Source organism: Vibrio sp. ES.051 (genome assembly GCF_002563795.1).
GTDB lineage: Bacteria > Pseudomonadota > Gammaproteobacteria > Enterobacterales > Vibrionaceae > Vibrio.
In genome coordinates this window covers 288357-346027 of sequence record NZ_PDJL01000005.1, presented here as the reverse complement: position 1 = coordinate 346027, position 57671 = coordinate 288357, and the positions used below count along the sequence as shown (strand labels likewise).

Below are 57671 nucleotides of genomic sequence, written 5' to 3'. Positions count from 1 at the left end.
TATCACCTTCATGATATAGGTCACCAACCATGGTTGAGATATTGGGTTTAAATAGACCGTTACCTGCAATGAGTAGGCCAAGACCCAAATAAAAGCTATGCAGTGAGCCAATACCTAGAGCATCTGCTGGAAGCGCGAGGGTAAATTGACCGATTGCCATCAGAGCGCCACCCAGCAAAATCGAACGGCGTTGACCTAAGTAATTATCGGCAAGATAACCGCCAATAAGAGGAGTAATGTACACAAGTCCTGTATAGATGCCGTAAAGATCCAATGCATCTCTGGTTGACCAACCAAGGCCGCCATTCATTGTTGTGTCAGTAAGGTAAAGTACTAGAATGGCGCGCATTGCGTAGTAAGAAAAGCGTTCCCACAGTTCAGTACCGAACAATAAGAACAAGCCACGAGGATGGCCGAAATATTGATGTTGGTTTGACATAAGGTCTTCTAATAGTAGTTATTACATTTTTAACGACTTTTACGTATACATCGCAATTCAACGACTGACAAACAATAAAATTTCGCTTAATGACCAAAGGTGATTATTAAGTCTCTGTTTTTGAGTGTTTTTATAGATTATATGGTGGTGATTTGGTCGTGTCACAAACTTAATTTTCATTTTTGTCTATGGACTTGTTGCCGTAACCTTTTGAAAAGCATCTCTTATACGAACAATGTATCATCATAATCTTTGTCGATAATTTGAATGGCAATGACGCACCTTTGGCTTAATGCTAGGATAAACAAAATTATAATTGGCTAGAAATAAGATGAAGCGTTGGTATCTACTTTATTGTAAACGTGGGGAGCAAGTTAGAGCGAAAAAGCATCTTGAAAATCAAGGTGTTGAGTGCTTTTACCCAACAGTCGAAGTTGAAAAGATTTTGCGTGGGAAAAGGCAGAAGGTCGAAGAGCCGCTGTTCCCTTGCTATGTTTTTGCACATTTTGATTATGAGCAGGGGCCGAATTTCACCTCTGTTCGATCGACTCGCGGCGTTGTTGACTTTGTTCGGTTTGGTGCACAACCAAAAGAAGTGCAAGACGACTTAGTGTCCGAATTGATACAGTTGGAAAAATGCTGTAACGACAACACTGCTTCAGAGTGCATGCCAAGGCCCGGTGACCAAGTTAGAGTGAAGAGCGGTCAGTTTGCAGGTATTGATGCCATCTTCCAAGAACAAGATGGTGAGAAACGGTCGATCATGCTGGTAAAAATGATCACCAAGCGAGTCCCCGTCAGTATCAAGAACAATGATTTAGATTTAAAATAACCAATGCTGCCAATGCCGAATCACAATCTGGAGCTGTAAATGGCCTAGAGCTTGGTTCGATTGGTATAAATCAAGCAGAGAAGCTAATGCTCCTCTACTTGATTTTATTATATTTGTTAAGAGTCAGATTTGTTCACCCAACGCTGGTGATTTAGTATGCGTCGTTGTGAACGGTTTGTATGGCACGGCCTGACGGGTCAACACAGTTTTGGAATGATTCATCCCACTCAATGGCTTTTGCTGACGAACAGGCGACGGAAGGGCCTCCAGGTACACACTCTGCTGCAGATGGCAAAGGGAAGAGCTCTTCAAAGATCTCGCGGTACACGTAACCTTCTTTTGTGGTTGGCGTGTTGTATGGGAAGCGGTATTGAGCCGTTTCCATCTGCTGATCCGTCACTTTTTGTTCTGCGACTTCTTTCAACGTATCAATCCAGCTGTAACCTACGCCATCAGAGAACTGCTCTTTTTGACGCCATGCGATTGATTCAGGCAAGTAGTGTTCGAAACATTCACGTAGAATGTGTTTTTCCATCTTACCGTTACCACACATTTTGTCCGCTGGGTTCAGACGCATCGCGACATCAATAAACTCTTTATCTAAGAATGGTACGCGACCTTCAACGCCCCATGCTGCTAGCGATTTGTTTGCGCGCGCGCAGTCAAACATGTTCAGCGCAAGCAGCTTACGTACCGTTTCTTCATGGAATTCTTTTGCGTTAGGTGCTTTGTGGAAGTACAAGTAACCACCAAAGATTTCATCAGCACCCTCGCCAGACAGCACCATCTTAATGCCCATTGCTTTAATTTTACGACCCATTAAGAACATAGGCGTGGATGCGCGGATAGTGGTCACATCATAAGTTTCGATGTGGTAAATCACGTCACGAATCGCATCGAGGCCTTCTTGAATCGTGTAAGTCATTTCATGGTGAACCGTACCAATTTGGTCGGCCACTTCTCGGGCGGCTTTTAAATCTGGTGCGCCCTCTAAGCCAACAGCAAAAGAGTGCAATTGAGGCCACCATGCTTCTGACTTTTCATCATCTTCAATACGCATTGCCGCAAAGCGTTTCGCTACGGCCGATGTGATTGATGAATCTAGGCCACCAGATAGCAGCACACCATATGGAACGTCAGTCATCAGTTGTCGCTTAACCGCTGCTTCAAGTGCTTCTGTTAATTCTTCCTTGCTGGTGGCGTTGCCTTGCACAGCTGCGTACTCATTCCAATCACGAATGTAATAGCGTTGTGGTGCTGAGTCTTTAGAACTGTAGTAACTGCCTGGAGGAAATTCGCTGACTGTTTTACAGACTGGTACAAGCGCTTTCATTTCAGACGCAACATAGTAGTTGCCGTGCTCGTCGTGACCTTGATAAAGAGGGATAATACCAATGTGATCACGACCTACTAGGTATTGGTCTTTCTCCTCATCGTAAAGGACAAAGGCAAAGATGCCGTTTAGTTCTTCAAGTAGGTCGACACCCATGTCTTGGTATAGCGCCAGAATAACTTCGCAGTCTGAGTCTGTTTGGAAATCGTACTTGCCTTCGTAGCGTGCACGGATTTCTTTGTGGTTGTAGATTTCACCGTTTACTGCAAGGATGAGTTTTTTATCAGGGCTGTATAGCGGTTGAGCACCACTATTTAAACCAACAATTGCTAAGCGCTCGTGCGCCAAAATTGCACGCTCAGAAGCGTAGATCCCAGACCAGTCTGGACCGCGATGACGAAGTTTTTTCGACATTTCTAATGCGATAGGGCGTAATGCAGCTGCATCACTTTTAATGTCTAAAATGCCAAAGACTGAACACATACAACATCCTTTTTAAACAAGATAATTTTTAATCGGTATGGCTTCAATTTGCCACTTTCAGTAAAAAAAGCAACGTTTTGTGATTATAAAAATAATAAAAAGCCTTTATGGTTGTATTTTATTTAAAAATAACCTTGTTTTGGTGAATGAAATCAAGGTTCGGTATGTAAAGTGAACAAAAAAGCCTTTCTAATGTTAGAAAGGCTCAAGGAAAATATTAATATCACTATCTATTTTTTTGCGTGAATGTCGGTTCAAGTTGTTGGCAGACATGCCGAGCAAATCCGCTGCCTGCCTCACTGTAAATGTTGAACGCGGCATCAACTCCATTTTCTAATAAACCTTCAAGCTGATCGGGGTATTCGGCAATAGCTGCAATTTGGCCTTTATAATGTCGACGCTGCAGCTGCTCTAGTGCTGTTTGGTTCCCTTGGTGATGGGGCATAGCAAGCAGCACCAGTTTTACATGACCAGTGTCTAAAATTCGCTCCCAAAAATCAGGGTCAGTAGCATCACCTGAAATAACATTGCGCCCCTCAGAGCGGTGTTTTTGCGCGGCGTCTTCACGAATTTCTATGCCGAGTGAAATTTTTCCGTAACGAGTGTGTAATTCATCGTAGGCGCCGGTGCCGATTCGACCCATACCAAGAATCAGTACTTGAGCATGACCTGGGTTGATTAGTTGGTCGCGCTGATTGAGCTTTTCTGCCGCAGTTTCTTGCAGCCATTTACCTGAGTGCTGATAAATTTTGTGGCCTAAACGGTTGAGTGGTGCAGAAATGATAAAGGATAGTGATACAGCGACAGCAATTGCGGCCAGAATATCACTCGGCATCCAGCCCATTGTGTATGCCAAGCCAGCCACAATTAAGCCAAATTCGCTGTAGTTGAACAACGACAAGGAGGCGAGTAAAGAGGTACGAACTCGAAATTTAAAGTAATTGAGCGTTACGAAGTACAGTAGCCCTTTTATTGGCAGCAACAAGATAAAGAGTAAGGCGAGTGCGACCCCAGTGAAGCTGAGCGAAGCCGACAAACCTATGTTTAAGAAAAAACAGACTAAGAACAGCTCTTTCATGTTAAATAGTGATTTCGACAATTCTGAAGCTTTAGGATGACCGGCGAGCAGCATACCTAGAATGAGGGCACCGAGATCTGGCTTCATGCCTACCAGTTCAAATAGTCCCGCTCCGACGACAAGTGCGAAGAAGACGCCGAATAGTACCAGCATTTCGCCGTGTCCGACTTTATCGAGCAGTTTATAGAAGAGTGGACGCAGTAAAGGAAGCGCAAACAAGCCAATTGCATACCATTCTGGGATCTTACCAGTAGAGACTGTAAGAAAAATCACGGCAAAGATGTCTTGCATGACTAAGATACCGATTGCAAGCATCCCATAGGTTGCATTCATTTCCCCTTTTTCTTGCAATGTTTTTACAGCAAAAACGGTACTAGAGAATGAGAGGGCAAAGGCCAGAAGCAAAATTTGGCCATTGTCCATGCTGGCAAGCGAGGTCAGACCTAGCAGTTTTAGGCCTGAAAGCGCCAGCGCAAAAAAAGCGGTTGAAAGTAGATTATGTGCGGTCGCTCCTCCCCAAATCTCTTTGGTAAGCAGTGTTTTTACATCGAGTTTAAGCCCGATAGTAAAAAGGAGGAGGGTAACCCCGAGATCAGCAAGAGTGACGATAACATCATTGTTTTGATAACCGAATGCATGTAACCCAAACCCTGCTAATAAAAAGCCGACGAGGGGAGGAAGAGTGCATTTCAGTGCAATAAAGCCAGCTAAAAAAGCGGTTGTAATTAAAATAATTTCCATACTATTAAGCGAGATTCCTGATCGACAAAAACGGGCTGTGAAAACACAGCCCGAGATTGTAACTCAATTAGTTGTATAAGCTTAGTCTTCTAGTAACTTTTGTAACAAAACTCCGTTCAACATGGCACGCTTGATCATTGCGAATGCGCCCATTGTCGGATGTTTATCAATATGTGAGGCAACAATAGGAAGATCGTTATGGAAAGTTTTTAGTGACTGATTGACTACGTTACGTTTAATTGCTGGAAATACAATCTCTTCTGCGGCAGTAATGTCACCTGCGATAATAATTTTTTGAGGGTTAAACAAGTTGACAGTAATTGCTATCGCTTTACCTAATTGATTGCCAACGCGCACAAGACTCTGTTGTGCCAGTTCATCCCCACTCACTGCGTGCTTACAAACATCTTCAATCGTGATGTTCTCGACCTCAGTAAGGCTTGATTCATACCCTTGAGCAATCAGTTGTGTTACTCGCTGAATAATTGCAGGGTTCGCCGCCACTGTTTCTAAACAGCCAAAGTTGCCACACTGACATTGTTCACCAAGAGGATCGATTTGGATATGGCCGATTTCGCCAACGTTGCGGTTAAAACCAAGGAATACTTGACCGTTGACGATAATACCTGCGCCAGTTCCACGGTGGACGCTAACTAAAATTGAGTCCTGACAATCTTGGCTTGCACCAAAATAATGTTCTGCCAGCGCCATTCCACGCACGTCGTTACCGACAAAACATGCAGTACTGAATTTCTCGGCCACGATTTCACCAAGAGCAAGGTTGTCGATGTCGGTGTTTGGCATGTACTCAACCACACCTGTCGTTGGGTTAACCAAGCCTGGTAGTGTAATGCCGATTGCAATGAGTTGATCTATTTTGTCTTCACAACGATTTACGAACCCTTTTAAAAGCTCAATAAGTCCGGCGATCAGGTCTACTTGGTTGGTGTAGTGAAGTTCATATTGATCTTCAGTTATCGCTGTGCCACCTAAGTCGTACAAACAGAATTGCACGTAGTCTCGACCTAAGCGAACGGCAACAGAGTGGAAGGGTTTGACCTCCGTGGTCAACGAAATCGCTCGTCGACCACCAGTCGAAGCTTGTTGAGCGACCTCTTTAATGAGGCCGCGCTCTAAAAGTTGGCGGGTTATTTTGGTAACACTGGCTGGTGCGAGTTGACTCACATCCGCAACTTGAATGCGGGAAATAGGACCTTGCTGATCTATCAGTCTATATACCGCAGCGCTGTTAAGCTGTTTTACTAAATCTACATTACCAATCTGTCCGCCATTCATGCTTAATTTTGCTCGTATTGTCCGTTAACTATCGTCGCTTTGACATTGAAGTCACGATCGAAAATAGTCAGGTTTGCCACCATGCCTTTTCGAACTCGGCCTAGTCGATCCTCAACACCAATTGCGGTTGCTGGGTACAAAGTAGCCATTCGTAGAGCTTCGTCTAAAGCGATCCCCGCGTGCTCAACTGAATTCTGAACTGCTTCAATCATAGTCAGAGCTGAACCGCCTAGTGTGCCATTTTCATCCACACACTTACCATCTCGGTAATATACTTTCTTACCGACAAAAATAAAGTGATCAATGTTAGCACCTGCTGGAGCTGTGGCATCCGTCACCAAAATGAGCTTTTCACCTTTAATTTTATGAGCAATTCGGATGTTAGCGTAGTCGACGTGGAAACCATCAGCGATAATGCCAGCATAAACTTCAGGAGTATCGTATATTGCACCAACAACGCCAGGTTCGCGGCCCATCATTGGCGTCATAGCGTTAAAGAGGTGTGTAGCGAAAGTAATACCAGCTTCAAAGCCTTTACGCGCTTCTGCGTAGGTTGCATTAGTATGGCCAATAGAAACGACAACTCCGGCTGCTTTCAGACGAGAAATATGTTTAGGGTCGTTTTGTTCTGGCGCCAGCGTTACTTTGGTAATGATGTCGGCGTTTGAGCAGATAAGATCAATCATTCCTTCGTCAGAAGGACGGATAAAATCGACATTGTGAATGCCTTTTTTCGCAACGTTAAGGTAAGGGCCTTCTAAGTGCAGACCTAGTGACTGATTTTTGAATTTGTTGTGGTATTCACGAGCGGCAGAGATAGCCGCGCGCATATCTTCATCGGAAGATGTGATAAGCGTAGGGAGAAAACTCGTGCATCCGGACTTAAGATTCGCTTCATGCATAATTTGCATCGTTTCTGGTGTGATAGCGTCATTTAACATTACCCCACCACATCCGTTAAGTTGAAGATCAATAAAGCCAGGGCAGAGGTTTGCCCCCCCCAAATCTTGAATTGTGGTGCTTTGTGGTAGTTCGGCAACAGGCACAATAGATTGAATCAGGTCGTTTTCGATGATGACAGCGTGATCGGTAAGAACATCACTACCGGTATAGATTTTACAATTACTTAGCGCGTACATAGTCAGCTAGTCCTTATAGATGAGAATTCAATTTCTGTATCGTTACCTAAGTGGTGATTACATGAGCCTTGTGGATACTTAGTTTGTATCACTGAATTAGATAACGAGTTAAATGCAGCAAGTTGCGTTTTTCGATGATGTTTTTAAGGTAACTAACTGAAAATTTAATGAGTTATTTGTTTTTTTATGATTCTTTTTCAGAGCGAAGTTACGGTGAGTTACTTGCCTAAATACCAAAATAACACCGATTCTGCTTTGCATAAAGTGCGAGAATATTATCTCTAAAACACCATTCTTTTGTATAATAAAATAAGTTTTATGATCTCGCTAGCAAAAACCTTCTGAAAGGGCAAGTTCAGGTGATTATGATCACAAACAGTGAGCTTTTAATTTGCGGGGCAAAATTAATATCATAAACTGAGCATGACTAAATTGGACGACTAAAATAAGTCATTCAACATAACATCTAATCCTATAGGGGGAACTAAAGGTGAATATTCTCGGATACTTCCAGAAGGTGGGTAAGGCGCTTATGGTGCCGGTCGCCACACTTCCTGCAGCAGCAATACTCATGGGTATTGGCTACTGGATCGACCCAAATGGCTGGGGCGCGAACAGTGCACTTGCTGCATTTCTTATTAAAGCTGGTGCAGCAATTATTGACAATATGTCAGTATTGTTCGCTGTTGGTGTTGCTTACGGAATGTCTAAAGACAAAGATGGCGCCGCTGCACTTTCAGGCTTCGTGGGCTTCTTAGTTGTCACAACGCTTTTGGCCCCTGGTGCAGTAGCACAAATTCAAGGCATTGACCCAAGTGAAGTATCGGCTGCATTTGGTAAAATCAATAACCAGTTCGTAGGTATCTTGGTTGGTATTGTTTCTGCTGAATTGTACAACCGTTTTTCTCACGTAGAGCTGCACAAAGCACTGGCGTTTTTCTCTGGTAAGCGTCTTGTACCGATCCTAACTTCTTTTGCTGGTATCGTTATTGCGTTCATTTTAATGTACGTTTGGCCATCAGTTTACGGCGGTCTGGTAAGTTTTGGTGAAAGCATTCAAGGTATGGGTGAAGCAGGTGCAGGTGTTTACGCATTCTTCAACCGTCTTCTAATTCCTGTTGGTCTGCACCATGCACTAAACTCAGTGTTCTGGTTTGATGTTGCTGGTATTAATGATATTCCAAACTTCCTTGGCGGTGCGAAATCATTAGCTGAAGGCACGGCAACGGTAGGTGTTACGGGGATGTACCAAGCAGGCTTCTTCCCAATCATGATGTTTGGTTTACCGGGTGCTGCTCTAGCGATGTATCATACTGCGAAATCAAAGAATAAAGAGAAAGTGGCATCTATCATGATTGCGGCTGCGTTTGCTTCATTCTTTACCGGTGTAACAGAACCACTTGAATTTGCATTCATGTTCCTTGCTCCAGGACTGTACGTTCTTCACGCAGCATTGACTGGTGTATCAGTTTATATCGCGGCATCAATGCAGTGGATTGCAGGTTTCGGTTTCTCTGCTGGTTTAGTCGACTTAGTATTGTCAACTCGTAACCCGCTAGCAGTGAACTGGTACATGCTCATTGTACAAGGTCTTGGTTTCTTTGCGGTTTACTACTTCGTGTTCCGTACAGTGATTGTTAAGTTTGGTCTTAAAACACCAGGACGTGAAGATGATGAAGAAGCTTCATCTAATAACGTGGTTGGATCAAGCAGTTCTTCTGAGCTTGCTCGTCAATACTTGAAAGCACTTGGCGGTCATGACAACCTAAGTTCTATCGACGCCTGTATTACTCGTTTGCGCCTTTCTGTTAAAGATATGAGCGTTATCAATGAGAAAACTCTGAAAGATCTTGGAGCTATGGGAGTTGTGAAGCTTGGTACAAACAATCTACAAGTTATCCTTGGTCCATTAGCAGAGATTGTTGCTGGTGAGATGAAGAATGTATCAAAAGATGAAGACTTAAGTGGTGTCCAGCTACCAGCTTAACTGTTTAACAGTGGTGTGATTGTTTGTTATTAGTATTGCAGACACTTGATACTACAACATTGAAAAAGGCCTCCTCAGGAGGCCTTTTCTTGTTTTGGCACTTTGAATCTGCCGTGCTTTCGCATTAACTCGATAAATATTGTCGTTTTAGCGCGAGTTCTTGTTGTTTAATTGGTTAGAATTGTGGATCATTAGAAATAATGCGCTCTGCAAAGCCGTGATTGGATGTAGAGTTCCGTTTTCTCTGACAATACTATTATTTTGAGGTGCTATAGATGAGTGAAGCTGATGCTCGTCCATCAAACTTTATTCGCCAGATCATTGATAAAGATCTAGCGGATGGCAAACACACTAGCGTGCATACTCGATTTCCGCCGGAACCAAATGGTTATCTGCATATCGGTCATGCAAAGTCTATCTGTTTGAACTTCGGTATTGCTCAGGACTACCAGGGTCAATGTAATCTACGTTTTGACGATACGAACCCTGAAAAAGAAGACATCGAATACGTTGAGTCTATCAAGAAAGATGTAAACTGGTTGGGCTTTGAGTGGAGTGGTGAAGTATGTTACTCATCAAACTACTTCGATAAGCTTTACGAATATGCAATTGAATTGATTAACAAAGGCCTAGCGTACGTAGATGAGCTAAGTCCAGAGCAGATTCGTGAATACCGTGGTACGCTGAAAGCGCCAGGTAAACCTAGCCCGTACCGTGACCGTTCTGTTGAAGAAAACCTAGCGCTATTTGAAAAAATGCGTGCAGGTGGATTTGAAGAAGGCAAAGCATGTCTTCGTGCTAAGATCGACATGGGCTCTTCATTTATGGTGATGCGTGATCCTGTGCTTTACCGTGTGCGTTTTGCGACTCACCATCAAACAGGTGATAAGTGGTGCATTTATCCAATGTACGACTTTACGCATTGTATCTCTGATGCACTTGAAGGCATTACGCACTCTATTTGTACGCTAGAATTCATGGATAACCGTCGTCTTTATGATTGGGTGCTAGACAACATCACGATTGATTGCCGTCCACACCAGTATGAGTTTAGCCGTCTAAATCTTGAATACACAGTGATGTCCAAGCGTAAGCTTAACCAGCTAGTGACAGAAAAACTGGTAGATGGTTGGGATGACCCACGTATGCCGACGGTATCTGGCCTACGTCGTCGTGGTTTTACACCAGCTTCAATTCGCGAATTTTGTAAGCGCATTGGTGTAACAAAACAAGAGAATATGATTGAGTTCAGTTCTCTAGAATCTTGTATTCGTGATGACCTAAACGAAAATGCACCACGTGCCATGGCAGTATTGGATCCCGTTAAGGTTGTTATCGAAAACTTTAAAGAAGGCGTGGTAGAAACGCTGACGGTTGCTAATCACCCAAACAAACCTGAAATGGGTGTGCGTGAAGTGCCATTTACGCGTGAATTATGGATCGAGCGCGATGATTTCCGTGAAGAAGCAAACAAAAAGTACAAGCGTTTGGTTCTAGGTAAAGAAGTGCGTCTACGTGGAGCTTACGTGATTAAGGCAGAGCGCATTGAGAAAGACACAGAAGGTAATATTACGACTATCTTCTGTTCTTACGATATGGATACGCTAGGTAAGAACCCAGAAGACGGGCGTAAGGTAAAAGGTGTGATCCATTGGGTCTCGGCTGATAAGGCATTACCTGCTGAAATTCGTCTATATGATCGTTTATTTACCGTTCCAAACCCGGGCGCAGCAGAAGATTTTGCTTCTACAATCAACCCTGAATCTTTAGTTGTGATCAATGGTTTGGTCGAGCCTAGCCTAGCGTCTGCAGAAGCAGAGAAAGGCTATCAGTTTGAACGTACAGGTTACTTCTGTGTGGACTCGAAAGATTCTTCAGCAGATAATCTAGTATTCAACCGTACGGTTGGTCTACGTGATACATGGGCAAAGATAGAGAATCAATAATCTCATAAATGCTAATACTAATAAAAATGCCAGCTACTGCTGGCATTTTTATTATCGGAATCATATTTATAGATTGTAAGAAACAAAAAACGCCAGCAGTAGCTGACGTTCATTTTAAGTCTATAAGCAATTATTTTGCTGATTTGTGTGCATTTGGATTGTCTTTACAACCACCGTCACGACACTTACCGTACAAGTATAGGCTATGATTGGTTAACGTTACATTGTACTTAGCTGCAATCTCACGTTGACGTTCTTCAATTACTTCGTCAGAAAACTCAATAACTTCACCACAGTCTAGACAAACTAGGTGATCATGGTGATGTTGAGTCGATAATTCGAAGACTGACTTACCACCTTCAAAGTGGTGGCGAGTTACGATACCAGCATCATCGAATTGGTTGAGAACTCGATAAACAGTTGCTAGGCCAATTTCTTCACCTAGGTCAATCAACTTTTTGTACAAATCTTCAGCACTGATGTGCTGGCAGTCTGGCTGCTGAAGTACTTCTAGAATTTTTAGCCTTGGAAGGGTTACTTTTAAACCCGCATCCTTCAGCGCCTGATTATTATCTGACATATACTTTCCCGTTGGATCATCTGCAGCGATTTAACAGAATTTAATCTGATTACCATTATAGGATAAGCGCTGAGAACATTAAACCACGAACTTCAAAGGGTTAATAGATTCTTTTTGTAAATTGGAAACTCGTCGATTATATTACAGATCTGACCAGTTACAAATTTATAACATGAGCTTAGAGAGGGCACGGATCGTAATGAATAAGCGACTTGCAAAGGTATACAAACCAGGGATTGTAAAACTCTCGTTGAATATTTGGCCCCCATTCTGGGGAGCTGGAATTAAAATCTTACATATTTCTGACGACTTTCGAACAGTGAAGGTGCGTTTGAAGCTTCGCTGGTGGAATAAAAATGCCAATCGGACCCAATATGGTGGCAGTATTTTCTCCCTCACTGATCCAATTTATTCACTTATGTTGATGGGCATTTTACGCGAAGAATATTACGTGTGGGATAAACAGGCGAGCATCAATTTTATCAAGCCGGGGGTGAGTGATTTATTTGCAGATTTTGAAGTTACGGAAGGGATGCTGGAAGATATTTATCAAATAACACGCAATGGAGAAAAGTGCTTTCCGGAGTTTATTACTCATGTCAAAGATAAGCAGGGTAATGTCGTGTCTGAGGTTCAGCGCAAGCTCTATGTAAGAAAGAAACCGCAGTATCGTGAAGAGGAAGAACTCAGCAATGCTCTGTAATAAGTGCATACAAAAAGACCTCCAAGTGGAGGTCTTCAAAATGCTTACTCAGCCTTCAAGTTCTGCTAGGCACATTTCTTCGTAAATCTGTTTAACCCAGTTCTCTACACGTTCGTCCGTCAGTTCCGGTTGACGATCTTCGTCAATACATAGGCCTACGAATTGGCTCTCATCACCCTCAACAAGTGCTTTCGATGCTTCAAATTCATAGGTGTCAGTTGACGTATGGCCAAGGATTGTCCCACCTTTAGACTCAACGATGTCGCGTACTGTACCCATCGCATCACAGAAGTATTCTGCGTAGTCTTCTTGGTCGCCACAGCCAAAGATAGCCACTAGCTTAGTAGAGAAATCGATCTGCTCAAGCTCAGGGAAGAAGTCATCCCAATCACATTGTGCCTCGCCGTAGTACCAAGTTGGGATACCTAAAAGAAGAAGATCAAAGTTATCGATGTCCTCTTTGCTGCTTTTTGCGATGTCTTGAACGTGAACTAAGTGCTTACCTAGTTGCTTTTGAATCATCTTTGCAACGGCTTCAGTATTACCTGTGTCGCTACCGAAGAAGATACCTACACTTGCCATAGAGTCTATACCTTTACATTGTTTGTTATTGGCGATGGTACTGAGGGTTTAACCTAACCCTGAGCCTTCCCAAGTTAGCTGAATTACACCTTTTGCCACAAAACCAGCACAGCCTAGGAAAAGGACTAACCATACAATACGACGACCAAAAACAGGTACATTGCCTTGCTTTAGCACATCTTTTATCGCCATCCCGATGAAAAAGAAGATAGCAGCAAAAAGAAGATCGAGCCCAATAGACTCGAGCATATCCATATAGTCGTAAAGCATTTTAGCCCTTCATGCCGAAAATTCTTGGGCGAACTATACCACTGTTAAACGGTAAAGTTAATGCACTACAAGAAGGGTTATTTCAATAATCTATCGTTGCTTTCCGAATTTGTTAACTCGAAATGTATTTCCGTATCACTCTCATTACTTCAGCGGGTTTTTCTGCATGCAACCAGTGACCTGTGTTAGCGATAATATGTGCTTTCGCTTGCTTGAACTGCTTTTGTACCGCTGGTTGGTGCTCTGGCATTAAGTAATCGGAATCACCACCTTTGACAAACAGTGTTGGTATTTCTGTGGGAATGATTTCCTGCCAGCCAATAATTTCTGTGTAATTATTAAAAAGGTTTTGTACGTTGAACCGCCAGTCCATTTTATCGCCATTTTTGTAAAGAGATTTAGAAAGAAATTGCCTCACAGCATCAATGTCAATATGTTGAGCAAGAATATCCATCGCTTGTTGACGGTTGGCAGGACTGTCTTTGATAACGGCATGTAAACCGTTGAACACGTTGTCGTGGCGATTTGTCGTATAAGCGACCGGAGCCATGTCGAGTACGACCAACTGTTTGACGAGCTCTGGAGCAATCTCCACCAGTGTCATCGCGACCTTTCCACCCATTGAATGCCCAATAACAATAGATGGATCAACATTTAAGTATTGTAGGAGTTGCGCCACATCTTTTGCCATCTCATTGTAATTATGGGTATCAGAATGAAAAGAGAGGCCATGATTTCGTAGGTCGATACTGATCACTGAGTGATCTTTTATAAGGTCACGAGCTAGTAGGCCCAGATTACTTAAACTACCAAACAATCCGTGAATCAAAACAACTGTTTGGCCTTGGCCTTCCTGCTTATAATGGAGTAATGCTGACATTTTATCTTATTCGTGATGGGTTTAACGTGGAGTATCCGAGAGGATCTCGTTATAATCCCCCAGAGTTTAAACACTGAGAATGTGAAAAGCGAATGAAAACAATTGAGGTTGATGAGGATCTATACCGTTACATTGCTGGCCAGACTCAGCATATCGGTGAAAGTGCCTCGGATATTTTGCGACGCCTTTTAAACCTTGATGGTCAGTTGCAGGAAGCTGAAGCCGCTCCTGTAGTAGAAAAGCCACAAGGGATTGTAGTAAGTAAAGATGCGGGTAAAACAGAATTGGTTGATGTAGTGAAAGAAATGCGTTCGCTGCTAATTTCTGATGAGTTTGCCGCTCTAAATAAAGCGATTGATCGCTTTATTTTAGTACTATCGACCTTACATCAATTAAATCCAGAAGGGTTCGCTCAGGCTACGAATGTGAAGGGGCGCAAGCGCGTTTACTTTGCAAATAATGAAGAAACCTTATTGGCAAACGGTAATACGACCAAGCCAAAAGCCATTCCTGGCACGCCATTTTGGGTAATCACGAACAACAATACCAGTCGTAAAAGACAGATGGTTGAACAAGTGATGGCACACATGGGTTTCCAATCTGAGTTAATAGAAAAAGTAACAGGTTCAATCTAAGAAACCTGATAGAAGCCTCATAATGTACCGCAATTAGTGGATATTATGGGGCTTTTTTAATTTTACTATTTTTAGAAGAAAGGATGTCAAACATGGCTATACACCCTCGTGCTGGGCAAAAAGCGCAGCAGGAAGATCTTCACAATATTCCAGCATTAGTTGCCAATTATTTCTTGCTTCAACCTGATGCGATGAACCCAGAACATCAGGTTGAATTTGGTACATCGGGTCACCGTGGTACCGCAGATAAGCATACATTTAATGCAAACCACATTTTGGCTATTGCTCAAGCGGTTGCTGAAGTTCGTGCCCAGCGGGGAACGACAGGGCCACTGTTTGTCGGTAAAGATACTCACGCACTTTCTGAGCCTGCTTTTTCAAGCGTGATTGAAGTTTTGATTGCAAATGGCGTAAAAGTCATCGTTCAGAAGAATAATGGTTACACACCAACGCCAGGCATTTCTCATGCGATCCTGACGTATAACACCAAACATGTTGAAAGTGCAGATGGTATTGTGATCACACCTTCTCATAACCCACCACAAGACGGCGGTATCAAGTATAACCCAACTCATGGTGGTCCAGCGGAAGCTGAGCTGACACAAGCGATTGAAGATCGAGCCAATAAGTTAATTGCTGATGGTCTAAAAGAGGTCAAACGTCTTCCTCTAGCAGAGGCAAAAGCATCTGATTTGTTTGTTGAGATGGATTTAGTAAAACCATACATCGATGATCTAGTGAACGTTATCGATATGGAAGCGATTCAAAAGGCAAACCTGAAAATAGGTGTAGACCCACTGGGTGGAAGTGGTATCGACTATTGGCGTCAAATTGGTCAGGCATACAACTTAGATTTAACCCTAGTGAGCGAAGCTATTGACCCGTCTTTCCAATTCATGTCGTTAGATAAAGATGGTGTAGTGCGTATGGACTGTTCTTCTCCATACGCAATGGCAGGACTGCTCGCTCTGAAAGATGAATACGATTTGGCGTTTGGTAATGATCCTGACTACGATCGTCACGGTATTGTAACGCCAAAAGGTTTGATGAACCCGAACCACTTTCTAGCAGTATGTATCGATTATTTGTACCGTCATCGCGATGCGTGGAGCAAAGACGTTGCCGTTGGTAAAACACTGGTATCAAGTGCTCTTATTGATCGTGTAGTAACTGACCTAGGTCGTGAGCTTTGTGAAGTGCCTGTAGGCTTTAAATGGTTTGTTGATGGCCTTTACAACGGTAAGTTTGGCTTTGGTGGTGAAGAGAGTGCAGGCGCATCTTTTCTTCGTAAAGATGGTACGCCTTGGTCAACAGACAAAGACGGTATCCTGCTTTGTTTGCTTGCTGCTGAGATTACAGCAGTAACAGGTAAGAACCCTCAAGAGTACTACGAAGAGCTTGCCGCTAAGCACGGTGAGTCGAAGTACAATCGAATCCAAGCGGTAGCAAATGGTCCGCAAAAAGACGTGCTGAAGAAACTGTCGCCAGAAATGGTCTCTGCAGAAACATTAGCGGGTGATCCAATTACGGCTCGTCTAACACATGCGCCTGGTAACGGGGCTGCGATCGGTGGGTTAAAAGTCACCACTGAAAACGGTTGGTTTGCTGCGCGTCCATCGGGCACTGAAGATATTTACAAAATTTACTGCGAAAGCTTCAAAGGTGAAGAACACCTCAAACAAATTGAAGCGGAAGCGCAAGAAATTGTGAATCAAGTATTTGCCGAAGCAGGTCTGTAAGAAGCAATCAGATTGTAACTACATAAAGCAAAGGGTTGATGTCAAAGCATCAACCCTTTTACTTTTTAAGAGTACTAAGTAGCGTTATTCTCTGGCCATGAATCCGGCACTACAAACCAGAATTGACCGTCCTCTGTTTGTGCATGCACAAATCGGTTTAAGGGCTTTTCAATAGGGTGAGAGAAATCTTCTGTACCAATCGCCCAATAAGGTTTATGTAAGTGATACAGTGATTTGCCGATTAACTCCCACTGGCTTTGATAACACCAATAGCCATTAATCTGACTTGGATTTAGCTCAAAGCCTAAGCATTCTGTTGGCGTTGATTCAGCAGAAAAAGGGTTGATATAAAGGCGGCCTTGCATTAATAAACGCTTTTCAGGCGAAGTATCTAACGGAAGAATTTGTTGGAACTCAGGCCGTTCACTCATTTTCAATTGGTGGGTGAGCATTCTATCAAGCTTTTTATGCAGCTGATCGTGAGCATTTGGACCGTACCAGATCCCTTTATGTAGAAGATAAAATTTAATCGCGACTTCCCAGTGTTCTAATCGGTCGTCTTCTTTATTTTTTAACATCAAGTCTATCGCACCAATTGTTCTACCATTGGCGTCATTTAGCTGGATTTCTTCTGCGATAAGTTGATAGCGATTTGAGCTGACGAGAGCAGACGTACACAAATGTTGATATAGAAATCCCAACCTCGGATTGCCATGGTATTGTTCAGAGTTATCTAGAGGTGTAATAGATAAATGTTCTAAGGTTGCAAATGGAAGGCACAACTGAAAAAGTGGCGGCGAAGAAACGATCCATTGATAAAAGCGTTGCAGTTGATTCATCCATATTCCTTAACAGCGTTGAAGAGATGATAAGCCGTACTATTGTAACTAAATTTAGTTATGAGGACAGGGTGGCTAGCATCGCGATCAAGGTTCGAGATACACTTTGAGGTACGCGCTACAAATTGGAAGTGATAGATAATGAATAATTTAAAGCTAGAACAGGTTCTTACTGACAAACTGTCACCACAGTCAATTAAAGACTATGCCCCAAATGGATTACAGGTAGAAGGGACATCAGCCATAAAACGAGTTGTCACTGGCGTAACCGCGTCTCAAGCCTTGATTGATAAAGCCATTGAGATCAACGCCGATGCACTATTAGTCCATCACGGGTACTTCTGGAAAGGAGAACCTGAGCCAATTCGTGGTATGAAAGGCAAGCGAATACGTAGTTTGATCAAAAATGATATCAATCTATACAGCTATCACCTCCCACTAGATATTCATCCCGAATTGGGAAATAACGCAGAACTTGCGCGTTTGCTAGAAATTGACGTAGTAGGTGGTTTAGAAGCACATCCTCAGTCAGTCGCGATGTGGGGGCGTTTGAAAAAGCCGATGTATGGCATTGAATTTGCAAATAAAATAAATCAAGTGCTTAATAGAGAGCCTTTACATATTGCCCCTGAACATGTCGATAAAATCATTGAAACTGTCGGTTGGTGTACTGGCGGAGGGCAAGACTTCATTGAGCTGGCCGTACAACATGGATTAGATGCCTTTATTTCCGGTGAAATTTCTGAGCGCACAACCTATACCGCACGTGAGATGGGTATTCACTATTTTGCGGCGGGTCATCACGCAACAGAAAGATATGGTGTTAAGGCGCTCGGTGAGTGGTTGGCGGCTGAGTACGGGATAGACGTAGTGTTTATTGATATTGATAATCCGGTTTAATACCGCGCAGCGTCGAAGTCGAGGGCTTACATTGATTAAAACAACAAAAAGGGTTGAGATGCCTATCTCAACCCTTTTTGTTTATCATCTATCATTCAAACTGAATGATTATTCGCGCTCGTGAAGTGGTGAAAATTCACGCTGCGTTTCACCAGTGTAAAGCTGACGAGGACGACCGATACGGTTCAGTGGATCGCTGTGCATTTCGTTCCAGTGAGCAATCCAACCGATGGTACGAGAAATCGCAAAGATTACTGTAAACATCGACACAGGAATACCGATAGCTTTCAGGATGATACCAGAATAGAAGTCTACGTTTGGATATAGTTTCTTCGACACAAAGTATTCGTCTGATAGTGCAATGCGCTCTAGTTCCATTGCCACATCAAGCAATGGATCGCTGATGTTTAATTCTTTAAGAACTTCGTGACACGTTTCGCGCATTACTGTTGCACGCGGGTCGTAATTTTTGTAAACACGATGACCAAAGCCCATCAAGCGGAATGGGTCATCTTTGTCTTTTGCTCGAGCGACATATTCAGGGATGTTATCGACGCTGCCAATTTCTTCTAGCATTCTCAAACAGGCTTCGTTTGCACCGCCGTGAGCAGGGCCCCAAAGTGAGGCTATACCCGCGGCAATACAAGCGAATGGATTAGCACCAGATGAACCAGCCAAGCGTACGGTTGAAGTCGATGCGTTTTGCTCGTGATCCGCATGTAGCGTGAAAATTTTATCCATCGCACGTGCAACAACAGGGTTAACTTCGTACTCTTCACATGGATTGGAGAACATCATGTGCAAGTAGTTTTCCGCATAGCTTAGATCGTTGCGAGGGTAGATAAATGGTTGGCCAATCGAATATTTGTAACACATTGCCGCCAAGGTCGGCATTTTCGATAGCAAACGGTAGGCCGCTATATCTCGGTGTTTATTGTTGTTAACGTCAAGTGAGTCATGGTAGAAAGCTGCCAGAGCACCGACGACACCACACATTACAGCCATGGGATGAGCGTCGCGTCGGAAGCCATGGAAGAAGCTTGCGATTTGCTCATGAACCATAGTGTGACGAGTTACGGTCGTTTTAAATTTTTCGTATTGTTCTCGGGTAGGGGCTTCACCGTAAAGAAGGATGTAGCACACTTCTAAATAATCGGCGTTATTGGCTAATTGATCAATCGGGAAACCGCGATGCAAAAGAATACCGTTGTCGCCATCAATGTAAGTGATTGATGATTCACAAGATGCAGTGGCAAGAAAACCGGGGTCAAAAGTAAAGTAACCATTGGCTCCCAGCTTACGAACATCAATTACAGGTGTACCGAGCGTACCGTCCATAATTGGCAGTTCGATTGGCGCTTGACCTTCAACATGAAGGGTCGCTTTCTTATCCGCCATAACAATCTCCTTTGTTTATTATTTAATCCGTCCAGGATGTTTATGTGCCATTTTTGTACTGGTGTTAAGGCTTAAAGTCAATTCTTCTCCATCTTTGTGTGCACTTATTATGATTTTTCTCATGAAAATCGTTAAAAATCTGTTCTATGTAGCATAATTTGTTACATCAATTGTATTAGAATGTTGCTCGCCGTATATTGGCTTAGAAAATTTTAGTTAAATCCTTATAAGTTCGGGGCTAGAAACAAAGAGTGAGGTTTGTCGCTGGACTCCGTAGGTTAACAAATAGTTTACAATCATCGTGGTGCTTATCTGTGATTGTTGTTAATCAGATGTTAACTTTTGTACGTTTGGAAGCTGAAATTGGTTATAACAATAAATGCTCAATGGAGCTGAGTGAGCAAGCCCGTGAAAGAAAGAAAGTCAAGACCTGTTAATTTAGATTTACAGACCATCCACTTTCCTATCACAGCAATCGCATCGATCCTACACCGTGTGTCTGGGGTAATTACGTTTGTTGCGGTGGGTATACTACTTTGGTTACTGTCCATTTCTCTGTCATCCCCAATGGGTTTTATGGAAGCCGCAGACATCGTCGATAGCTTCTTCGTAAAATTCATCTTATGGGGAATCCTGACTGCACTTGCCTACCATATTGCTGGCGGTATCCGCCATCTGTTGATGGATCTAGGTCATTTTGAAGAGCTCGATTCTGGCATGATGAGCGCGAAAGTCGCGTTTGGTGCAACTGCAGTATTATCACTATTGGCGGGGATCTTGGTATGGTAAAACACGTATCTTCATTTGGTCGTAATGGTGTTCATGATTACCTATTGATTCGTGCAACAGCCATCATTATGACGCTATACACGATTTATCTGATCAGCTTTTGCGCGTTTTCAGATATCTCTTACGCATCTTGGACCCAATTCTTTGGTGGTACCTTCACTAAAGTATTCACCATGTTGGCCCTTGTTTCGATACTGATTCATGCGTGGATTGGTTTGTGGCAAGTATTAACTGACTACATTAAGTGCTCTATGCTTCGCGGTGCGCTTCAACTTGGTGTTATTGCCGTATTATTCGGCTATGTCTTCTCTGGTCTATTTATTCTGTGGGGTGCGTAAGTGTCTATTCCAGTTCGTGAGTTTGATGCCGTGGTAATCGGCGCTGGTGGTGCAGGTATGCGTGCTGCACTACAAATTTCAGAACAAGGCTTGTCATGTGCTTTGTTATCTAAAGTCTTCCCAACTCGTTCTCATACTGTTTCCGCGCAGGGCGGTATTACTGTTGCCTTAGGTAACTCGCACAAGGACGATTGGCAGTGGCATATGTATGATACGGTGAAAGGTTCCGATTACATCGGCGACCAAAATGCAATCGAATACATGTGTAAGAATGGCCCCGAGTCGGTTATCGAGCTGGAGAAAATGGGTCTCCCATTCTCTCGTTTTGATAATGGCTCAATTTATCAACGTCCATTTGGTGGCCAGTCGAAAGAGTTTGGTGGTGAGCAAGCTGCACGTACAGCGGCAGCAGCAGACCGTACTGGTCACGCACTTCTTCACACGCTTTATCAACAAAATGTGAAACACAAAACCACCATCTTCTCGGAATGGTATGCACTAGACTTGGTGAAAAATCAAGACGGCGCGGTGATGGGTTGTACAGCGATTTGTATGGAAACAGGTGAAATCTGTTACTTCAAATCAAAAGCAACGATTCTAGCAACGGGTGGTGCAGGTCGCATTTACGCGTCGACCACAAACGCACATATCAACACAGGTGACGGTGTAGGTATGGCACTGCGTGCAGGCGTACCAATGCAAGACATGGAAATGTGGCAGTTCCACCCAACGGGTATCGCTGGTGCAGGTGTTCTTGTAACAGAGGGTTGTCGTGGTGAAGGTGGTTACCTTCTAAACAAAGATGGCGAACGCTTCATGGAGCGCTATGCTCCTAACGCGAAAGACCTTGCTGGTCGTGACGTGGTTGCACGTTCAATGATGATTGAAATTCGTGAAGGCCGTGGTTGTGATGGTCCTTGGGGGCCACACATCAAGTTGAAATTGGATCACCTTGGTAAAGAAGTGCTTGAGTCACGCCTGCCTGGTATCTGTGAGCTGTCTCGTACCTTTGCGCACGTTGATCCAGTGAAAGAGCCAATTCCAGTAATTCCAACTTGTCACTACATGATGGGTGGTGTGCCTACGCAAGTATCTGGCCAAGCAATCAAGCAAAAGGCTGACGGTAGCGAGATGGAAGTGCAAGGTCTATACGCATGTGGTGAGATTGCTTCTGTATCGGTTCACGGTGCAAACCGTCTAGGCGGTAACTCATTACTAGACTTGGTCGTATTTGGTCGAGCAACAGGCCTACATCTTGGTGAAACGTTAGCAGCACAAGCGGAAGCGCGTCCTGCGACGGAGTCTGACATCGAAGCTTCTCTTGCACGAACTATGCGTTGGGAGAACAGCACCGGTGGTGAAGACCCAGTTCAAATCCGTAAAGACCTACAAGCATGCATGCAAAACAGTTTCTCGGTATTCCGTGAAGGCGATGCAATGGCAACAGGTCTAGAAGAGCTGAAAGTGATTCGTGAACGTCTGAAAGATGCACACTTAGCGGATAAGTCTTCTGAGTTCAATACACAGCGTATTGAGTGTCTCGAACTAGACAATTTGATGGAAACTGCGCTCTCTACTGCTGTCGCGGCTAACTATCGTACAGAAAGTCGTGGAGCACATGCTCGTTTCGATTTCCCTGATCGTGATGATGAGAACTGGCTATGCCACTCAATCTACAATCCGGAAACAGAGGCGATGACGAAGCGTGATGTCAACATGATGCCAACTCTGCGTGACGCTTTCCCGCCGAAAATACGTACATACTAAGGGAGGATACGACTATGAAATTGAACTTCTCTTTGTACCGTTACAATCCGGACGTAGATACTAAGCCTTACATGAAGGACTACACACTTGAAGTAGACGAAGGCTCGGATATGATGGTTCTTGATGCGTTAATTTTGCTGAAAGAGCAAGATCCTAGTATTGCATTCCGTCGCTCATGCCGTGAAGGGGTATGTGGTTCTGATGGTTTGAACATGAATGGTAAAAACGGTCTAGCATGCATTACCCCTCTGTCTGCGCTTCAAGGTGACACGATAATCATTCGCCCATTGCCAGGTTTACCAGTAGTGCGCGACCTTATCGTTGATATGACGCAATTCTATGATAACTATGCGAAAGTGAAGCCATTCTTGATTGATGATGGTGCATTACCGCCATCACGAGAGAACCTGCAATCGCCAGATGAGCGTGCCCACTTAGATGGATTGTATGAATGTATCATGTGTGCATGTTGTACAACGGCTTGTCCGTCGTTCTGGTGGAACCCTGATAAATTTATCGGTCCTGCTGGTCTACTTGCGGCTTATCGCTGGTTAATTGATAGCCGTGATACAGCAACAGATGAACGTTTATCTGATCTTGATGATGCATTTAGCGTTTTTCGTTGCCATGGCATCATGAATTGTGTAAGTGTTTGTCCTAAGGGACTAAATCCGACGAAAGCCATCGGTCACATTAAGTCGATGTTGGTCAATCGTTCGGTTTAATTTACTCGCGCTTACGAAAGTTGCAGTGTTGTGGTGTACGCGATGTACCCACTGCGCTGCATCAACACTATTCGAGTAAAAGAATACAAAAATTGCTGACTATTTCTGGTTGGCTCTTAATAGCTCGGCAAAGACCGAAGCAAACGTGAAAACTACTGGTTAAGGGAAAATATGCACAACGGCGTGATGAAGGCATGGCTCGAGTCTTCACACTTGGCTGGCGCCAATGCAATGTATGTAGAGGACCTCTACGAACTGTATCTCAGTGACCCCGATCTGGTAAGTGAGGAGTGGAAACGTGTGTTTGAAGGCTTACCTAAGCCATCAGAAGAAGTGGTTGAACAACCACATTCACGTGTCCGTGACTACTTCCGACGACTCGCTAGAGAAACAACGCATTACAATGTCCAAGTTAGTGACCCTGATGTCGATGCAAAACAAGTAAAAGTTCTACAGCTAATTAACGCATACCGTTTCCGCGGTCACGAAGCTGCAGAACTAGACCCTCTAGGTCTATGGCAACGCCCATCCGTGGCGGAGCTAGCCCCTGCTTTTCATAGCCTCACCGAAGATGACTTTGAAGAAACTTTCAACGTAGGTTCGTTTGCCATTGGGCAAGAAACGATGAAGTTGAAAGATATTTATGAAGCTCTCAAGAAAACATACTGCGGCTCAATCGGTGCTGAATACATGCACATGACCGACACAGAACAAAAACGTTGGATCCAACAACGTCTTGAGTCTGTTGTAGGCCAGCCATCATTCAATAAAGATGAGAAACGCACGTTTTTGGAAGAGTTGACCGCAGCAGAAGGCCTAGAGCGTTATCTAGGGGCGAAGTTCCCTGGTGCAAAACGTTTCTCGTTAGAAGGTGGCGATGCCATGATTCCAATGACGAAAGAATTGATTCGTCATGCGGGAACAAGTGGAATGCGTGAAGTGGTTATCGGTATGGCTCACCGTGGTCGTTTGAACATGCTAGTGAACGTATTGGGCAAGAAACCACAAGACCTATTTGATGAGTTTGCAGGTAAGCACGACGAAACCTGGGGCACGGGTGACGTAAAATATCACCAAGGCTTCTCTGCCGACTTTGCTACACCGGGCGGAGATGTTCACTTAGCACTTGCATTCAACCCATCGCACTTAGAAATTGTAAACCCTGTGGTTATGGGGTCGGTACGTGCTCGTCAGGACCGTCTTGGAGATAGTCAAGGCAGCAAAGTGCTGCCAATTACCATACATGGTGACTCTGCTATCATTGGTCAGGGTGTGGTTGCGGAAACGTTCAATATGTCACTTGCTCGTGGTTTCCAAGTGGGTGGTACCGTTCGTATCGTTATTAACAACCAAGTTGGTTTTACAACTTCAAACCCACGTGATACTCGTTCGACAATGTACTGTACTGACATTGCAAAGATGGTACAGGCGCCGATTTTCCACGTTAATGCAGATGATCCAGAAGCGGTTGCTTTTGTGACTCGTATTGCGTTGGATTACCGCAACGAGTTTAAGCGTGACGTTGTGATTGACTTGGTGTGTTACCGCCGCCATGGTCATAACGAGGCCGATGAGCCAAACGCGACTCAGCCGTTGATGTACCAAAAAATCAAGAAGCACCCAACACCACGCAAGCTTTATGCTGACGTTCTAATTGATAAAAGCGAATCAGATATCGAGACGGCTACTCAACTCGTTAATGAATATCGTGATGCACTTGATCGCGGTGAAGTTGTGGTTAAAGAATGGCGTCCTATGGCATTGCACTCTGTCGATTGGTCCCCTTACTTAGGGCACGAATGGGATATGAAGTGGAAGTCGAAATACGACAAGTCGCGCCTTGTAGAGCTAGGTAATCGCTTATGTCAGTACCCAGAAAGTCATAAGTTACAAAGTCGTGTAAACAAGCTGTACAACGATCGTCTAGCAATGATGACCGGTGAAAAAGCGATCGACTGGGGGATGGCTGAAACACTGGCATACGCCACATTGGTTGATGATGGTAAGCGCATTCGCTTGTCTGGTCAGGACTCAGGTCGTGGTACTTTCTTCCACCGTCACTCGGTTCTTCACAACCAAACAGATGCCAGTACTTACGTTCCATTATCGAATATTCACGACAAGCAGGGGCCTTTCCAAGTATTTGACTCTGTACTTTCAGAAGAGGCGGTTCTTGCATTTGAATACGGTTACGCGACTGCTGAGCCTGGTGGTTTAACAATCTGGGAAGCGCAGTTTGGTGACTTTGCCAACGGCGCGCAGGTTGTGATTGATCAATTCATCTCGTCAGGTGAGCAGAAATGGGCACGTTTGTGTGGTTTAACGATGTTACTACCTCACGGTTATGAAGGCCAGGGACCTGAGCACTCATCAGCGCGTTTAGAGCGTTACCTTCAGTTGTGTGCTGAGCAAAACATGCAAGTTGTGGTTCCTTCAACACCTGCGCAGGTGTATCACATGATTCGTCGTCAAGTAGTACGCCCAATGCGTCGTCCGCTGATAGTGATGTCACCAAAATCGTTGCTGCGTCACCCTCAATGCACTTCGACGATAGAAGATTTAGCGGAAGGGACCTTCCAATCTGCAATTCCAGAAGTAGATGACTTAGACCCAAGCAAGGTGAAACGCGTGGTGTTTTGTGCGGGTAAGGTTTACTTCGACCTCATTGAGCAGCGCCGTAACAATGAGCAAGACGATGTTGCAATTGTACGGATTGAGCAGTTGTACCCATTCCCGATGAAAGAAGTACAAGCTGCCATTGTTCAATACACCAACGTTGAAGACTTTGTTTGGTGTCAGGAAGAGCCTCAGAACCAAGGTGCTTGGTACTGTAGTCAACATAACTTCCGTGCCGCTATTCCTGCAGGTGCAGATCTTAAATACGCAGGTCGCCCAGCTTCTGCTTCGCCAGCAGTGGGCTACATGTCGGTGCACTTGAAACAACAAAAAGCGTTGGTTGAAGACGCTCTGAATGTGAACTCAAAAACTTCGAATTAAGAACTAGAAGTTAAAGGAAGAAACAGATATGACAATTGAAATTCTGGTTCCAGATTTACCTGAATCAGTTGCTGATGCAACCGTAGCGACGTGGCACAAACAACCAGGTGACGCAGTAGAGCGTGACGAGGTTTTGGTTGATATCGAAACAGATAAAGTTGTGCTAGAAGTGCCAGCTCCGGAAGCTGGCGTTTTAGAAGCTATCGTGGAGGCCGAAGGTGCCACGGTACTTTCAAAACAAGTGCTTGCGAAGTTAAAGCCAGGAGCTGTTGCGGGTGAGCCTACTGCGGATAAGACTGAGGGCACTGAAGCTTCGCCAGATAAGCGTCATAAAGCCGCGCTTAGCGAAGAAAGCAATGATGCACTAAGTCCAGCTGTACGTCGTCTGTTAGCTGAGCATGGCCTAGACGCAAGCCAAGTAAAAGGTACTGGTGTTGGTGGTCGTATTACGCGTGAAGATATCGAAGCGCATCTAGCAAGCCCGAAAGCAGCGCCGAAAAAAGATGAAGTTCCGGCGGCGGTTGATGTACCTGTGGCGGCTCGTAGCCAGAAGCGTGTACCAATGACTCGTTTACGTAAGACAGTAGCTAACCGTCTACTAGAAGCGAAGAACAACACAGCCATGCTAACGACGTTTAACGAAGTAAACATGAAACCAATCATGGATCTTCGTAAGCAATACAAAGACCAATTCGAAGAGCGTCATGGCATCCGTTTAGGGTTTATGTCTTTCTACGTAAAAGCCGTAACAGAAGCACTGAAGCGCTACCCAGAAGTGAATGCTTCTATTGACGGTGATGACATTGTTTACCATAACTACTTCGATATCAGCATGGCGGTTTCTACGCCACGTGGACTAGTCACTCCAGTTTTAAAAGACTGTGACAAGCTGGGTTTCGCGGATGTTGAAAAAGGCATTAAAGAACTGGCTATCAAAGGTCGTGATGGCAAGCTAACGGTCGAACAACTCATGGGCGGTAACTTCACGGTCACTAATGGTGGTGTGTTCGGCTCGCTAATGTCTACACCTATCATCAACCCACCTCAAGCCGCGATTCTTGGTATGCACAAAATTCAAGATCGTCCAATGGCAGTGGATGGCAAAGTGGAAATTTTACCAATGATGTATCTAGCGCTATCTTACGACCACCGTCTAATCGATGGTCGAGAGTCTGTTGGTTTCCTAGTCACCATTAAAGAGCTGCTAGAAGATCCAGCGCGTCTGCTATTAGACGTTTAATATCGCTAAAACGTCTAGTTATCGTAGGTAGCTAGACGCTTAAAATTTCAATGGCTAGACTAGCTCAACGTCTGGCCTTCATTTGAATCCCACACCATGAGTACTCGTGATGGGGGATTGATTTGAGAAGACCCTACAGACGTACAAGCAGCCAAGACTGCAGCGTTATGGAAATAATAAATCCCTCAAGGGAAAAACAAACGGAATATCGAAATGAATTTGCATGAATACCAAGCCAAACAGCTGTTTGCAGAATTCGGTTTGCCTGTGCCAGAAGGCTACGCGTGTGATACACCACAACAAGCTTTTGAAGCTGCAGGCCGTATAACGACAGAAAAGAAAGTAGCTAAATGTCAGGTTCACGCTGGTGGCCGTGGTAAAGCGGGCGGTGTAGAGCTGCACGACACGAAAGAAGGCGTTAAAGAGTTTGCTCAAAAGTGGCTAGGCAAAAACCTTGTGACTTACCAAACTGACGCTAATGGTCAGCCAGTAACTAAAATCCTTGTTGAAGAAGCTTCAAACATTGCTAATGAGCTCTACTTAGGTGCGGTTGTTGACCGCGCGAGTCGTAAAATCGTGTTCATGGCTTCAACTGAAGGTGGTGTGGAAATTGAAAAAGTTGCGGAAGAAACGCCGGAACTTATCCACAAAGCAGCAATCGATCCACTAGTAGGCCCACAAGCTTATCAAGGCCGCGAACTCGCGTTTAAACTTGGTCTTGCAGGCGACCAAATAAAACAGTTCGTTAAGATCTTTATGGGTCTTGGTACGATGTTCTCTCAGTACGACCTTGCATTACTCGAGATCAATCCGCTGGTGATTACTGGCGAAGGCAACCTGCTATGTCTGGACGGTAAGATCAACATCGACTCAAATGCGCTTTACCGTCAGCCTAAGCTTCGTGAAATGCACGATTCCTCACAGGAAGATGAGCGTGAAGCCCACGCCGCTCAGTGGGAGCTGAACTACGTAGCACTAGACGGTAACGTTGGTTGTATGGTCAACGGCGCTGGCTTAGCAATGGGTACGATGGATATCGTAAACCTACATGGCGGCAAGCCTGCTAACTTCCTAGACGTTGGTGGCGGCGCAACCAAAGAACGTGTTGCTGAAGCATTCAAAATCATCCTATCGGATGACAACGTAAAAGCAGTTCTTGTTAACATTTTCGGTGGTATCGTACGCTGTGACATGATCGCTGAAGGTATAATCGGTGCGGTTAAAGAAGTCGGCGTAACACTTCCTGTTGTTGTTCGTTTAGAGGGTACTAACGCAGACCTAGGTCGTGAAGTGCTTGCTAATTCTGATGTTGATATCATTGCTGCTGAGTCGCTAACAGATGCTGCTCAGAAAGTTGTTGCTGCTGCGGAGGCGAAATAATGTCTGTATTAATTAACAAAGACACTAAAGTAATCTGTCAGGGGTTCACTGGTGGTCAAGGTACCTTTCACTCAGAACAAGCTATCGCATACGGCACTCAGATGGTTGGTGGTGTTTCTCCTGGTAAAGGTGGTCAAACTCATCTAGGTCTGCCAGTATTCAACACTGTGCGTGAAGCAGTAGAAGAGACTGGTGCAACGGCGACCGTCATCTATGTACCTGCTCCTTTCTGTAAAGATGCTATCTTAGAAGCGATCGATGCAGGTATCGAGCTTATTGTAACCATCACGGAAGGGATTCCTACAACAGATATGATCGACGTGAAAGTGAAGCTAGAAGAAACTGGCGTTCGCATGATCGGTCCTAACTGTCCTGGGGTCATTACTCCTGATGAGTGTAAGATTGGTATCATGCCTGGTCATATCCACAAGAAAGGCAAAGTTGGTATCGTATCTCGCAGCGGTACACTTACTTATGAAGCCGTTAAGCAGACTACTGATGAAGGCTTCGGTCAGTCTACTTGTGTTGGTATCGGTGGTGACCCAATCCCAGGTTCAAACTTCATTGATATTCTAAAACTGTTCCAAGAAGACCCTGAAACTGAAGCGATCGTTATGATCGGTGAAATCGGTGGTACCGCGGAAGAAGAAGCAGCCGCGTTCATCAAAGAGAATGTAACTAAGCCAGTGGTTTCCTACATTGCTGGTGTTACTGCTCCTCCAGGTAAACGTATGGGTCACGCTGGTGCAATTATTTCTGGCGGCAAAGGCACAGCGGAAGACAAATTCGCTGCACTCGAAGCGGCGGGCGTTAAGACGGTTAAATCTCTAGCAGAGATCGGCCAAGGTCTACGTGAAGTAACAGGCTGGTAATCACCGACTCGAAGCTTAAAACAAAAAAGCCTAGCAACAGTTGCTAGGCTTTTTTGTATCAAGGTGTTTTTTACGATTTTTGGCGAATTAATTGGCTAAGCATAAACAGGGATGTTGCACTGATTACCACTGATGGGCCAGCCGGCGTATCGAAGTGCCATGATAGGCTAAGCCCCGTCAGTACTGCCACAGAACCAATAATCGATGCGAACAGCGCCATCTGCTCGGGTGATGAAGAGAGCTTACGTGCAGTAGCAGCAGGGATGATCAACAAAGATGTCATGATAAGTGCGCCGACAAACTTCATTCCCACAGCGATAACGACACCGACCATGAGCATTAATATCAAGCGAACCAAATCCGTGTTGACACCTTCTATGGCTGCGAGCTCCTCACTTACCGTGCTTGATAAGAGCGGTCGCCAAAAAATATACAAACATGCACTTACGGCCACTACACCAGCGTAGATAAATATTAAGTCTTGAGGTGATACTGCCAATAAGTCGCCAAATAAGTAACTCATTAAATCAATACGGACATTGTCTAAGAAACTGACGGATACTAAGCCAACAGAAAGGGCACTATGGGCGAGGATACCGAGTAGGGTATCTGTTGCCACGAGTTGTTGTTTTTGAAGCGTCACCAATAAAACCGCTAATACTAAACAGCAAACAAGTAAAGCCAAATAAAGGTTGACGTTGAGTAGGAAACCGAGAGCAAGCCCCATTAAAGAAGCATGCGCTAATGTGTCACCAAAATAGGCCATCTTACGCCACACGACAAACGAGCCCAATGGGCCAGCAATGATCGCGATGCCGATACCAGCAAGAATCGAAGGTAAAAGAAATTCAATCATGGTGGTGATGTCCGTGTTTATGATTGGAGCATGATGTCGCATCGCCAGTTACTGGCGTTCCGGATAAATCATGATGGTGATGTTCGTGATCGTGATGATAAAACGCGAGTGATTCTCTCGCAGCATTGCCAAATAATGCAATGTAAGAAGGGTGCTGAGTAATGGTTGCGGGGGAGCCTGAGCAGCAAACATGATGATGTAAACAGATCACATCATCTGTTTTAGCCATCACTAAATGTAAGTCGTGCGATACCATAAACACTCCGCAGTCAAAGCGGTGGCGGATGCTTTCAATTAAATCATACAGGTCGATTTGGCCTTGGATATCGACGCCTTGCGCGGGTTCATCCAAAACCAAAAGTTCTGGCCGTTGAAGCAAAGCTCGTGCAAGCAACACGCGTTGGTTTTCACCACCAGAGAGACGATGCATATTGTTACCCAACAAATGTTCGGCACCAACCAATCTCAGCGCATCAATACATTCTTGTTTACTGTATTTACCCGCTAAATTTAGAAAGCGAGTAACGCTTAATGGTAGAGAGTCATTGAGTTTCAACTTCTGTGGGACATAACCAATTTTTAGCTTTCTTTTCTTGTTTAGTGTTCCACTCGTCGGTTTTTGGAGACCTAGAATAACTTTGACTAGCGTGGATTTCCCCGCTCCATTGGGGCCGATCAGGGTTGTTATTTTCCCCTTTTCTAATTCCATACTAATATTATCGAGAACTCTGCGGCCATCGAACTCGACGCATAAATGCTTAAGATGGACTAATGAAGGCATGAATGAAACTCATTTGCAAAATGATAATGTTATAATGTAACATTATTGCACTTTCCACACTATATCCCAAGTCATACTATGAAAAGAGCAATAATTCTTGCTGCTACTGTAATGTTAACTCTACCAGTGCAAGCAGTAACTGTACTTACCAGTATCAAACCGATTCAGTCGCTGGTGATGGAGCTTACTCAAGGAGTCACATCGCCCGATGTATTATTACAATCTAATACGTCACCACATGACTACGCATTGCGCCCATCAGATGTAAAAAAAATCGCAGCCGCTGACCTAATCATCTGGTTTGGGTATGATCTAGAACCCTTTCTCGAAAAAGTTGTGGTTGATCGAGAAAATATTTTAACAATTAGCCAAATTCCAGAGCTTGAACTGCGTGAATTTGAGAGTGGGCATAAGGATGATCACGATAGTCACGATCATGGATCTCATGATCCACACTTTTGGCTAGGGATTAACCAAGCTAAGCAAGTTGCGCGTGCTGTGACGAATAAACTGATGGCGAGCGATCCAACAAATGCGGATCAGTACCAAGAAAACCTTGCTAAGTTTGAGACACAGATCAATAAGACCGATAACAAGATAAAACAACAATTATCACCAGTGAAAAACAGAGGTTACTTTGTCTTTCACGACGCTTACGGCTACTTTGAAGAGCGCTACCAATTAAATCAACTTGGCCACTTTACGGTAAGCCCAGATCGTAAGCCCGGGGCGAAAACGCTAATTCAAATTCGTCAAAAGTTAAACTCTGGGCAGGTTGCTTGTGTGTTTTCTGAGCCTCAATTCACGCCAGCAGTTGTAGATAGCGTTATGCGTGGCAGTAACGTGGCAAAAGGTGAGCTTGATCCATTAGGCAGCACAATAGAAGTAAAACCCGGCAGTTACTTCACTTTTCTCAACAATATGGCAAACAGCTTTGAGCAGTGCTTGAGTCAAAGCAGGATTAAGTAACTTTCTTGGTAGGAGTTATCGTTTTAACGTGATCCAGCAGTAAGAATTACAACCTTTGGCAAGACGACCCTTTTTTTAGATAATAATTAAGATATCATTATCAATAATTAGCAGCCCAAAATAACGGAATAAGACAGTATTACAAAAAGCATGGAAGGTTATGGGCTGATGTGAATGAATATAAAGGTTTTTGTCTTGCTACGCCAGTTGGCCCTTACTCTAATGGGCTTCGCCATTTCATTTCAAGCATTCGCACTTCACAATGCGAATGCCATTTTTTACCCTTTGCCGACCCAGGTTAAGGGGACTTTTATTGCGGCAAAAAAATTGTTCTTAGGCGAGCAAGGTGGTTTGTGGATACATGATGTCCATGACCGAGTCTTATTCTATGATGGACAAAATATCTTTCCAAAGTCAGGCAGTTTTTTACAAACAGCGGCTAAACAAGTTGCTTATCATAAAGGCTCGTTTTGGACTTTTGTCGAAAATGAGGTTTATCAAAGCTACCCCAACGAAGAAAGACGTTTAGTCTTTAGCTTAAATCCTGGATCGCAAATAAGAAAAATTGGCTCTTCAGAGAATTATATTTGGGTCAGTGATGGCGCGCATTTCTATACCTACAACCTCGATACTAACGAACTGAACTCTTTCTCTTTATTGCAACTCTATCAGCATAGTGACAACAGCTATGTTTATATCAATGATGCTATGCTGGTTAAAAACAAATGGGCGCTTGCTACGACCTCCGGTTTTTATCTATCGGAAGGTGACAAGTTTAACCACATTGTTTCCTCTGGCCAAAACCACATCGAAAAAATTTATTACTCTGATGCGAGACACGAGATCTTAGTTGGAACGCTAAGAGGTGCACTGATTTTCAACATTTATGAACCAGATAAAGAAGTCATCAGAATTGGAGGCTCTCATGTTTTGACTTTTGCTGAGACCAATCAAGAGTACTGGGTTGGAACAGAGCATGGTTTGTATCTGTATTCATTTTTGTCTGGAGAAGTGACAGAAGTGACTCCTGCAAGTTTTCTTGAGTTGGAGTTAGACAACACTAAAATTTACTCGCTGTTGAATGACAAGATGGGCGGAATGTGGGTCGCAACGAATCAAGGTATTCGCTATTACTCTCTATTTAGCAAAAAATTTGAACGGGTTACCTTTAGCAGTTATGACTCACAGACCCTATCGGGCCGAATTAGACAAACGGTGGTCGGGCCGGATGGCGCACTCTGGTTTGCCGATGACCGAAAGCTTTACCGTGCTGGAAAAGGCCACAATACCAATGTGATAGAGGTTGATTCACAGATCAATGAATTTGCGTTCCAAGGTAATATGCTTTGGCTTGCCACATCGGAAGGGCTGGAAATATTTGAGTTAGATAGCTTGAATAAAGTGACATTTCCTTATTTGCAAGTGATGGCCGGGCATGCTGTCGAGCATATCACTGTCGATGGTGAAGATCGGCTTTGGGTTTCGAGTGGATACCATCTGTATAATGTCGATATTAAAAAGCAAAGCGTAAGGAACCTCGGCAGTGATTGGATAGTAAGTCAATACTTACCTGCGAAGATAACTCGTTTATACGATGCTGAAGGCTTGTTATTGATTGGTACTGACCATGGTGTATATGAATACGGTAATGAAAATATTAAGTTTAATCGCTTCTCAGAGAAGTTTGGTGAATCACTAGATATGATTACAGCCGTGGATGGCAGCAAATGGTTCGCCTCGTCCTACGGTTTGTTTAAGACGGGCAATGACAGTGATGAAAAGCGTGTTTTAGACATGAGTGTGGCTAATGCTCGACCTGCCTGTATGATCAGCGATGAACAAGGTGTTTGGCTGGCGTCTTCGATTGGACTCAGTTATTACCATCTTTCTGGCGAGTTACTAAAGCATTATTCATCTGCGTCGGGGTTGATCAACAATGAGTTTCTGCCTGGGGTATGCAGTGTTATACAAGGCACAGCAGAAGGTGAGCGTGAGCTGGTTCTTGGCTCGAAGTATGGCTTGGTAAAAGCGAAGGCGTCAAAGTTGCTCCTGTCTAACCCGCCCGAATCGAGGCTCATTGTCAGTCAAGTTGTGCTCGAGAATCAAGTTTTACAAGTTGGTAGCGCTGATCTTGAAGGGGTGAAACTAGCGTACGGTTCTTCTCTGAGCTTTCTTTTTGGTGTTATGCCCAAGCCAGACAACCAGAACTTGTATTATCGATTGAACAACGATGATGCTTGGCAAGCGTTGGAAGGTGGACAACTAACGCTTGAGCACCTCAACGCAGGAGAGTATTACTTACAAGTCAGTAATGAATCTCAGGTTACAGCCGGTTTAGTAGGGTTGGAGTCACATTTTGTTGTGCTTAAACCATGGTATTTATCTCAACTTGCGATTTTAGTCTTTATCGTTTTAACCATCACTATCATAACGTTACTCATGTATTGGCGTTCGCGTTACATTGTACAAATCAACCGTGAACTGGCAGCACAAGTGACACTAAAAACTAACCAATTAAGACACCAAAGTCGTGTGCTCTTGAGCAGTAACCATCAATTGCGTAAGCAAATTCAAGTAAGAAAATTGCTAGTGGATCATGTTGCTCAATCAATTAAATCAAGCGTTGACTTTATCGCAGCTAAATTATTGCCAGTGACTCTGGATGCAACGACGGAAGATCATCTGGCTAAAACTTACTGGCAGTTAAATGAACTAAAAAGTGTGCCTGGTGAGGCGAGTAACGGTAGCCAAAACTATAACTTAAGTCAGATAACCCAATCTGTAATTGATGTATGGCAAGACGATTTTGCCAAGGCTAGAATTGTGGTCGAGCTTGAAGATGAGCGGAAAGCGAGCCGAATTGCACTCGGAAGTTTTAACTTAGATGTTATCTTTAATAGTATTTTTGCCAATATTATCAAGCGTTCATTCAGAGGCCAGACGGTCAGAATCATAGTGAAAGAGGGAAATGATGTTGTGTCATTGAGCTTTCTTGATTACGGAGTGCAGTTGCCTAATAACCTATCGACAGGACGCCCTTCCAATATATCCCCCTCAGAACCGAACATCGACCATCTCGCTCAGTTGGTGACGATCAGTGGTGGTCATTTGGCGGTGTTTACTTCTGACGCCCAAAATAAAATAGAGATCACGTGGCCAATTGCAAAAGAACTGAGCCATGTAGATGACCCCTTGCCTGAGCTCGAAGCGAAACATCCCGCAGAAGAAAAGGTGACCCCAGAGAAGGAGTGGCTACAAAAAGTTTATCAATTGGTTGCTGAGCATTATCATGATCCGGATTTTGGTACGGCTCTAGCAGCTAAAATGCTATTTATGTCTGAACGCAGTTTACAAAGGCGCTTTAAATCCGCTTCGTCAAGAACGTTACAAGATTATTTAACAGAAGTTCGTTTAGAAATGGCGTGCGAGCAGTTACTGGCTGGCGAAAAAATCAGCGAAGTGGCGTTCAATTGTGGCTTTAATGCTCCATCTTACTTTAGCCAAAAGTTTAAATTACATTTTGGTTTACCACCTTCAAAATTTGCTGTGACTCAGGAAAGCCCATAAGCAAACTAAAAACTCAGCTCTTATCTCTCTTATTTTTATACACTCTACTTATTGAATTAACGAACTATACCGAAAGCAGAAGCGTAATGTTGACGCTTCAGGTCTATCGGTATTTGCAAGTCTCCTTTTTTAACCAAAATATCTCATGTCCAATGATACAAACCTATAGTCCCCTCGTTAACGCACCACCGCTCCTCTGGAAATTTCAGTAGGATAAGTGCTAAGGCAGTATTAAGTTAAGTTAGGGTCAAGCTTAGCTAACCTTTGTATGCTGTGGACTAAGTCGCAGTACTTAACACCCCAGTCCATAAACAATATTTGAAGTCAGACCTAAGGTCTAAGCATATAGCACGGAGCGAGTAACCACTATTTCTATAGTGGCGCTTCCTTCTGCCCATATCACTATTATCGCAGTGTGTGGCCTTCTATGGGGAGAATAAGAGAGCATTGAATAGATACTGGGTTTGGTCGATATTTGAATGATTGAAAGCGTGAATTTGAATAAAAAATAAGAAGAGTCTAAGTACTAGGAATTGGTCGGGAAGAAAAAAAATATCGTGGTATAGCCGGGGGGACTATACCACGGGTGTCAATGACACCTTCGCTTGCTGCCGGAGTGACATGTTGCCATGCCACCTCTGGAATTAATTTAAGAGGTTGCCCTCTCGATGGATTAACTATACGAGAGGTTACTTATTTTTCTTATAAAAATAACGACATATTGATATTAGAAAAGCGACAATATTTAATTTTTTATTTAAGCTTCTGTTTTTATTGGTTTTTAAAATTTTATGTTGATTTTTATTACACTTTTGTTTCAGTGTGCCAGTTTCATAAACGTCAATTTTGACGTAAATGACGAGAAGAAACTTGACGGAGTTGACGTCTTAAACTGCGAAAGCATTTATGAAATCTTTGATTTCACACAATGAATGCAAGAAGGGAGAGGAGTAATATTGTCGTCCAAACCATTAAATAACAATGTTTCTCATTATCAATACTCATAAGGGCCACTATGAAGTTATCAGATATTAAACCTGGCGATACGGTGACAATAAGGTTGTTAGATGGTCTTTCATCGGATATCAGAAAAAAGCTTATGGTAATGGGGCTGCTTCCTAATACTGAAGTTAAAGTGATTCGACGGGCGCCGATGGGCGATCCATTACAAGTAGAAGTACGTGGTGTATCTGTGGCACTGAGAGGAACCATTGCTCAAAAAGTTGAAGTGGAGAGAATGTAATGCAATATCAAATTCTCACTGTAGGTAACCCGAATAGCGGTAAAACCACTTTATTTAATGGCTTAACTGGAGCTAAGCAGCAAGTTGGTAATTGGGCGGGTGTCACTGTTGAAAAAAAAACAGGTCAGTTTAAGCATGCAGGTGACGAATTCTTGCTCACAGACCTTCCGGGTATTTACTCTTTAGACAGTGGTAATGATAGTAACAGCATTGATGAATCAATCGCTTCGCGAGCGGTATTAACACATACAGCCGATTTGATTATTAATGTGGTGGATGCGACAAGTTTAGAGCGTAGCTTATATATGACGTTACAGCTTCGCGAACTCGGCCGCCCGATGATTGTTGTCCTCAACAAGATGGATGCGCTAAAACGTGAACGTCAAATGATTAACGTTTCAGAGCTTGAGAAAACGTTAGGTTGTCCTGTAGTAAGTTTATCTGCAACCAATAAAACTCAAGTTGCAGAGTTTAAAGAAAAGCTTCATAAGTCCATCGTTCAAGGAGTTGCGCTTAAAGAAATATCTTTGCATTACGGTGAGAAGATGGAGTCGGCGATCCAAACTATTTCCGCACTTTTTAACGATCAAACCGTCGTCCATCGTGCATTAGCGATTCGTGCGTTTGAAAAAGACACGATGGTTCTCAATAGCCTTTCCGATGTTGATAGAAGCAAAGTATTGGACGTCATTGCGACTTTAGGTTTGGATATCGACTTACATGTCGCGGATACCAAGTACACGCATTTGCATGAACAGTGTAAAAAAGTGCGCCGAAGCGAAGGCAAATTAAGCCGTAGCGTGACTGAAAAACTCGATCAGTTTATTTTGAACAAGTGGATTGGGATCCCATTCTTCTTTGTTGTTATGTACCTGATGTTCATGTTCTCGATTAATATCGGTAGTGCATTTATCGACTTTTTTGACATCGGTGTAGGCGCATTGTTGGTTGATGGTGGTCACCACCTTCTTGACGATCATTTACCGATATGGCTTGTTACCGTTATTGCTGATGGGCTAGGCGGAGGCATCCAAACTGTCGCTACCTTTATCCCGGTTATTGCGTGTTTGTACTTGTTCCTCGCGGTTCTTGAAAGTTCTGGTTATATGGCGCGTGCGGCATTCGTGCTCGACAAAGTGATGCAAAAAATCGGTTTGCCAGGTAAAGCCTTTGTTCCACTGGTTCTTGGTTTCGGCTGTAACGTACCGTCAATTATGGCGACGCGGACATTAGATCAAGAGCGAGAGCGTAAATTGGCAGCGTCGATGGCTCCATTTATGTCGTGTGGTGCGCGTCTACCTGTGTATGCGTTGTTTGCTGCTGCTTTCTTCCCAGGATCTGGTCAAAATGTCGTGTTTGCGCTTTACTTACTCGGTATTGTCGCTGCAGTGTTTACTGGTTTGTTCCTGAAACATACGCTCTACCCAGGCAGTAGTGACAGCATGGTAATGGAAATGCCGAATTATGAACTGCCAACCGTACAAAACGTTGTCATCAAAACATGGCAGAAGTTGAAGCGCTTCGTATTGGGGGCAGGGAAAACCATCGTAATCGTTGTTGCCATTCTGAGTTTTCTCAATTCAATAGGCACCGACGGTAGTTTTGGTAACGAAGATAGTGAAAAATCTGTGTTGTCAAAAGCCGCACAAGTCGTGACGCCAGTCTTTGCACCAATCGGTATTCAAGAAGATAACTGGCCGGCAACCGTCGGCATTATTACCGGTATCTTTGCCAAAGAGGCCGTCGTGGGAACGCTTAATAGCCTATACACCACGCCAACTGATGGCGACGAAGGGGAGTTTGACTTGATGGGTAGCTTAGAGGACGCGTTTATGAGTATTCCTGAGAATCTTGTTGGTTTAAGTTACTCTGATCCTTTAGGTATTGATGTTGGCGACCTAGCCGATTCTCATGCAGTCGCAGAGGAGCAAGAAATCGATGAATCGATCTTTGGTAACATAAAAGAGAAATTTGTTTCTGGTCATGCTGCTTTTGCGTACCTTATTTTTATCTTACTTTACACTCCTTGTGTGGCTGCGATGGGGGCTTATGTTCGTGAGTTTGGCAATAACTTCGCGCGCTTTATCGCGGTATGGACGATGGGGCTCGCGTACTTGAGTGCGACTTTCTATCATCAGCTTATGCATTTCGCTGATAGCCCTATTACCAGCGGCGTTTGGCTTGCCGCAATTATTGCGATTTTCTTTGGCACGTACCGCGTTTTCAAGCGCGTAGGCAACAAACAGCAAGGCGAGTTTGAGGCGCAAGTCGTATGATTTTAACAGAGCTTTATCAATATATTGCCGAAAAAGGCACGGTTTCCCAATCTGAGCTAGCAAAGCAGTTCGGAATGAGTGAAGACGGGGCAGACGCTATGTTAAGTGTGTGGATTAACAAAGGTCGTATTTCTCGCTTGGTAGATACAAATAAAGCTCATCATATAACGCGAATACGCTATGCAGTCACAAAGCACGATGGTTTGTCACTTACCGTAACCATGTAGTAGACAGCAAACGGTCGTGCACAAATAACAAAGCCGCATCAGCAATGATGCGGCTTTTTAGTCTCTGCCTGAATTGAAAGTTATATAACGGTTACGCTTTACGAAAGATAGAGCTTAACGACAGCACATTGCGAATTCGGTTAAGAATCTCTTCCTGTTCTTCGTCAGTACGGAACTCGCCTTGGGTATTGCCCCAAACAGGGCCTGGCCAAGCAACATCATCCTTAAAGCGCGCAATATGGTGAATATGCAATTGTGGAACCATGTTACCCAAAGCGCCAAGGTTTAATTTGTCTGGGCGGAATGTCGCTTCGAGTGCTTGGCTTACCGCTTGAGATTCGAGCAAAAACTGTTGTTGCTCTTGCATTGGCAAGTGGTGAAGCTCTTTCAAATTTGCGCGTTTAGGCACCAAGATAACCCATGGCACAGCATTGTCTTTATGTAGAAGTGCAACGCAAAGCAGGAAGTGGCCGATCACAGTGGTGTCTTTTGCCAGTTGAGGATGAAGTTCAAAACTCATGGTTGTTTTCCAATTTATTTTTATTAGGATTAGTATACGTCAGATAAAACAAAGGTTGACGTTTTCACGCCAACCTTGGTGCTCATTAAGCTGTAGCTATTTGAGTTGTAGACTAAAGTTGCTTACATGCGCTCTAGTGTATCAATACCTAGTAGAGATAGACCTTGTTTAATGGTCTTTGCCGTCAGTGCTGCAAGTTTCAGGCGGCTTTGTTTTACCGTTTCGTCTTCAGCAATGAGGATAGGGCAAGCTTCGTAGAAGCTAGAGAACTGACCTGCTAGTTCGAATAGGTAGCTACACATGATGTGTGGTTGACCTTCACGAGCGACAGATTGAACCGCTTCTTCAAACTGCATAAGTTTAGCAATAAGCGCTTTCTCTTTTTCGTCAGTGATTTTGATTTCACCTTGGATAGCGTCCATAGCAACGCCAGCTTTAGCAAAAATAGAGGCAACACGAGTGTACGCGTACTGCATGTATGGTGCAGTGTTGCCTTCAAACGCTAGCATGTTGTCCCAATCAAAGACGTAATCCGTGGTACGGTGCTTAGATAGGTCAGAGTACTTAACCGCGGCCATTGCCACTGTTTTAGAGATCTTCTCTTTCTCTTCTGTACTCAACTCTGAGTTTTTAGATTCGATCAGTTTAGCTGCACGCTCTTCTGCTTCATCCAAAAGGTCAGCCAAACGAACAGTACCACCAGAACGAGTTTTAAATGGACGACCATCTTTACCCAGCATCATCCCGAATGCGTGGTGCTCAAGAGAAACCGATTCAGGAACATAGCCCGCTTTACGAACGATAGTCCATGCTTGCATAAGGTGCTGGTGCTGACGTGAATCAATGAAATAAAGCACACGATCTGCGCCTAGATTTTCGTAACGGTATTTCGCACACGCGATATCTGTGGTTGTGTATAGGAAGCCGCCGTCGCGTTTTTGAACGATAACGCCCATCGCTTCGCCATCTTTATTTTTGTATTCATCGAGAAATACCACTTGCGCGCCATCATCTTCAACCGCAAGGCCTTGCTCTTTAAGGTCCGCAACGATCTTAGGCAACATGTCGTTGTACATGCTTTCGCCCATTACGTCGTCACGAGTCAGTGAAACGTTGAGACGATCGTAGTTGCGCTGGTTTTGGATCATGGTGACGTCAACGAGTTTCTTCCACATTTGTGCGCAGTACTCGTCACCACTTTGCAGTTTGACTACGTAGTTACGCGCTTTTACGGCGAATTCTTCATCTTCATCATAAAGCTTTTTCGATTCACGGTAGAACGCTTCTAGGTCAGCCAGTTCCATCGAAACTTCGCCAGACTCTTGCTGTACACGCTCAAGGTTGGCGATAAGCATGCCGAACTGCGTGCCCCAGTCACCGATGTGGTTGGCACGAATTACTTTGTGGCCAAGGAACTCAAGCGTACGGACTACAGCATCACCGATGATAGTTGAACGCAGATGGCCCACGTGCATTTCTTTTGCCACGTTTGGCGCTGAGTAGTCAGCAACAATGGTTTGCGCTTTTTCTTTAGCTACGCCAAGACGAGCGTCTGCTAGTGCTGCGTCTGCTTGTTTTGCAAGGAATTCTTCGCTTAGGAAAATGTTAATGAAACCAGGTCCTGCGATTTCTGTTTTACTCGCAATACCGTCTAGGTCTAGAACATCCAGGACTTTCTGTGCAAATTCTCGAGGGTTAGTACCCAGTTTTTTAGCAACGCCCATTACGCCGTTTGCTTGGTAGTCACCAAATTGTGGCTTTGCTGATTGACGAACCGCCGCAGGGCTGCCTGCAGGTGCGCCAGCGGCTTCTAGAGCCTGAGATACTTTGTCATTAATAAGTGCTTGGATATTCACACGCGTTTCCTTCAATTCAAGGACGAAAAACTCGGCAAAATTGGGCGCCGAGTTCTGTTGGAGTTCACAAAAATGGGGCTAATGATAACAACTTTATTGATTTTCATACAGAGAGGATTTGGGTAAATTTTTACTTTTTCGATTGAATGGAAATGTCACTCTATTTACGTTTATTATTACGCCCAAAATAGAGATAAGAATTGCCCTAAAAGAGAACAGCATGACCACTCCACTCGTTGAAAAACGCTTAACCCCTGAATTGATGATCCAAGACTTAGATGCCTTTATGTCAAAGGTTGAAGTGCTCGCTGAAATATTGAAGCTCGATCTACATTTGGCTCAAGCCGATCACATCGCCTTACGCATCAATAATGCGAACACCGCAAAGGCTGCTCATGAGGCGTGGATGCCGTACGGCAAGGTGATTTCCCAAGCTCAAATCAATGGTCGGCCAATTATTGTCATTGAATTTGATAAAGCGTTGGAAAGCCGAGGTTGGAAGATTGAGTGCTTAGAGTTGCCATACCCAGCTGAAGGAAAAGTCTACCCAGTTGAGAGTTGGGAGCACGTGGAGTTTGTGATTCCATCACATGCCGAAACCGCAGATGAGTTTCTGCATGATCTGAAACATACTTATCCGAGTTTTGGAGCACAGGTTGAGAAACTTGATGAACTGGGTGTAAAGATCAAACTCTCTAGCCCGAAAGGCGAGGGGGAGCGTCTACATAACCCGACCGTAGCATTTAAGTACCAAGGTTTGTGTATCAAGCTTCACCCACACTCTCTTAAGCGTATTGTGGAATCGGAACGAGCATGATTTAGAGCTTGCTTGTTGTGAGCGCGTAATAAATAGGAGCAGCTTCCAAACTTATCACACGCTCACCTCTGACTTCCTGAGCCTTATCGAAAAGTCTATGCGGCTCGATGACGACTGTTACAGAATCACGGTTTTGTTGCCGTAAACAAAAACGTGGTCGTTGAGTACTTTATTCAGCGCTCTACTCAATACGTTCTTCTCAACATCGCGTCCTGCTTGCGCCATATCTTGAGCGCTCAAGGTATGATCGACTGGAATCACATCTTGCTTAATAATTGGGCCTTCATCTAAGTCATTGGTCACAAAGTGCGCGGTAGCTCCAATGATTTTCACGCCGCGGTCGTACGCTTGCTGATAAGGTTTTGCGCCGATAAAAGCAGGCAAGAAACTGTGGTGAATATTAATGATCTTATGATGATACTTTTCTACAAATGCTGGTGTAAGCACGCGCATGTATTTTGCTAGTACCAAAAAATCCGCCTTGTACTGACTGATCACTGCTGACATTTTTTGTTCGTGTTCTTCACGAGTCAAACCTTCATGTGTGACATGGTGATAAGGGATATCGAAACGTTCGGTCAGTGTTTGTAATTTGTCGTAGTTACCGACAACAGCAGCGATTTCGATATCTAGACTTCCATCATAATTCTTCATCAAAATATCGCCCAAACAGTGCGCTTCTTTCGTAACGAGGATCACGATACGCTTGCGGCGAGAGCCCACCAATTTGTGCTTCGCACCTTGTGGTAGCGCTTGGTCTAAATCGGCAAGAAACGTTTGATCGTTGAAGTACCCCTCCAACTCCGTTCGCATGAAAAAGTGCCCACTGGTATTATCAACAAATTCGTTATTGTGAACGATGTTGAGTTGGTGTTTGTAACAGATATTCGTGATTTTTGAGATTAGGCCCGGAGCGTCAGAGCAATGGGTCAACAGTGTTTTCTTTTCCATAAATCAGGTACTTCCATGCATTAATTATTTTCGCGTACGAAATGTTTGTTATCCCTTATCGGATTAATCGTACTGCCATCTTTGACCATAAATAATCTATTCTTACGTCGGTTTCAACAAAATATCCGTGTGTCGCCGCAAGCGGGTGTAGTTGTGGGCTGATGTCACTCCTATTCCTCTGGTATACTCTCAACACTTTTTCAAACCAGATATCAGACATGATCGCAAAAACTTTTTCCTCTGATGGTGCGTTGGGCAAGGCCATTCCTGGCTTTCAGGCTCGTCAGCCACAAATCGATATGGCAGAAGCCGTCAGTCGCGCGATCAAAGAACAAAACCAACTGGTGGTTGAAGCGGGAACAGGAACAGGCAAAACCTTTGCATACCTTGTCCCCGCATTATTAAGTGGTAAAAAAGTGATCATCAGTACGGGGTCGAAAAACTTGCAAGAGCAGTTATACCATCGTGACCTACCGCTGATGGTCAATGCGCTGGGTTTTTATGGCCAAGTGGCATTATTGAAAGGCCGTTCAAACTATCTGTGTTTGGATCGCTTGAGCCGCCAAATGATCGAAAGCCACACTAATGAATCTGACCCGACGCTGTTAACCCAACTGGTTAAAGTGCGAGCTTGGTCGTCAGAAACCAAAACTGGTGACCTTGGTGATTGTGATGATCTACCAGAAGACAGCATGATCATTCCGACCATCACTTCAACTAATGATAATTGTTTGGGTAAGGAGTGTCCGAGCTACACCGATTGCTTTGTATTGAAAGCGCGTAAGCGAGCCATGGACTCTGATATTGTCGTGGTAAACCATCACTTGTTCCTCGCTGATTTGGCAATCAAAGAAACGGGGTTTGGCGAACTGATTCCAGAAGCCGACGTGTTTATTTTTGATGAGGCTCATCAGTTGCCAGATATTGCCAGCGAATATTTCGGCCAGTCAGTTTCAAGCCGCCAAATTCACGATCTCGCCAAAGACATTGAAATTGCTTATCGCACCGAAGCAAAAGACATGCGCCAATTGCAAAAAGTGGGCGACAAACTCATGCAAAGTGCGATGGATATGCGGATTGTACTGGGTGAGCCTGGCTTTCGTGGCAACTGGCGTGAGGCGTTGCAATCAGAATCCATTAAGCGAGAATTGTTGCGCTTAACCGATAGCCTTGAATTGGCGATCGATGTTCTCAAAATAGCCCTAGGGCGCAGTCAGTTACTGGATACGGCTTTTGAGCGTGCTAATTTGATTAAAGGCAGAATAAATCGAGTTTGTGATGTCGACATCACAGGGTATTCATATTGGTTTGATACGTCACCTCGTCATTTTACTTTGCATATCACGCCGCTTTCGGTCGCCGACAAGTTTCATGAGCAAATAGAGATTAAACAAGGCGCATGGATTTTTACCTCGGCGACCTTGGCGGTATCGGGTGACTTTAAACATTTTACTGATCGTCTTGGTCTGAAGCCTACACAGCAGTTTTCATTGCCGTCCCCCTTTGATTATCAAAAGCAAGCGCGCTTGTGTGTGCCTCGGTACTTACCAGAACCAAACAGCAATGGTTTAGCGGATAAATTGGTCAAAATGCTTGCTCCGGTGATTGAAGAAAACGATGGTCGTTGTTTCTTCTTATGTACGTCCCATAGCATGATGCGTGAATTGGGTGAAAAGTTTCGTGAAGTACTTGATTTGCCAGTGCTGATGCAAGGGGAAATGAGCAAACAGAAGACGCTTGCAGAGTTCATGGAGTTGGGTAACGCTTTACTGGTGGCGACGGGCGCTTTTTGGGAAGGGATTGATGTTAGAGGTGATGCGCTGAGCTGTGTTATTATCGATAAATTACCGTTTACCGCCCCTGATGATCCATTGCTTAAAGCCCGAATCGAAGATTGTCGGTTACGCGGCGGTGAGCCATTTGCAGAAGTGCAAGTTCCGGATGCCGTGATTACGTTAAAGCAGGGAGTAGGGCGATTAATTCGAGATCAAAAGGATCACGGTGCGTTGATCATTTGTGATAATCGCCTCGTCACGCGAGATTACGGTGGTGTTTTCCTTGGAAGTTTGCCGCCCATCCCAAGAACGCGAGATTTAGATGGAATCAAAGCATTCCTAAAAACCGAACAATCTGTCACAGACGTAAGTGCTGAGGCATAACCCAATAAATGAGAGTTGTAGAGAGTTAAATGAGCGCAAAAATTCTTGCTATCGATACCGCAACTGAAAACTGTTCAGTTGCCCTATTGGCTAATGATCAAGTGATTTCACGCAGTGCGATTGCGCCACGTGATCACACCAAAAAAGTACTGCCAATGGTTGATGAAGTACTCAAAGAAGCAGGTCTGACTCTACAAGAGTTAGACGCGCTAGCATTTGGACGTGGTCCTGGTAGTTTTACTGGCGTTCGTATCGGTATTGGTATTGCCCAAGGTTTAGCATTTGGTGCTGAGCTACCTATGATTGGTGTGTCAACATTAGCGGCGATGGCTCAAGGTAGCTATCGTTTGCATGGTGCGACTGATGTCGCTGTGGCCATTGATGCGCGCATGAGCGAAATTTACTGGGCGCGCTATTCTCGTCAAGAGAATGGTGAATGGGTTGGTATTGATGAAGAATGTGTTATTCCACCAGCACGTCTAACTGAAGAAGCACAAGCAGATGACAAAACGTGGACGACAGCAGGTACGGGTTGGGATGCGTACCAAGAAGCGTTAGCAGACTTACCGTTTAATTTGACTCGTGGCGAGGTTCTGTACCCTGATGCACAAGACATCGTGATTCTTGCTGAACAAGCATTTAAAAAGGGTAATACCGTGCCGGTAGAAGATTCAAGCCCTGTTTATCTACGTGATAATGTGACATGGAAAAAACTTCCGGGCCGCGAATAATCCGTTTTTCATTAACATGATAAAGAGCAGGGCATTTGCCCTGTATTTTAATGGAGCGTTATGGCGTCGATTAATGGCTTGCCTCCTTCACTGGCCCCTAGTGCGAATCGCAGCAATAAAGTCAGCAAAAAGAAGCAGGTAAATAAATCAAAAACAAAGCAACCTGTCGGTCAGCCTTCAAAGGTCGCTAATGCCGTGGCGCATTCCATAAAACACATGGATGAGTCCCAAATTCACCGAGCTCAAGTGCAATATGACCTTCCCGAAGGAAGTGCACGTAAAGCGATGGAACAATACATGGATGTCATGAATCGAGCTAAAAAAGAGGAACTGGCTCAGTTACTTGGTGTCGATATTTACGTGTGAGATTTCCTCTGCTTGGGATTACTAATAGTGAAAGGTGGTTTATGAAGGTTTTTGGACGGTTTTTTCTCGTGTTATTTGCTGCGGTTACTTTGTCTGCGTGTAGCTCGTTGCCTGAGGAGCTAAATGCCAGCACAGAACAAGTCGTTACTGATTATAAAGCTTTCGCTGAGTCTCAAGGGCAAGTGAGTGAAGATGTTCGCCTTGGCGGAATCATCGCTAAAGTGGATAACTTCAAAGATAAAACCCGTCTAGAGATCGTAAACCTACCAATCAGTAAATCGGGTAAACCGGATATTGACCAAGAGCCAATGGGACGCTTTATTGCTTATTTTGATGGTTATTTAGAGCCTGTCGCCTTTAGTGAAGGTCGCTTGTTGACGGTGGTAGGCAAAGGAGCAGGGGAAGAAGAAGGAAAAATTGGTGAACACCAATACATATTCCCGCTCATTAAGGGGCAAGGATACCGTTTATGGAAAATTGAAGAGCGTGTCCGCATGTATGACTCACCAACTTACTTTTATCCGTGTTACTCAATCAATTGCCGCATGTGGCGTAATGATTTCCCACAAGATGGCAAAGTGATCAAACAGGTCAAATAATCTGTGATACATGAGCGTCAATTCAAGCTTCCTGCCGGAAAAATGGCAGCCCTAGAGATAGGGAACGAAAAAACGGCTGACTTGTCAGTCGTTTTTCTTCATGGATGGTTAGATAATGCGGGCAGCTTTAAAGCACTCATGGAACAGTTGAATCAACTTCACCCTCACTTACACCTTCTTGCCATTGATCTGTTTGGTCACGGTTGGTCTAGCCATAAATCTCACGATAATTATTACCCCTTTCACGACTATATTGCCGATTTATATCAGTTGTTGGATGAATTATCACCAAACAGACTGATATTAGTAGGGCATTCACTTGGTGCTTTAATCGCAAGTTGCTATAGTGCTGCGTTTCCAGAGCAGGTCGAAGCTCTAGTGCAAATTGAGGGAGCAGGTCCTCTTACTGAAGATCCTGCTAACAGTTTGCCTCGTCTTCGTGATGGCGTTTTAAGTCGAGTAAGACAGCACAACAAGCCAAAGCGAACCATGGCCTCCTTCGATCTGGCGTTAAAATTACGCATACAAGCCAACCAATTAACCGCTGAGCAGCTTCTGCCGATAGTCGAGCGCGGAACTGAGTTGCGAGGAGATAAATGGTATTGGCGGCATGATACCAAGTTAAAATGTGCGTCGCTTTACCGAATGGCGCAAACGCATGCTAACTCGATTACCAGCCAAATACGTTGCCCTCATTTGATCGTATTAGGCGATCAAGGATTTCAGAATTTTCCATCTAACCCAGTTTATTGGGGAGAGAACCCACCGCAAGTGGTTTCTATCGAGGGTGGTCATCACTGTCATTTAGAGCAAATACTCGAGGTTGCAACGCGAATTCTTGGTGTAGTTAACAAAATTTAAACAAGTGTTTGAGAGTTGCGTGCTCAAGCACGTTCGCTGTGCTGTAATAGCTTTCAAAATAAAAAGGACGCTATTTTTTAGCCAGTTATAAACGAGGAGTAACATCGTGGATAAACCATGGCTTTCACGTTATCCAAGTGACGTACCTGAAACCATTAATCCAGAGCAATATGAGTCTTTGGTAGAAATGTTTGAGCAGTCTGTACAAAAATATGCAGACCAACCGGCATTCATGAACATGGGCTCGGTTATGACCTTCCGTAAATTGGAAGAGCGTAGTCGCGCATTCGCAGCGTATCTGCAAAACGAGTTAAAACTGCAAAAGGGTGACCGCGTTGCTCTAATGATGCCAAACCTACTGCAATACCCAGTGGCGTTGTTTGGTATTTTGCGGGCAGGTTGTATCGCCGTCAACGTTAACCCACTTTACACTCCTCGTGAACTTGAACACCAATTGAATGACTCAGGTGCGACGACGATTGTGATTGTGTCTAACTTTGCCAACACGCTTGAGCAAATTGTCGATAAAACACCAGTCAAACACGTAGTGTTAACCAGCCTTGGTCAAATGCTGCCACGCGCGAAAGGCACGGTTGTCGATTTTGTCGTGAAGTACGTTAAGGGCATGGTACCTAAGTACGATTTACCTGGTGCGATCTCAATGCGTCAGGCATTGCGTAAAGGTCGTCGTCTACAATACGTTAAACCGTTTATGTCTGGGGATGACATCGCATTCCTGCAATATACAGGTGGTACGACAGGCGTCGCGAAAGGTGCAATTCTTACACACCGTAATATGATTGCGAACGTTCTACAGGCGAAAGGCGCGTACGGACCGGTTTTATCTCCGGGCCGTGAATTGGTCGTGACAGCGCTACCGCTTTACCACGTATTTGCTCTTACCGTAAACTGCTTACTGTTTATCGAAATGGGTGGTCGTAACCTACTTATTACCAACCCTCGAGATATTCCAGGGTTCGTAAAAGAGTTACAAAAACATCCGTTTACTGCGATTACAGGCGTGAACACCTTATTTAATGCACTGGTTAACAACGAAGATTTCCACGAGTTGGATTTCAGCAACCTACGGTTAGCCGTCGGTGGTGGTATGGCTGTGCAGCGCTCAGTGGCAGAAAGATGGCAGAAGACCACCGGTTGTTATCTACTAGAAGGTTACGGTCTAACCGAGTGTTCTCCATTGGTTGCGGCATACCCGCATGATCTTGTTGAGTACAACGGCTCTATCGGTTTACCTGTGCCATCAACAGAAGTTCGCATTGTGGACGAAGAAGGCAACGCACTTCCAAATACTGAAACCGGTGAGCTTCAAGTTCGTGGCCCTCAGGTGATGCAAGGTTATTGGCAGCGCCCTGAAGCAACGAAAGACACGATCAACGAAGACGGCTGGTTATCCACCGGTGATATCGTTAAGTTCGATGACGAAGGCTTCCTACATATAGTTGACCGTAAGAAAGACATGATCTTGGTGTCTGGCTTCAACGTTTATCCGAACGAAATTGAAGAGGTGGTTGCACTGCATGGTAAAGTGCTCGAGGTTGCAGCCATTGGTCAGCCACATGAAGTGTCAGGCGAATTAGTTAAGATCTACGTCGTAAAACGCGATCCGAGCTTGACTAAAGACGAAGTGATTACACATTGTCGTCAACACTTAACAGGCTACAAAGTGCCTAAGTTGGTCGAGTTTCGTGAAGATCTACCTAAGACCAACGTTGGTAAGATCTTACGTCGTGTTCTTCGTGAAGAGAATGATGCCGAACAGGCCAATAAGAGCGCTTAAGCCGATTTCGTTGAGTCGAGATAATTAAAAAATGATAGAATGCCAGCGTTTTGCTGGCATTTTTTATAGCGAGAAGTATGTGAATTATAAAATTATTATTAAAAACAAAGAACTAGAAGATGTTTGCGCTCAAGCCAGAGATGCAGACGTAGTCATGTTGGATACTGAATTCGTTCGTATTCGAACTTTCTATCCTCAACTAGGTCTGATTCAGCTTTTCGATGGTAAACATCTTTCATTGATTGATCCGACTGAACTGACAGACATGACACCGTTTGTCGATTTGCTGAAAGATACTTCTGTACTAAAAGTTCTGCATGCTTGCGGTGAAGATCTAGAAGTCTTTCAAAATGCTTTCGGTTGTACCCCATTTCCAATGGTCGATACTCAGTTGATGGCGGCTTTTCTTGGTCATGGTTTATCTACGGGCTTTGCAACCCTAGTGGACGAATATCTTGGGGTAGAGCTTGATAAGAGTGAATCACGTACTGATTGGATGGCGCGTCCACTGACACAAAAGCAACTTGATTATGCTGCCGCAGATGTTCATTACCTACTACCACTTTACGAAAAATTGTTGGATAACGTCACTGAAGCAGGCTGGTGGGATGCGGTTCAACAAGAAAGTGACTTGTTGGTTTCTAAGCGTATCCGTGAAATCAATGAAGAAAATGCCTACCTCGATATTAAAGGCGCTTGGCAGCTTAAGCCTTCAGAGTTGGCCGTTTTAAAGCCACTGGCGACATGGCGTTACCGCGAAGCAATCAAACGAGATTTAGCGCTGAATTTTATTTTTAAAGAAGGCGATTTGCTGACGGTGGCTCGTCTCGGTCTGACTAGTTTTAAAACGATGGAAGCCGAAGACATCGATGTCCGTGCGATCAATCGCCATGGTGCAAGGATTGCTGCGATCGTGAAGCAAGCGAGACAGACGCCTGTGGATGAATATCCACCTAAGATTGAGCGATTAATGGACTGTACGGGCTACAAGCAAGTCTTCAAAAATATGAAAGACATAGTGAAAATGGCGTCGCAGAAGTCTGGCTTAGCCACTGAATTTCTGGCTTCTAAAAAGCAGATCAATCAATTAATCAGTTGGGCTTGGAAAAAAGAACGTGATCCAGAAATAGTACCAGATTTAATGAAAGGTTGGCGCCTTGAGCTATTGGGCGAACAGATGAATAAAGCGTTGAAGTAATCGTAAACTAAAAAAGGTTGACCATAGCGTCAACCTTTTTTGAATCACATGAGACCGTCAATCGATGAGCCTAGAGGTATATTGGGAAAATAAAGACAAGTTACTTGCACAGCGTCTTTACAACACCCAGTAGCAACTTACTTCTCGTCGTCAGGTAACTTCACGTTCAGCTCAAGAACAGAGATATCATCGTCTTTGTGCTCAAACGTCAAGTCGACCATATTCGGGTCAATCGCCACGTATTTGCTGATCACCTTCAAGATATCCTCTTTTAATTGAGGCAAGTAAGAAGGCGCGGGGTCATTTTGGCTGCGGCGCTCCGCAACAATGATTTGTAAACGCTCTTTAGCTAGATTCGCAGAAGTTTTCTTCTGTGGGCGGAAAAATTCTAATAGTGACATGTCTAGCCTCCAAACAGTCGTTTAAAGAGTCCTTTCTTTTCCTCGGTAAGGAAACGAAATTCAACCTGATTGCCTAATAAGCGATCAACGGTGTCAGAATAAGCCATACCCGCATCAGTATTTTCATCAAAAGTGACAGGCACACCTTTGTTAGATGCGTTAAGCACTGCTTGGCTTTCTGGAATCACGCCCAATAGTGGAATGTGTAAGATATCTTCTACGTCCTCAACGCTCAGCATCTCGCCTAGAGTGACTCGAGATGGGTTGTAGCGAGTCAGCAGCAAATGTTGCTTCACTGGCTCTAGCCCTTGTTCTGCGCGCAGAGACTTAGAATCTAAGATGCCTAAAATGCGATCAGAGTCGCGAACAGAAGACACTTCAGGGTTGGTGGTTACAATTGCTTCATCGGCGTAGTAAAGCGCCATGAGTGCGCCTTGCTCGATACCGGCTGGTGAGTCACAAATAATGAAGTCAAAGCCCATTTCATCTAGCTCACTAAACACGCGCTGTACGCTATCTTTGGTTAGGGCTTCTTTATCGCGTGTTTGTGACGCTGGAAGAATGAACAGGTTGTCTGTGCGTTTATCTTTTATCAGCGCTTGGTTCAATGTCGCTTCACCGTTAATGACATTCACAAAGTCATACACAACACGACGCTCACAACCCATGATGAGATCGAGGTTGCGCAAACCGATATCAAAATCGATCACCGCGGTCTTATTTCCCTTCAGAGCTAGACCAGAGGCGATGGCTGCGCTTGAAGTGGTTTTACCAACGCCGCCTTTACCAGACGTTACTACAATAATGCGTGCCATTTTTTTTCCTTTTTAGACTAAATCGCGAGTACTTCTAAATGTAATGAGTTTTCGGCTTTATTGATCATTACTTTCTTTTGCCAGTACTCACTCTCAATTTGATCGCTTAACCAGTAGTCACCTGCAATGGATACTAGTTCCGCTTGTAAGTCGTGGCAAATAATACGTGCTTCCTGTTGGCCACTTGCCCCAGCAATCGCTCGGCCTCTCAAAGTGCCATGGATATGAATCGAACCATCGGCTATCACTTCAGCGCCAGCGCTAACGTGCGCGAGGACGACTAAATCGCCGTCTTTAGCGTAGATTTGCTGCCCAGAGCGAACTGGTGTTCGTACCACTTTGGTTGGCGCCATTTCCGCTGGTGCTTGGCTTGGTGATTTGCTCGCCGACATGATCGCGAAGCCGGCTTCGGAAGCAAGATTTTGTACACGTTTATCTTTACAGCCCGTTACACCGACCGGAATAAAACCCGCATCCGCAATGCCCTGTTTAAGCGTTGGGAAATCAATATCGCCTTGTACTTTTGCTATATTGATGACCAAAGGCGCTGATGCAAAAAAAGAAGGTGCTTGTGATACTTTTATTTGCAAAAATTCGATAGTCTTTGTGAGCTCATTGTCAGAAAGGTGTAAAACTGACAAAGTAAAACTGCTACCTTTAAGGTCTGGTGAATAGGTCATCGTGGACTTCTTGCCTTTGTTGAAAGAGCGTTGCCTTAAACTAGGTCTGTCATGTTATATTTCATCCTTTGACGCAGCAAGTTCTCTCGCGGGCAAATAGGTGAATTAATCCCAAATTTGCTATTAAGTTTGCGAGAATTTGACGTTTATAACTCAATCCGCACTCAAAGCGGCTAAATCAGCATAAAAGGCGTGTCATGCTTTGTTCTATTTATAAAAGCTCAAAAAAAGAAGGTACTTATCTCTATATTCCTAAAAAGGATGATTTTTCACAGGTTCCTGACACCTTAATGCAGATGTTCGGTAAGCCTATCGCTGTCATGACGATTAAACTTGATGGCCGTAAATTGGCACAAGTTGATATCGAAAAAGTGAAGGCTTCATTGCAAAATGACGGCTTCTTTTTGCAGGTTCCGCCTCCGCCGGAGAACCTACTAGAAAAGTACAAAGAACAAAAAGCCCAGCAGAAAGGCGAATAACGTCATCGTTTTTCATCTGGAGCTTCTGCCTTGCTCAAGGAGGGCAATATGAAAAAAATACTGGCTACCATGCTTAGCGTTGGTGTGTGTACCTCGGCTTTTGCAAGTAGCGAGGGTTTCGATGAATACTTGAATAAGTTGCGTGCTGAAGCGCGTGATAAAGGTATCTCAGAGCAGGTCATTAGTGCTGCTTTTGCGAATGTTGAGTACAAGCCTCGAGCAGTAAAAGCGGACCGAAACCAACCAGAGAAGAAACTGACGCTGGATGAATACATTCCTCGTGCGGTGCCCGAATGGAAGGTGAAGCAAGCCAGAGAGTTATACAAAGAGTATGACACCGAGCTAAAGCGTATAGGCGATGAGTATGGTGTGCAGCCTCGCTTTATCGTGGCGCTGTGGGGGGTAGAAAGTAACTTTGGTAAATTTACCGGTAACTTCAAAGTGATTGACGCGCTATCAACCATGGCATTTGAAGGTCGTCGTGAAGCATTTTTCCGTAAAGAAACCATGTCGGCATTGCAGATCCTCGATCAAGGCCATATTGAACTAGAAAACTTCAAGGGGTCATGGGCTGGTGCGATGGGGCAATGTCAGTTTATGCCAAGCTCGTTTCTTCGCTTCGCCGCTGACGGCAACGGAGATGGTAAAAAGGACATTTGGCAATCAGAAGTGGATGTGTTTGCATCAACTGCTAACTATTTGAGCGAGTCAGGCTGGGATGATAATTACACGTGGGGGCGCCAAGTGAAAGTTCCTAAAGGTATTGATCGTAGCTTAGAAGGGCGCACGGCTGAAAAAAGTAAATACCTTCAGGAGTGGGGCAAACTTGGCATCACAAAATACGACGGTAGTCCGTTGCCAAAACTGGATGAAGACATCAAAGCATGGTTGATCATGCCGGATGATGAAAATGGTCGTACGTATCTGGTTTACAATAACTACAACGTACTGATGAAGTGGAACCGCTCTTACTACTTCGCACTCGCCGTGAGTCACTTGGCTGACCGGATAAAATATTAAGTTAGTATCAAGTCTTCGTTCATAAGGGCTCCTTTCGGAGCCTTTTTAGTCTCTGAATATGATTACTTTTTGGTGTGGAACTGTTCGCAAGCAAGCATAGTGTTCTCAATTAAGCTTGCCACTGTCATTGGCCCAACGCCACCCGGTACGGGGGTAATAAAGCTAGCGCGTTCACGTGCCTTATCGTACTCCACATCACCCACTAACTTACCTGTTTCAAGACGGTTGATACCTACATCAACGACAACGGCACCTTCTTTAATCCACTCACCGGGAATGAAGTTTTGCTTACCAACCGCGACGACAACAATCTCTGCTTGGCGGACATGGCTTTCCAGATCTTTGGTGAATCGGTGACACGTCGTGGTTGTGCAACCAGCAAGAAGCAGTTCAAGCGTCATGGGACGGCCAACAATGTTTGATGCGCCAACAACCACGGCATGTTTGCCACGCAGCTCAATATTGTAGCGGTCGAGTAGGGTAATGATGCCTTTTGGTGTACAAGAGCGAAGCTTAGGAATTCGCTGAGCAAGGCGGCCGACGTTGTATGGATGGAAGCCATCGACGTCTTTTTCTGGATGAATGTGCTCTAAAACGTGCGTAGTATCGATACCTGCTGGCAAGGGTAATTGAACTAAAATGCCGTCAATGTCATCATCGTTGTTCAATTCATCAATCAGTGCTAGCAGTTCTTCTTCTGGGGTAGATGCAGGAAGGTCAAAAGACTTAGAAACAAACCCCACCTCTTCACATACGCGGCGCTTACTGCCTACATAAACTTGTGAAGCAGGATCTTCACCAACTAGAACCACGGCAAGACCTGGAGCACGCAGCCCAGCTTCAACACGAGCTTTAACCCGTGCTGCAACCTCGGAACGAACCGTTTGGGAAATGAGAGTTCCGTCTATATTTTGAGCAGTCATGACTTTCCTTATAAATTTAAAAGGCAAATTATTTGCCGCGCATTGTCGCAGAAATTCGATTTAACATCCATACGCAAACGTTTGCCTTGTGGCGTTTTTGAACATCTTTCGTTTTGGTGTCCTTTTTTTAGGCACTCAGATCATAATGTCAGTAAAAGCCGTTGATTTACCTGTTTGAACTCGTATAATCCTCTCCCTGTAGCGCGCCCTTAGCTCAGCTGGATAGAGCACGTCCCTTCTAAGGATGTGGTCGCAGGTTCGAATCCTGCAGGGCGTGCCATATTCTATAAGGCCTGACAGCTTATTAAGTTGTCAGGCCTTTGTCGTTTTGGGCGTTTATAGTCGGCTAAGTAGTCGGTTAAGTTTGTAGCTTAATGTAATCATCTGTAATAAATGCATAAGTTCGCTTGCTTCTCGCGGCTAGGTATTTGAAACTAAACATGCAAATCAGCCCCTTTTCAAACATACACTTCATAAAGAAGCCTAATAGGACTTGTGTTTGGGTATAGAGTCTTGGGTTCCTTCGAGTCTGGTTACTACAGAAGAAGCAATGTCTCGAATTGACACAATGAGAAACACTGTTTTCAAGAAAATGTCGACATTGTCGGATAAATGTACAATTATTAACTTACTTGTATCATGCTAGCCTTTTGATTTTGATGCACTGGAGAAATTATGGCCAAGACTAAACAAGATGTTCTTAGAGAACGTTATGAAGAGTTTCAAGCGCGTAAAAGGACAACTAAAGGTATTAAGTATGAGCTGGTTGATGGTGATGTGCTTCGTCTAGATACAGCTTCTGTCAAGCGCAATCAAGTTGTTAAGGCACAGATCGCTGCATCCAAAAATGTACCTTTAGAGGCTTGAGTTAAATGCCATACCATTAGGTGTGGCATTTCTAATTAGAGAGTAGGGATGATTAAGCCAACTGTATTGTTTTTATTGATACTCGGAATATCAGGATATTTCTTTCTTAATGGCCTATCTAAGTACCATTTCAAATTAAAACGAACTATTGGTTATCATACTTTTTTCGAGTCAACAGCCTTTGGTTTGCTCTTATTTGTATTCGCTTCTGTTATCCATATTATCATCCAGTATTGCGGTCGTATTATGGGAGTTGAGCATGATTTAGGCTATTGGGCCTTATCAAAGGCTTTGCTTATTACCCCTAAGAGTGCAGACGTAGCGCTGTTCAATATTAGTTTGATCACCTTAATCCTTGGTTTCTCTTTACCGAAGGTACATATCCTCCTCGCAAGTTTCGGATGTTACAATAGTTTTAAAAATAAACTAATCGCTTTCAAGTGGGCCAGTTCATTAAATCACCGCTTATCAGAACTCAAGAGCAAAATTAAGATTCAAAAAGATGATGAGCTGAGAAAAGAGTTCCTGTCCGATGTAGAAAGCCCAGAGTTTTCAAGGCTAATAGATAAAGCTAGTGAATTATCACTTCCTATACTTTTTACCATGTCCGATAGTAAAGTTTACATCGGCTATCCGTATGAGATAACGGGAGGAGCAACAATTAACGATTTATTGGTCATTCCATTAGTAAGTGGCTATAGGAGCAAAGATAAAAATAAACTTGAAGTAGTGACTCGATACATAGATGTTGTACAAGAGTTAAGAGTAAAGGAGAACATTGAATTTAAAAATATGCTTCTTCA

The 57671-nt window shown here is 44.1% G+C and carries 52 protein-coding genes and 1 tRNA gene (2 of these 53 cut by a window edge); 33 read left to right on the top strand and 20 right to left on the bottom strand.

Going from position 1 to position 57671, the window contains the following annotated elements; translation table 11 throughout:
* A protein-coding gene (locus ATG66_RS15695) for a peptide MFS transporter (protein ID WP_098416203.1) crosses the window boundary here: on the bottom strand, positions 1-439 show its start. 950 nt of this gene lie to the left of the window's left edge; the window shows 439 of its 1389 coding nt (coding positions 1-439); the start codon lies at positions 437-439; its stop codon lies off the left edge, out of view.
* A 331-nt stretch (positions 440-770) separates the two neighbouring features.
* Here ATG66_RS15695 and rfaH point away from each other — a divergent pair, with 331 nt between their 5' ends.
* The gene (gene rfaH / locus ATG66_RS15690; RefSeq protein WP_098416202.1) at positions 771-1271 is read left to right on the top strand and encodes a transcription/translation regulatory transformer protein RfaH; all 501 of its coding nucleotides are present in this window, start codon (positions 771-773) and stop codon (positions 1269-1271) included.
* Between the two features lie 151 nt (positions 1272-1422).
* Here the strand turns inward: rfaH and asnB are convergent, their stop codons facing one another.
* The 4 genes from asnB to nagA form a co-directional block, all read right to left on the bottom strand.
* On the bottom strand, positions 1423-3087 hold the full coding sequence (asnB, locus tag ATG66_RS15685; protein ID WP_098416201.1) for an asparagine synthase B: 1665 nt from the start codon (positions 3085-3087) through the stop codon (positions 1423-1425).
* Positions 3088-3313: 226 nt separating this feature from the next.
* Positions 3314-4906, bottom strand: a complete 1593-nt coding sequence (locus ATG66_RS15680; protein WP_098416200.1) for a cation:proton antiporter family protein — start codon at positions 4904-4906, stop codon at positions 3314-3316.
* A gap of 81 nt (positions 4907-4987) precedes the next feature.
* On the bottom strand, positions 4988-6202 hold the full coding sequence (gene nagC, locus ATG66_RS15675; RefSeq protein WP_098416199.1) for a DNA-binding transcriptional regulator NagC: 1215 nt from the start codon (positions 6200-6202) through the stop codon (positions 4988-4990).
* A 2-nt stretch (positions 6203-6204) separates the two neighbouring features.
* Entirely contained in the window at positions 6205-7341 is a 1137-nt protein-coding gene (nagA, locus tag ATG66_RS15670; RefSeq protein WP_098416198.1) for an N-acetylglucosamine-6-phosphate deacetylase, read from the bottom strand.
* Positions 7342-7831: 490 nt separating this feature from the next.
* Between nagA and nagE the strand changes: the two genes are divergently transcribed.
* Together nagE and glnS are read left to right on the top strand one after the other, a co-directional pair.
* Entirely contained in the window at positions 7832-9328 is a 1497-nt protein-coding gene (gene nagE, locus ATG66_RS15660) for an N-acetylglucosamine-specific PTS transporter subunit IIBC (protein ID WP_098416197.1), read from the top strand.
* Positions 9329-9603: 275 nt separating this feature from the next.
* Entirely contained in the window at positions 9604-11274 is a 1671-nt protein-coding gene (gene glnS / locus ATG66_RS15655) for a glutamine--tRNA ligase (RefSeq protein ID WP_098416196.1), read from the top strand.
* Between the two features lie 130 nt (positions 11275-11404).
* Here glnS and fcrX read toward each other — a convergent pair whose 3' ends face one another.
* Positions 11405-11854: a ferric iron uptake transcriptional regulator FcrX gene (gene fcrX / locus ATG66_RS15650; protein ID WP_098416195.1), complete on the bottom strand. Its 450-nt coding sequence runs from the start codon at positions 11852-11854 to the stop codon at positions 11405-11407.
* Positions 11855-12053: 199 nt separating this feature from the next.
* On the opposite strand from fcrX, the gene ATG66_RS15645 reads away from it, so the two are divergent.
* Positions 12054-12557 carry a DUF4442 domain-containing protein gene (locus ATG66_RS15645; RefSeq protein ID WP_098416194.1) on the top strand — a complete coding sequence of 168 codons (504 nt, stop codon included), beginning with the start codon at positions 12054-12056 and terminating at the stop codon, positions 12555-12557.
* A gap of 48 nt (positions 12558-12605) precedes the next feature.
* Here the strand turns inward: ATG66_RS15645 and fldA are convergent, their stop codons facing one another.
* From fldA to ATG66_RS15630, 3 genes are all read right to left on the bottom strand, one after another.
* Positions 12606-13139, bottom strand: a complete 534-nt coding sequence (fldA, locus tag ATG66_RS15640; protein ID WP_098416193.1) for a flavodoxin FldA — start codon at positions 13137-13139, stop codon at positions 12606-12608.
* Positions 13140-13187: 48 nt separating this feature from the next.
* On the bottom strand, positions 13188-13409 hold the full coding sequence (locus ATG66_RS15635; protein WP_098416192.1) for a DUF2788 domain-containing protein: 222 nt from the start codon (positions 13407-13409) through the stop codon (positions 13188-13190).
* 112 nt (positions 13410-13521) lie between these two features.
* Complete coding sequence (locus tag ATG66_RS15630) at positions 13522-14289, bottom strand: alpha/beta fold hydrolase (protein WP_098416191.1); 768 nt, start codon at positions 14287-14289, stop codon at positions 13522-13524.
* Positions 14290-14381: 92 nt separating this feature from the next.
* Here ATG66_RS15630 and seqA point away from each other — a divergent pair, with 92 nt between their 5' ends.
* Together seqA and pgm are read left to right on the top strand one after the other, a co-directional pair.
* Positions 14382-14924, top strand: a complete 543-nt coding sequence (gene seqA, locus ATG66_RS15625; RefSeq protein WP_098416190.1) for a replication initiation negative regulator SeqA — start codon at positions 14382-14384, stop codon at positions 14922-14924.
* Positions 14925-15016: 92 nt separating this feature from the next.
* Positions 15017-16663: a phosphoglucomutase (alpha-D-glucose-1,6-bisphosphate-dependent) gene (pgm, locus tag ATG66_RS15620; RefSeq protein WP_098416189.1), complete on the top strand. Its 1647-nt coding sequence runs from the start codon at positions 15017-15019 to the stop codon at positions 16661-16663.
* Positions 16664-16737: 74 nt separating this feature from the next.
* Here the strand turns inward: pgm and ATG66_RS15615 are convergent, their stop codons facing one another.
* Entirely contained in the window at positions 16738-17502 is a 765-nt protein-coding gene (locus tag ATG66_RS15615) for a DUF1853 family protein (protein WP_098416188.1), read from the bottom strand.
* 141 nt (positions 17503-17643) lie between these two features.
* Here ATG66_RS15615 and ATG66_RS15610 point away from each other — a divergent pair, with 141 nt between their 5' ends.
* Complete coding sequence (locus ATG66_RS15610; RefSeq protein WP_098416187.1) at positions 17644-18402, top strand: Nif3-like dinuclear metal center hexameric protein; 759 nt, start codon at positions 17644-17646, stop codon at positions 18400-18402.
* A 108-nt stretch (positions 18403-18510) separates the two neighbouring features.
* On the opposite strand, the gene ATG66_RS15605 is transcribed toward ATG66_RS15610, so the two are convergent.
* Positions 18511-19800, bottom strand: coding sequence for a citrate synthase (locus ATG66_RS15605; RefSeq protein WP_098416186.1), 1290 nt, complete (start codon positions 19798-19800; stop codon positions 18511-18513).
* Between the two features lie 396 nt (positions 19801-20196).
* On the opposite strand from ATG66_RS15605, the gene sdhC reads away from it, so the two are divergent.
* From sdhC to sucD, 8 genes are all read left to right on the top strand, one after another.
* Positions 20197-20589, top strand: coding sequence for a succinate dehydrogenase cytochrome b556 subunit (sdhC, locus tag ATG66_RS15600; protein WP_098416185.1), 393 nt, complete (start codon positions 20197-20199; stop codon positions 20587-20589).
* Complete coding sequence (gene sdhD, locus ATG66_RS15595; protein ID WP_098416184.1) at positions 20583-20927, top strand: succinate dehydrogenase, hydrophobic membrane anchor protein; 345 nt, start codon at positions 20583-20585, stop codon at positions 20925-20927. Before sdhC ends, sdhD begins: the two co-directional genes overlap by 7 nt.
* Positions 20928-22694 (top strand): succinate dehydrogenase flavoprotein subunit, encoded by a 1767-nt coding sequence (sdhA, locus tag ATG66_RS15590; RefSeq protein ID WP_098416183.1) that lies wholly within the window; start codon positions 20928-20930, stop codon positions 22692-22694. It abuts the gene before it with no gap.
* A 14-nt stretch (positions 22695-22708) separates the two neighbouring features.
* On the top strand, positions 22709-23419 hold the full coding sequence (locus ATG66_RS15585) for a succinate dehydrogenase iron-sulfur subunit (protein ID WP_098416182.1): 711 nt from the start codon (positions 22709-22711) through the stop codon (positions 23417-23419).
* 171 nt (positions 23420-23590) lie between these two features.
* Positions 23591-26416: a 2-oxoglutarate dehydrogenase E1 component gene (sucA, locus tag ATG66_RS15580; RefSeq protein WP_098416181.1), complete on the top strand. Its 2826-nt coding sequence runs from the start codon at positions 23591-23593 to the stop codon at positions 26414-26416.
* Positions 26417-26444: 28 nt separating this feature from the next.
* Complete coding sequence (odhB, locus tag ATG66_RS15575; RefSeq protein ID WP_098416180.1) at positions 26445-27656, top strand: 2-oxoglutarate dehydrogenase complex dihydrolipoyllysine-residue succinyltransferase; 1212 nt, start codon at positions 26445-26447, stop codon at positions 27654-27656.
* Positions 27657-27869: 213 nt separating this feature from the next.
* On the top strand, positions 27870-29036 hold the full coding sequence (sucC, locus tag ATG66_RS15570) for an ADP-forming succinate--CoA ligase subunit beta (RefSeq protein WP_098416179.1): 1167 nt from the start codon (positions 27870-27872) through the stop codon (positions 29034-29036).
* Entirely contained in the window at positions 29036-29908 is an 873-nt protein-coding gene (gene sucD / locus ATG66_RS15565) for a succinate--CoA ligase subunit alpha (RefSeq protein WP_098416178.1), read from the top strand. Before sucC ends, sucD begins: the two co-directional genes overlap by 1 nt.
* Positions 29909-29978: 70 nt before the next feature.
* Here sucD and znuB read toward each other — a convergent pair whose 3' ends face one another.
* Both znuB and znuC read right to left on the bottom strand, forming a co-directional pair.
* On the bottom strand, positions 29979-30764 hold the full coding sequence (gene znuB, locus ATG66_RS15560) for a zinc ABC transporter permease subunit ZnuB (RefSeq protein ID WP_098416177.1): 786 nt from the start codon (positions 30762-30764) through the stop codon (positions 29979-29981).
* The gene (gene znuC, locus ATG66_RS15555; RefSeq protein ID WP_098416176.1) at positions 30757-31545 is read right to left on the bottom strand and encodes a zinc ABC transporter ATP-binding protein ZnuC; all 789 of its coding nucleotides are present in this window, start codon (positions 31543-31545) and stop codon (positions 30757-30759) included. Before znuC ends, znuB begins: the two co-directional genes overlap by 8 nt.
* Before the next feature lie 78 nt (positions 31546-31623).
* On the opposite strand from znuC, the gene znuA reads away from it, so the two are divergent.
* The 5 genes from znuA to ATG66_RS15525 all read left to right on the top strand — a co-directional run bounded on the left by znuA (position 31624) and on the right by ATG66_RS15525 (position 39827).
* Entirely contained in the window at positions 31624-32514 is an 891-nt protein-coding gene (gene znuA / locus ATG66_RS15550) for a zinc ABC transporter substrate-binding protein ZnuA (RefSeq protein WP_098416175.1), read from the top strand.
* 195 nt (positions 32515-32709) lie between these two features.
* Positions 32710-36081 (top strand): AraC family transcriptional regulator, encoded by a 3372-nt coding sequence (locus ATG66_RS15545; protein WP_179885715.1) that lies wholly within the window; start codon positions 32710-32712, stop codon positions 36079-36081.
* Positions 36082-37096: 1015 nt separating this feature from the next.
* Entirely contained in the window at positions 37097-37324 is a 228-nt protein-coding gene (locus tag ATG66_RS15535) for a FeoA family protein (RefSeq protein ID WP_098416172.1), read from the top strand.
* Positions 37324-39600: a Fe(2+) transporter permease subunit FeoB gene (gene feoB / locus ATG66_RS15530; RefSeq protein ID WP_098416171.1), complete on the top strand. Its 2277-nt coding sequence runs from the start codon at positions 37324-37326 to the stop codon at positions 39598-39600. The genes ATG66_RS15535 and feoB overlap by 1 nt, the downstream gene beginning before the upstream one ends.
* The gene (locus ATG66_RS15525; protein WP_098416170.1) at positions 39597-39827 is read left to right on the top strand and encodes a FeoC-like transcriptional regulator; all 231 of its coding nucleotides are present in this window, start codon (positions 39597-39599) and stop codon (positions 39825-39827) included. Before feoB ends, ATG66_RS15525 begins: the two co-directional genes overlap by 4 nt.
* 91 nt (positions 39828-39918) lie before the next feature.
* Here ATG66_RS15525 and ATG66_RS15520 read toward each other — a convergent pair whose 3' ends face one another.
* Together ATG66_RS15520 and argS are read right to left on the bottom strand one after the other, a co-directional pair.
* A complete protein-coding gene (locus ATG66_RS15520) occupies positions 39919-40347 on the bottom strand; it encodes an HIT family protein (RefSeq protein WP_179885701.1) in 429 nt (142 codons plus the stop codon).
* Positions 40348-40469: 122 nt separating this feature from the next.
* On the bottom strand, positions 40470-42203 hold the full coding sequence (argS, locus tag ATG66_RS15515) for an arginine--tRNA ligase (RefSeq protein WP_098416168.1): 1734 nt from the start codon (positions 42201-42203) through the stop codon (positions 40470-40472).
* Between the two features lie 220 nt (positions 42204-42423).
* Here argS and ATG66_RS15510 point away from each other — a divergent pair, with 220 nt between their 5' ends.
* Positions 42424-43020 (top strand): VOC family protein, encoded by a 597-nt coding sequence (locus ATG66_RS15510; protein ID WP_098416167.1) that lies wholly within the window; start codon positions 42424-42426, stop codon positions 43018-43020.
* Positions 43021-43137: 117 nt separating this feature from the next.
* Here ATG66_RS15510 and purU read toward each other — a convergent pair whose 3' ends face one another.
* Positions 43138-43971: a formyltetrahydrofolate deformylase gene (gene purU, locus ATG66_RS15505; RefSeq protein WP_098416166.1), complete on the bottom strand. Its 834-nt coding sequence runs from the start codon at positions 43969-43971 to the stop codon at positions 43138-43140.
* 218 nt (positions 43972-44189) lie between these two features.
* Between purU and ATG66_RS15500 the strand changes: the two genes are divergently transcribed.
* From ATG66_RS15500 to rnd, 7 genes are all read left to right on the top strand, one after another.
* Positions 44190-46130 carry an ATP-dependent DNA helicase gene (locus ATG66_RS15500; RefSeq protein WP_098416165.1) on the top strand — a complete coding sequence of 647 codons (1941 nt, stop codon included), beginning with the start codon at positions 44190-44192 and terminating at the stop codon, positions 46128-46130.
* Between the two features lie 29 nt (positions 46131-46159).
* Positions 46160-46861, top strand: coding sequence for a tRNA (adenosine(37)-N6)-threonylcarbamoyltransferase complex dimerization subunit type 1 TsaB (tsaB, locus tag ATG66_RS15495; RefSeq protein ID WP_098416164.1), 702 nt, complete (start codon positions 46160-46162; stop codon positions 46859-46861).
* Positions 46862-46921: 60 nt separating this feature from the next.
* Positions 46922-47227 (top strand): chromosome partitioning protein ParA, encoded by a 306-nt coding sequence (locus tag ATG66_RS15490; protein ID WP_098416163.1) that lies wholly within the window; start codon positions 46922-46924, stop codon positions 47225-47227.
* 41 nt (positions 47228-47268) lie between these two features.
* On the top strand, positions 47269-47826 hold the full coding sequence (locus ATG66_RS15485) for a Slp family lipoprotein (protein ID WP_098416162.1): 558 nt from the start codon (positions 47269-47271) through the stop codon (positions 47824-47826).
* Positions 47827-47832: 6 nt separating this feature from the next.
* The gene (locus tag ATG66_RS15480) at positions 47833-48687 is read left to right on the top strand and encodes an alpha/beta fold hydrolase (protein WP_098416433.1); all 855 of its coding nucleotides are present in this window, start codon (positions 47833-47835) and stop codon (positions 48685-48687) included.
* A gap of 106 nt (positions 48688-48793) precedes the next feature.
* Positions 48794-50485 carry a long-chain-fatty-acid--CoA ligase FadD gene (gene fadD, locus ATG66_RS15475; protein ID WP_098416161.1) on the top strand — a complete coding sequence of 564 codons (1692 nt, stop codon included), beginning with the start codon at positions 48794-48796 and terminating at the stop codon, positions 50483-50485.
* Positions 50486-50564: 79 nt separating this feature from the next.
* Positions 50565-51683: a ribonuclease D gene (gene rnd / locus ATG66_RS15470; protein WP_143699710.1), complete on the top strand. Its 1119-nt coding sequence runs from the start codon at positions 50565-50567 to the stop codon at positions 51681-51683.
* A gap of 137 nt (positions 51684-51820) precedes the next feature.
* On the opposite strand, the gene minE is transcribed toward rnd, so the two are convergent.
* From minE to minC, 3 genes are read right to left on the bottom strand one after another with little or no spacing between them, the layout of a single operon-like run.
* On the bottom strand, positions 51821-52084 hold the full coding sequence (minE, locus tag ATG66_RS15465) for a cell division topological specificity factor MinE (RefSeq protein ID WP_005396037.1): 264 nt from the start codon (positions 52082-52084) through the stop codon (positions 51821-51823).
* Positions 52085-52086: 2 nt separating this feature from the next.
* Entirely contained in the window at positions 52087-52899 is an 813-nt protein-coding gene (minD, locus tag ATG66_RS15460; RefSeq protein WP_098416159.1) for a septum site-determining protein MinD, read from the bottom strand.
* A 17-nt stretch (positions 52900-52916) separates the two neighbouring features.
* A complete protein-coding gene (gene minC, locus ATG66_RS15455; RefSeq protein ID WP_098416158.1) occupies positions 52917-53579 on the bottom strand; it encodes a septum site-determining protein MinC in 663 nt (220 codons plus the stop codon).
* A gap of 197 nt (positions 53580-53776) precedes the next feature.
* Here minC and ATG66_RS15450 point away from each other — a divergent pair, with 197 nt between their 5' ends.
* Both ATG66_RS15450 and ATG66_RS15445 read left to right on the top strand, forming a co-directional pair.
* On the top strand, positions 53777-54058 hold the full coding sequence (locus tag ATG66_RS15450) for a YcgL domain-containing protein (protein WP_005382303.1): 282 nt from the start codon (positions 53777-53779) through the stop codon (positions 54056-54058).
* 48 nt (positions 54059-54106) lie between these two features.
* Positions 54107-55078, top strand: coding sequence for a lytic murein transglycosylase (locus tag ATG66_RS15445; protein WP_098416157.1), 972 nt, complete (start codon positions 54107-54109; stop codon positions 55076-55078).
* Positions 55079-55140: 62 nt separating this feature from the next.
* Here the strand turns inward: ATG66_RS15445 and folD are convergent, their stop codons facing one another.
* On the bottom strand, positions 55141-56001 hold the full coding sequence (gene folD / locus ATG66_RS15440) for a bifunctional methylenetetrahydrofolate dehydrogenase/methenyltetrahydrofolate cyclohydrolase FolD (RefSeq protein ID WP_098416156.1): 861 nt from the start codon (positions 55999-56001) through the stop codon (positions 55141-55143).
* A 203-nt stretch (positions 56002-56204) separates the two neighbouring features.
* Here folD and ATG66_RS15435 point away from each other — a divergent pair.
* From ATG66_RS15435 to ATG66_RS15425, 3 genes are all read left to right on the top strand, one after another.
* Positions 56205-56281, top strand: a tRNA-Arg gene (locus ATG66_RS15435).
* Between the two features lie 395 nt (positions 56282-56676).
* Positions 56677-56868 carry a hypothetical protein gene (locus ATG66_RS15430; protein WP_047462752.1) on the top strand — a complete coding sequence of 64 codons (192 nt, stop codon included), beginning with the start codon at positions 56677-56679 and terminating at the stop codon, positions 56866-56868.
* Positions 56869-56916: 48 nt separating this feature from the next.
* Positions 56917-57671 carry the 5' portion of a hypothetical protein gene (locus ATG66_RS15425; protein WP_098416155.1) on the top strand. Its footprint extends 193 nt past the window's final position, so only the first 755 of its 948 coding nucleotides appear in the window; its start codon is at positions 56917-56919; the stop codon falls past the right edge of the window.

Coding starts and splice junctions, on each gene's coding strand:
- rfaH (WP_098416202.1), top strand. CDS start 771: ATGAAGCGTTGGTATCTACTTTATTGTAAACGTGGGGAGCAAGTTAGA.
- asnB (WP_098416201.1), bottom strand. CDS start 3,087: ATGTGTTCAGTCTTTGGCATTTTAGACATTAAAAGTGATGCAGCTGCA.
- ATG66_RS15680 (WP_098416200.1), bottom strand. CDS start 4,906: ATGGAAATTATTTTAATTACAACCGCTTTTTTAGCTGGCTTTATTGCA.
- nagC (WP_098416199.1), bottom strand. CDS start 6,202: ATGAATGGCGGACAGATTGGTAATGTAGATTTAGTAAAACAGCTTAAC.
- nagA (WP_098416198.1), bottom strand. CDS start 7,341: ATGTACGCGCTAAGTAATTGTAAAATCTATACCGGTAGTGATGTTCTT.
- glnS (WP_098416196.1), top strand. CDS start 9,604: ATGAGTGAAGCTGATGCTCGTCCATCAAACTTTATTCGCCAGATCATT.
- fcrX (WP_098416195.1), bottom strand. CDS start 11,854: ATGTCAGATAATAATCAGGCGCTGAAGGATGCGGGTTTAAAAGTAACC.
- ATG66_RS15645 (WP_098416194.1), top strand. CDS start 12,054: ATGAATAAGCGACTTGCAAAGGTATACAAACCAGGGATTGTAAAACTC.
- fldA (WP_098416193.1), bottom strand. CDS start 13,139: ATGGCAAGTGTAGGTATCTTCTTCGGTAGCGACACAGGTAATACTGAA.
- ATG66_RS15635 (WP_098416192.1), bottom strand. CDS start 13,409: ATGCTTTACGACTATATGGATATGCTCGAGTCTATTGGGCTCGATCTT.
- ATG66_RS15630 (WP_098416191.1), bottom strand. CDS start 14,289: ATGTCAGCATTACTCCATTATAAGCAGGAAGGCCAAGGCCAAACAGTT.
- seqA (WP_098416190.1), top strand. CDS start 14,382: ATGAAAACAATTGAGGTTGATGAGGATCTATACCGTTACATTGCTGGC.
- pgm (WP_098416189.1), top strand. CDS start 15,017: ATGGCTATACACCCTCGTGCTGGGCAAAAAGCGCAGCAGGAAGATCTT.
- ATG66_RS15615 (WP_098416188.1), bottom strand. CDS start 17,502: ATGAATCAACTGCAACGCTTTTATCAATGGATCGTTTCTTCGCCGCCA.
- ATG66_RS15610 (WP_098416187.1), top strand. CDS start 17,644: ATGAATAATTTAAAGCTAGAACAGGTTCTTACTGACAAACTGTCACCA.
- ATG66_RS15605 (WP_098416186.1), bottom strand. CDS start 19,800: ATGGCGGATAAGAAAGCGACCCTTCATGTTGAAGGTCAAGCGCCAATC.
- sdhD (WP_098416184.1), top strand. CDS start 20,583: ATGGTAAAACACGTATCTTCATTTGGTCGTAATGGTGTTCATGATTAC.
- ATG66_RS15585 (WP_098416182.1), top strand. CDS start 22,709: ATGAAATTGAACTTCTCTTTGTACCGTTACAATCCGGACGTAGATACT.
- sucA (WP_098416181.1), top strand. CDS start 23,591: ATGCACAACGGCGTGATGAAGGCATGGCTCGAGTCTTCACACTTGGCT.
- odhB (WP_098416180.1), top strand. CDS start 26,445: ATGACAATTGAAATTCTGGTTCCAGATTTACCTGAATCAGTTGCTGAT.
- sucC (WP_098416179.1), top strand. CDS start 27,870: ATGAATTTGCATGAATACCAAGCCAAACAGCTGTTTGCAGAATTCGGT.
- sucD (WP_098416178.1), top strand. CDS start 29,036: ATGTCTGTATTAATTAACAAAGACACTAAAGTAATCTGTCAGGGGTTC.
- znuB (WP_098416177.1), bottom strand. CDS start 30,764: ATGATTGAATTTCTTTTACCTTCGATTCTTGCTGGTATCGGCATCGCG.
- znuC (WP_098416176.1), bottom strand. CDS start 31,545: ATGCCTTCATTAGTCCATCTTAAGCATTTATGCGTCGAGTTCGATGGC.
- znuA (WP_098416175.1), top strand. CDS start 31,624: ATGAAAAGAGCAATAATTCTTGCTGCTACTGTAATGTTAACTCTACCA.
- ATG66_RS15535 (WP_098416172.1), top strand. CDS start 37,097: ATGAAGTTATCAGATATTAAACCTGGCGATACGGTGACAATAAGGTTG.
- feoB (WP_098416171.1), top strand. CDS start 37,324: ATGCAATATCAAATTCTCACTGTAGGTAACCCGAATAGCGGTAAAACC.
- ATG66_RS15525 (WP_098416170.1), top strand. CDS start 39,597: ATGATTTTAACAGAGCTTTATCAATATATTGCCGAAAAAGGCACGGTT.
- ATG66_RS15520 (WP_179885701.1), bottom strand. CDS start 40,347: ATGAGTTTTGAACTTCATCCTCAACTGGCAAAAGACACCACTGTGATC.
- ATG66_RS15510 (WP_098416167.1), top strand. CDS start 42,424: ATGACCACTCCACTCGTTGAAAAACGCTTAACCCCTGAATTGATGATC.
- purU (WP_098416166.1), bottom strand. CDS start 43,971: ATGGAAAAGAAAACACTGTTGACCCATTGCTCTGACGCTCCGGGCCTA.
- ATG66_RS15500 (WP_098416165.1), top strand. CDS start 44,190: ATGATCGCAAAAACTTTTTCCTCTGATGGTGCGTTGGGCAAGGCCATT.
- tsaB (WP_098416164.1), top strand. CDS start 46,160: ATGAGCGCAAAAATTCTTGCTATCGATACCGCAACTGAAAACTGTTCA.
- ATG66_RS15490 (WP_098416163.1), top strand. CDS start 46,922: ATGGCGTCGATTAATGGCTTGCCTCCTTCACTGGCCCCTAGTGCGAAT.
- ATG66_RS15485 (WP_098416162.1), top strand. CDS start 47,269: ATGAAGGTTTTTGGACGGTTTTTTCTCGTGTTATTTGCTGCGGTTACT.
- minE (WP_005396037.1), bottom strand. CDS start 52,084: ATGTCACTATTAGAATTTTTCCGCCCACAGAAGAAAACTTCTGCGAAT.
- minD (WP_098416159.1), bottom strand. CDS start 52,899: ATGGCACGCATTATTGTAGTAACGTCTGGTAAAGGCGGCGTTGGTAAA.
- minC (WP_098416158.1), bottom strand. CDS start 53,579: ATGACCTATTCACCAGACCTTAAAGGTAGCAGTTTTACTTTGTCAGTT.
- ATG66_RS15450 (WP_005382303.1), top strand. CDS start 53,777: ATGCTTTGTTCTATTTATAAAAGCTCAAAAAAAGAAGGTACTTATCTC.
- ATG66_RS15445 (WP_098416157.1), top strand. CDS start 54,107: ATGAAAAAAATACTGGCTACCATGCTTAGCGTTGGTGTGTGTACCTCG.
- folD (WP_098416156.1), bottom strand. CDS start 56,001: ATGACTGCTCAAAATATAGACGGAACTCTCATTTCCCAAACGGTTCGT.
- ATG66_RS15430 (WP_047462752.1), top strand. CDS start 56,677: ATGGCCAAGACTAAACAAGATGTTCTTAGAGAACGTTATGAAGAGTTT.